A 57118-nucleotide genomic window follows, 5' to 3' on the forward strand; every position below is an offset into this window, starting at 1 on the left:
CGAGGTGGGGACCCGCTCGTCAGGTCAGTCACGCTGCCGCGACGGCGCGCCGTCGCGCGGCCGGTTCAGCCGACGCGGCGCCCGCGCGAACCGCTCTCGGTCGCGGCGCCTCAGTCCTCGCTGACGGTGATGGTGACGTCGATGTTGCCGCGCGTCGCGTTGGAGTAGGGGCACACCTGGTGCGCCTTGTCGGCGAGCGCCTGCGCCTCGTCATGCGGCAGGTCGGGGATGACGACCTCGAGTTCGACAGCGAGGCCGAACCCCTCACCGGCCTTGCCGATGGAGACGCGCGCGCCGACGCTCGACTCCCCCAGGTCGGCGCCCGCGCCGCGGGCCACCATCTGCAGTGCCGAGTGGAAGCACGCGGCGTATCCGGCGGCGAAGAGCTGCTCGGGGTTGGCGCCGTCACCCGAACCGCCCATGGCCTGTGGGACGGCGAGGTCGAGGTCGACGCGACCGTCGCTGGAGTGGACGTGGCCGTTGCGGCCGGCGCCGGTGGCGAGTGCTTCTGCGGTGTAGATCGGTTCCATGCTCGGTGCAACCACGCGAGCCCGCCGGCCATTCCATGACGACGCCGCCGTCGGTGCTGCCATCAGCGCCACCGTCATGGATCGACGACGGCATCCACCCCAACGCAGCGTTATGCAACCTTGATGCGAAAGGCGTGTGTCACGTCATACCGATGAAACATCTTGCTCATAGGCTCCCCTCGACGCGTGACCACGATCAGGAAGGCAGCGCATGTCGACACCCGCAGCGCCGGTTCATGACGAACCGGCCGGCGAGCACCTCTCCCGGGGGCTCTCCAACCGTCACCTCCAGCTCATCGCCATCGGCGGAACGATCGGCACGGGCCTGTTCATGGGCTCGGGCAAGACGATCAGCGTCGCCGGCCCGTCCGTCATCCTCGTGTACGCGATCATCGGGTTCTTCCTGTACTTCGTGCTGCGCGCCATGGGTGAGTTGCTGCTGAGCAACCTCAACTACAAGTCGTTCGCCGACTTCGCGGGCGACATCCTCGGCCCGTGGGCCTCGTACTTCGTCGGTTGGACCTACTGGTTCTGCTGGATCGCGACGGCGATCGCCGACACGACCGCCATCGCCAAGTACATCCAGTACTGGTGGCCCGACACCCCGTCGTGGATCCCCGCCGTCGGCCTCGTGGCGCTGCTGTTCCTGCTCAACCTGCCGAGCGTCAAGGCGTTCGGCGAGCTCGAGTTCTGGTTCGCGCTCATCAAGGTCATCGCGATCATCACGCTCATCGTCGTCGGCCTCTACATGATCTTCGCGGGCAGCTCGCACGGCGGGCAGAAGTCGTCGTTCTCGAACCTGTGGTCGCACGGCGGCATCTTCCCCATGGGGTTCATGGGCTTCGCCGCGGGCTTCCAGATCGCCGTGTTCGCGTTCGTCGGCGTCGAGCTCGTCGGCACCGCCGCTGCTGAGACGAAGGACCCGGAGAAGAACCTGCCGCGCGCCGTCAACTCGGTGCCGATCCGCATGCTGCTGTTCTACGTCGGCGCGCTCGTCATCCTCATGTCGGTGCGTCCGTGGACGGAGTTCAAGGCCGGCGAGTCGCCGTTCGTCAAGATGTTCGCCCTCGCCGGTCTCGCCGCGGCCGCGGGTGTCGTCAACTTCGTGGTCATGACGTCGGCCGCCTCCTCCGCGAACTCGGGCATCTACTCGACCTCACGCATGGTCTACGGCCTCGCCGAAGAGAACGACGCGCCGCGTGTGTTCTCGCGCCTGTCACGCAACCGCGTGCCGGTGGCTTCCCTCGCCTTGTCGTGCGGGTTGCTGCTGCTCATCGGCCTGCCGCTGCTCGGCGCGAGCGGCAGCGTCGCCGACGCGTTCGACAAGATCACGACGGTCTCCGCGATCTGCTTCATGTTCGTGTGGACGATCATCCTCATCAGCTACGTCGTCTACCGCCGTCGCCGCCCGCACCTGCACGAGGCGAGCACCTTCAAGATGCCCGGTGGCGTCGTCATGTGCTACGCGACGATGGCGTTCTTCGTCTTCGTGCTGTGGACGCTGTGGATCAAGGACGACACCCGTCAGGCGTTGCTGTGGACGCCGCTGTGGTTCGTCATCCTGCTCGCCGCGTACTTCCTCATCGTGCGTCGTCGCCCGGCGCACGAGCAGCTGCGTGCCGAGCACGCCGCGAAGGTGGAGCGGGAGAACGCCGAGGTCACGCGTCGTAGCTGACCCGGCTCGCCCACGACGACGGGGTGTCGTCCGCTCAGGCGGACGTCACCCCGTCGTCATGTCGACACGCGGCTGTGAGTCTCGTGCAGTCGCAGTCGGCTCATCCCCAGGTGTGACGGCTGTGGATGACGAACGCGGCGCCGCGAAGCCAGGCGTCAGGGTGGAGCCATGACTGCTGCGCACGAACCCATCACCGACCTCACCGAGCTCGTCGCGACGTGGACGACGCTGCTCGAGACCGCCCCGCTGCGCGGGCGCAACCTGTGGCTGATGTTCCTCTACCCGAGCGCCCGCCCGCTGCCGGCCCTCACGCAGATCGAGGGCCTCAGCCTCACCCCGGATGCCCGCTCGATCGACAGCCTCGGCGAGCTCGTGCGTCACCTCGTCGACGATGATCGCGTCCCCAGCGGCGCGGCACTGTGCCTCGAACGATCGGGCACGACCGGCGCGTCACCGTTCGAGGAGGGCTGGGCCGACGCCCTGACCCGTGAGCTCGGCGAGCACCTCGCGTGGCCCGTGCTCGTGCGCACACCCGGCGGCATCACACCCGTGCGGTTGTGGTCGAGCGCGGCCTGAGACGTGCGTCGTTCGTCGGCACCGGATCGGCGCGGGCGCCGCCCGGGCCCGATTCGCGGACGCCTACGCTGGAGACATGACGTCCAATCCTGCCGCCGTGACCACACGCATCGTCCCGCCCGCCGTGGCGCACGACCTCGTCCGCACCGTCTGTGACGCGCTCGGCAGCGACGAACGCGAGGCGCGCCTCGTCGCCGACCACCTCGTCGCCGCCAACCTCGCGGGGCACGACTCGCACGGTGTCGGCATGATCCCGACGTACGTCGGCTCGGCCGCCGCGGGTGGGCTCGTCGTCAACGCCGAACTGGAGACGGTGACGGACGCGGGCGCCGTCCTCGTCGTCGACGGCGTGCACGGCTTCGGTCAGGCGATGGCGTTCGACGCGATGGCGGTCGGCATCGAACGGGCCCGCGAGTACGGTCTCGCGCTCGTGGGCCTGCGCAACTCCCACCACGTCGGCCGCATCGGTCACTGGGCCGAGCAGTGCGCGGCGGCGGGGCTCATCAGCATCCACTTCGTCAACGTCGGCGGCAGCCTCATGGTCGCGCCGTTCGGCGGCAGCGACGCCCGTTTCAGCACGAACCCGTTCTGCGTCGCCTTCCCGCGTGTCGGTGAACCGACCATCCTGCTCGACTTCGCGACGAGCGCCATCGCGTACGGCAAGGCGCGTGTCGCGCACAACAAGGGCGTCGAGGCACCCGAGGGCAGCCTCATCGACCACGAGGGGCGCCCGACGGACGACCCGTCGGTGCTGTTCGACGAACCGCACGGCGCGCTGCGTGCCATGGGTCTGCACAAGGGCGGGGGCCTGGCCATCATGTGCGAACTGCTCGGCGGCGCCCTCACAGGCGGGCTGACGACGCGTGAGGAGACGGCGCACGATGCGACGTCGATCTACAACTCGATGACGAGCATCCTCATCGACCCGAACGCACTCGGCTCACTCGACTCCGGCGCGGCCGATGCTTTCCTCGAATGGGTCAAGGCCTCCCCCGCGCCCGCCGGCGCCGAGCATGGGCCGCTGCTGCCCGGCGAGGTCGAACGCGCCACGCGCGCCACCCGCACCCGCGACGGTCTGCCTGTCGACGAGACGACGTGGCGCGGCATCGCCGACGCGGCGCGCGCCGCAGGCGTCCCCGACGACGACACCACCCTCGCCGCCTGGAACGCCTGCGCCGCCGCCTGAATGCGTCAGAGCTCCTGAGCGCGTCAGCCCGCCGTCACGCTGACGTCGTCGACGAGGAAGCTCGTCGCGAGGTCGGCGTCCTCGCTCTCACTGAAACGCAGCGTGACGCTGCGGCCCTTGTACGCCGACAGATCGACGGTGTGACGCACGTAGTCGCTGCTCGCATCGAGGTTCGAGGCTGACGCCACACGCTTCGTCGAGGTGCCGTCGACGACGTCAAGACTGAACGTGTCGTAGGCGCGCGAGCCGGTCTCGGCCGTCACGACACGGCTCCAGTACGTCAGCGTCGGGGTCTTCGCGTTCGCGGGGATCGTGACGCTCTGGCTGAGCGATTCGCTGACGCGTCGGCCGTTGCCGCCCAGCCACGCCTTCGCCGCGCCGCCGTGCGCGGCGTACGTCACATCGGTCGTGATGGCGCCCGTCGTGCCGCCCCAGCCGCGGGTGCCGGATTCGAAGTCACCGTTGACGAGAAGATTCGTGTCCGGTGTAGGAGTCGGCGTCGGGTCGGTCGGCGGCTGCGCGGGCGTCGCGCCGAACAGGGTGCAGCCCTTGAGCCCGAGGTCGATGCACCCGGCGGTGAAGCACGCGGTGAGCGGGTACGTCTGCTGACCGTAGCTCTGGCCCTGGTGGACGCTGACGTTGCCCGCCGCGTCGACCTCGCACGGATTGTCGAGTGTGCAGCGCTCGCCGTCGTCGTTGCCGGTGTTGTTGATGCCGATGACGGTGCCGCTCGTCGCATCGACGATCGGCGAGCCGGAGCTGCCGTGAGGCGTCTGGCACGTCGAGTAGCGGATCGAGTCGTTCATCGTGTAGCCGCCCTCCTTCAACTGGTACACGAAACCGTTGATCGCGCAGCCGTAGTGCTGCTTCCAGTAGCCCGACGGGATGTCGATGCTCGTCTCGTCGCTCGGGTGCGTGGCCGCGAGCGGGCGAGCGGTGACGTTCTTCGCCGCGAGCTGCGCGTACGTCGACGTGCTGCGGTACACGGCGACATCGGTGCCCGTCATCGTCGCGTACTGGAGGCGATCGAGTGTCAGCTTCGTCACGGTGTGCGCGTCGCTGCCGCCGAGCACGGTCGCCGAACGTGTCACGGCCTTGTCGTAGACGAACGTCGACGGCTCCGGCATCGTGCCGATGCAGTGCCCGTTCGTCAGGACGAGGGCCTTGTCGGTGTCGGCAGCGCCGGGGAAGCGCACGAGCGAACCCGAGCAGTTGTCGAGCGCGACGATCGCGTCGTACGTGGCGAACCGCGTCGCGGCGCTCGATGCGGGAGCCGAGGCGAGGGTGGCTGCGCCGAGGACGGCGCTGAGCGCGACCAACGGGATGCGGGTGCGAACGGCCATGGGGATCTCCTGGTGATGAGGCGGGCGCACCCGCGTCGACACGGCGTTGTCACACCGCAAGTCACACAGTAGAACGACAGGTCATGTCCAGGTGGCGTTGAGCTTCGGAGAATTCTCGCCACGCCCCTACCGGCACGGCATGAAATGATCCAGCCATGAACTATGCGGAGAGCGTCGTCGATCTGGTCGGAAACACCCCTCTGGTCAAGCTGGGCACCGTCGCGCGTGAGGCGGGCGTGCGGGCGACCGTCCTCGCGAAGGTCGAGTACTTCAACCCCGGCGGCTCGGTCAAGGACCGCATCGCCCTCAAGATGATCGAGGCGGCCGAGGCCTCCGGCGAGCTCAAGCCCGGCGGCACCATCGTCGAGCCGACCTCGGGCAACACCGGCGTCGGTCTCGCGCTCGTCGCGCAGCGCAAGGGTTACCGCTGCATCTTCGTCTGCCCCGACAAGGTCGCCAAGGACAAGATGGACGTGCTGCGCGCCTACGGCGCCCAGGTCGTCGTCACGCCGACGTCCGTCGCGCCCGACCACCCTGACTCGTACTACTCGGTCTCCGACCGCATCACGCAGGAGACGCCCGGGGCGTGGAAGCCGAACCAGTTCTTCAACCAGCACGGCCCGCAGTCGCACTACGAGACGACCGGCCCGGAGATCTGGCGCGACACCGACGGGCGCGTCACGCACTTCGTCGCGGGCGCCGGCACGGGCGGCACCATCTCGGGCACCGGCCGCTACCTCAAGGAGGTCAGCGCCGAGCGCCCCGAGGCCGACGGTGGGCCCGTGCGCATCATCGGCGCCGACCCGGAGGGCTCGATCTACTCGGGCGGCACCGGGCGTCCCTACCTCGTCGAGGGCGTCGGTGAGGACATGTGGCCCGGCGCCTACGACCCGTCGGTGCCGGACGACGTCATCGCCGTCAACGACGCCGAGGCGTTCGCCATGACGCGTCAGCTCGCCGAGAAGGAGGGCCTGCTCGTCGGCGGTTCGAGCGGCATGGCCGTCGTCGCCGCGCTACGCGTGGCGAAGGACCTGCCCGAGGACGCCGTCGTCGTCGTGCTGCTGCCCGACTCCGGGCGCGGCTACATGTCGAAGATCTTCGACGACGCGTGGATGAACTCCTACGGCTTCATCACCGGCGAGGGCGAGCGCACCGTCGGCGACGTGCTGCAGGCCAAGTCCGGCGACCTGCCCGACCTCGTCCACACCCACCCGCAGGAGACGATCCGCGACGCGATCGACATCATGCGCGAGTACGGCGTCAGCCAGCTCCCCGTCGTCGCCGCCGAGCCGCCCGTCATGCTCGGCGAGGTGCGCGGCGCCGTCAGCGAGCGCACGCTCATGGACCTGTTGTTCGCCGGGGACGCGCAGCTCAGCGACGCCATCGCCGACCACCTCGGCGAGGGCCTGCCGCTCATCGGCCGCGGCGAACCGGTGTCGGCGGCGCGCGAGGCGCTGCATGACGAGGGCGCCGTCCTCGTCGTCGACGGCGGCCGCCCCATCGGCGTCCTCACCCGCTTCGACCTGCTCGAGGCGCTCGCGAACTGACGCCGGACCCTGGCGTCAGGACGCAGGAGTCCCGCCGTGAATCGCATGCCGGTCGGGGCGCAGTTCGTGTTGCTGGCGCTCATGTGGGTTCGAGCTTCCTGGTCACGAAGGTCGGCCTCGAGGTGGCTGTCCGTTGTGCAGGTGCTCGCCCGCATGGCGAGCGGCGCGCTCGCGCTGCTCGCGATCTGTGCGGTGCGGCGCCAACCGCTCCCGCGGGATCGTGCGGTGCGAGGCCACCTGCTCGTCGTCACGATGCTGTTGTGAGTCGTGCCGTTTCTACTCTTCGCGTGAGCCGAGCAGCACGCCTCCTCCATCCTGGCGAGCATCTAAGACGTGACGGCGCCGCTCATGACGATGATCGTCGCCGTCGCGGCGCTGCCGGAGGAACGGCTGACGCGTGATCGCGCCATCGGCCTCGTCCTCGGCTTCGTCGGCGTGCTCACCATCCTGTCGCCGTGGCACTCACTCGGCGGTTCGAGCGCGACGGGTCAGCTCGCATGCCTCGCCGCGACCGCGTGCTACGGCCTCGGCTTCACCTACCTGCGCAAGCAGATCGCTCCGCGTGGGCTGCCGGCGCTCGCCGTCGCGTGCTTCCAGGTCTCGCTCGGCGCGCTCGTGCTCACGCCGTTCGTGGGCCGCGGCGAGGTGCACCTCAGCTGGCGCGTCGTGCTGAGCATGCTCGCGTTGGGCGCACCTGGCACGGGCATGGCGTACGTGTGGAACACGATCGCGAGAGGACGCGGCGCCGTCGAGGGCTCGTCCGTCAGGCGCTGACGCGGTCGGCGCCGGCGTAGATGTTGAAGTGGTCGCGGCGCATCATGCCGACGAGCACGAGTCCGTATTCCTCGCACAGATCGACGGCCATCGAGCTCGGCGCCGATACCGCGACGATGCCGCTGACGCCCGCCGCGACGGCCTTCTGGACGATCTCGAAAGACACCCGGCCGGACACGACGAGCAGCCGATCCGTCGCGGGCAGCTCACCCTCCATGAGCGCGCGACCCAGCACCTTGTCGACGGCGTTGTGACGCCCGACGTCCTCACGCACCGGCCCCAGCACCCCGTCGTACGTCGCGAGCGCTGCCGCGTGCAGCCCCCCGGTGCGTTCGAAGGCACGCTGGCCGCGGCGCAGAGCGTCGGGCAGTTCGCGAGCGACGTCGGCGCTCAACACCTTTTCGCACGTCGCGATGGCGGGTCCGAGCGTCAGCTGGTCGGCGCTGCACACGCCGCATGCCGCGCCGGTGACGAACGAGCGCGGACGCGGTGGTTCGACGCCGGCGGCGAGGGTGATCTCGATGGCGTCGGTCTCGTTCTTCCAGCATCCGCGCAGCTGACGGATGTGCTCCGGCGCGCTCGTTCCCGACTCGACGAGCAGCCACCCGGCGGCGAGTTCGGTGTCGTGCCCGGGCGTGCGCATGAGGACAGCCAGGGTCGTGTCGTCGAGGTGCAGTTCGAGGGGCACCTCGACGACGAGGTCGTCGGGGCGACGGCTCATGCCCCCGGCGTTGACGCGGTGGACGGGGCGGCGCGTGGTCATCTGCGGCACCTCGCGAGCGTACTCTCATCGCATGAACGGACGCGAGAACACGTACGTGAAGCAGCGAGCCGGCGCGCCGTCCGGCTTCTTCGCCACGGAGGCTGCGGGGTTGCGGTGGCTCGCCGCAGCGAGCGCCGATGGGGGCGTCGACGTCGTCGAGGTGCTCGACCAGGACGCCACGTCGGTGACGTTGGAGCGCCTAGACGAGGCTCGCCCGAGCGACGGCGTCGACGCGGCCGCGGCCCGGTTCGGTGCTGCTCTGGCGGCGACGCATGCGGCGGGCGCCCCCGCGTTCGGTGCGCTGCCGCCCGGCGCGTCGACGTACTTCTTCGGTCCGCTCGATCAGCCGCTCACGCTCCCCCATGTCGAATCGGCGACGTTCGGGGCGTTCTACACGCAGGCCCGGCTGCGACCGGTGCTGGAGCGCACGCGGCTGGCGGGACGCGACGCCGACCTCGCGCAGCGCGTCTGCGGCGCCGTCGAATCGGGGGCCGTCGACACCTGGGGCGCCTCGGGTGAGTTCGTGCGGCCCGCCCGCGTACACGGCGACCTATGGAGCGGCAACGTCCTGTGGACGCGCGGCGGCGCCGTCGTCATCGACCCCGCGGCGTGCGGGCACCACCCGCTCGCGGATCTCGCGATGCTGACGATGTTCGGCGCGCCCGGACTCGAGGCGATTCTCGATTCCTACGCCGAGGCCGCCCACCTGCCCGACGACTGGCGCGAGCAGCTGCCGCTGCATCAACTGTTCGGCTGGCTCGTCCACCTGCACCTGTTCGGCGCAGGCTACGCCGAGCCCGTCTCGCGGGCCCTCGGCGCGTCGGCCCGGTTGTTGGGCGTGTGAAGCCTTGGCGGCGCGCGCTCAGTCGCGGACCTCACGGTCCATGGCACAGCGTCTGACCGTGGCGTTGCCCCGCTCCTGACGGCTTGCGACGCGACGCCCGACCGTATGCTGATGCCGCTCGCGAGCCGCGGAGCCAGCGCTGCCACATCCCGCGGCGCGTGCGTTCGCCCAGCGGCGCGTCAGGTGGACGAGACGTTGGCGGTGAACCAGGCCGCGAGGTCGCGCGCCGAGGTGTCGACGAGCGTCGCCCAGTCGAACGCGGAGGCGTCGGCGTCGTCCGAGACGTGCTTGACGACGCGCACGGGCACGTCGAACGCCTGGCAGGCCGCGACGACGGCGTAGCCCTCCATGTCGACGAGCGACGCGCGCTCGGCAAGAGCATCCCGCACCTGTGCGTCGCTGACGAACAGGTCACCCGTGGCCAGGACGAGCTCTGGGTCGCCTGCCCCGACGCCGAGGCGCTCGCGCACGTCGTGGCCGAGGGCGCGGATCGCGTCGGCACTGATGTCGTGGTTGAGCACGACGCCCGGCTCGAAGACGCCGCGCATGCCGGGGCGCAGGGCTCCACATGAGCCGAGGTTGACGACCTGCAGCCCCGCCCGTTCCTGCGGCGTACGCTCCGCGAGTGCCCGCGTCGTTGCGATTGCCGCCGCGGTCTTGCCCAGGCCGGTCAGGACCATGTCAACGTCAGCGGGAAGATAGCGCGTCTCGCTGGCCGCCGCGGCGACGACGAGCGTCGTCACCGCTGTGCGTCAGCGTTGCCCTGCCACTGCTGCGAGGGCTCGCCCGAGCCGCCCGCGAACTGCTGGCCCATGCTCTGCGACGCCGGCGCATTCCACTGCTGCGCCCCGCCCTGCTGACCCTGGTGCGCCTGCTGCCCGCCCTGCTGGCCGTCAGGTGCGATATAGACGGCCGTGCCGTAGGCGCACACCTCGATGCCGGTCTGTGCGAACTCGTTCGTCTCGAAGCGGAATGCCACGACGGCGTTCGCGCCGCGCGCCTGCGCCTCGGCGGCCAGGCGGGACAACGCTTCACGGCGGCACTCGACGAGCAGTTCGGTGATGCCCTTGAGCTCACCACCGGCCATGGCCTTGAGCCCGGCGCCGATGTTGGAGCCGATGTGGCGCGAGCGCACCGTCAGGCCGAAGCACTCACCCATCGTCGCCTCGATGCGGTGACCGGTCACGTCGTTCGTCGTCACGATGATCATGACGTCGAGTCTAGGCGGCACGCACCGTCCGCGGGGGTGCATCGCCGCGCCTTCTCCGACCCTTGTTCCAGGCGCCTTCGCGCGGCTACGCGGCGTCAGCCCTCGAAGCGCGCGACGTCGCCGGCACCGACGCGCACCACGGTCGGCGCCGCGTCCGTGTAGTCGATGACGCTCGTCGGGCGCGGCTCGACCTCATCGGCATCGATGACGATGTCGACCTCGTGGTCGAGTGCGTCCTTGACGGCCCAGCCGTAGGTGAACGGCTCGTCCTGGTCGGGCAGAATGAGCGACGTCGACAGCAGCGGCTCGCCCAACTCCGCGACGATGGCACGCGCGATCGGATGGTCGTCGAGACGCACCCCGACCGTCTTCTTCTTCGGGTGCACGAGCTTGCGCGGCACCTCCGCCGTCGCCGGCAGGATGAACGTGTACGGCCCCGGCGTCGAGGCCTTGATCGCCCGAAACGCGGCGTTGTTGAGCTGTACGAGCTGACCGAGTTGTGCGAAGTCCTCGCACACGAGCGTGAAGTCGTGCTTGGCGTCGAGGTGCCGGATGCGCACCATGCGCTCCTTGCCCTCGGCGTTGCCGAGCGCGCAACCGAGAGCGAAACCTGACGACGTCGGGTAGGCGATGAGCGCGCCGTCACGCAGAGCGTCGACGACCTGACGAACGGTGCGCGGCTGCGGGTTCTGGGGGTGGATGTCGAGGAAGAGCGCCATGCCTCAGGCTACGCCGCGCGGATCACGCGCCGCCACCCTGATCCCCCGCGCGTGACGGCGGGTGTGGGCGACGAACTCGGCGAGGATGAGCGGCCAGTCGCCGTACCGGGCGCGCGCGCCTGCGTTGTCGTCGTCCCAACCGTCGTGCTCGAAGGTGACGCGGGTGCCCCATTCGCTGTCGCTGAACCGGACGCTGACGCGGCTCGGATGACGATGCTCGCCGCGGCGCCAGCAGTCGAAGACGATCGACGAGCGCAGGTCGACGCTGACGACCTCGCCCCACGCGCGATCCTCGCCGCCGATTCGGAAGCTGACGGTCCCGCCCGGACGGGCCTCGATGACGACGCCCGCATGACGCGCGGGGTCAGGAGTCTGCAGCGGCGGCCACCACTTGCTGATCTCGCCGACGAACAGGTAGAACGCGGCCGCCGGCGGCACCGGGACGTCATGGGTGAGCGTGATCTTGTCCACCGACGCATCTCCCTGGCTCTCGACAGCAGCCCGCACACTATGGCACGGGCGACGAGGTCGGATGGGGATTCACACCCACCCGATCCGCAGGGTCCGATTCGTGGGACGACGCGCGGCAAGAACGCGTCCGGGCAGCGGGTCCGGGGACAGCGTCAGGGCGCCGCCGCCACCGCGGCCGTCATTCGGCGACGTGCATCCTCACCTCGGTGGGCAGCACGACCGTGCGGCTGACGGTGCACAGCTTCTCGTGGGACAACTCGACCGTCTCCGGGTAGACCTTGCGCGCGGCGTCGCCGGCGTCGCCCTCGGGAAAACGGACGGTGAACGTCACGTCGATCGGGCCCATGTGGTTGCCCTGCTCGTCGCGCACCTTGTCGCCCTCGGCGACGACGTCGAACTGCGTCGGCTCGCTGCGGCGCGTGGTGAAGATGTCGACGTCGATGGCACTGCACCCGGCGATCGCGGTGAGCAACAGCTCGACGGGCGTGAAGTCGGTGTCGTCACCCGAGCCGAACTCGAGGGTGCCGCCGCGCGCGTTCGTCGCGACGAAGCGTCCAGCGCTCGTGCGGGAGATGCTGACGCTGCGGTGGGGGTCGTTGGCGCTCATACGCCCATCGTGCCACTAGGCTGCCAGGCGTGCCCGACGCAGCCAGCCCCAACGCCCCCCGCCCCGACTCCGGACGCCTCGTGCTCGTGCGCCACGGCGAGACGCAGTGGTCACGTGACGGGCGCCACACCGGCACCACGGATCTGCCGTTGCTGCCCGCCGGGGAGGCCGTCGCGCGGGCGGCCGGGCAGGCGCTCGCCGGACACCACTTCGTCGCGGAGTTCGTCTCCCCGCTGCTGCGCGCGCGGCGCACGGCCGAACTCATCGGGCTGCAGAACCTCGAGATCGACGACGACCTGCGCGAGTGGGACTACGGCGGCTACGAGGGCAAGTCGACGCCGCAGATCCGTGAGGAGGTCGGGTACGACTGGGAGATCTTCGCCGACGGCGTCATCCCTGGCGAGACCCCGGGTGAGACGGTCGAGGACGTCGCCGCGCGCGCCTCGCACGTGCTCGCACGGGTGCATCCGCTGCTGGAGCAGGGCGACGTCATCCTCGTCGCCCACGGGCACCTGCTGCGCATCCTCGCCGCCGCGTACCTGCGTCAGCAGCCGCGCTTCGCGGCGTCGCTGCAGCTCGACGCCGGCGCCGTGTGCGCCCTCGACACCCACCACGGGATCCCGACGATCGCCTCGTGGAACACGACGCACCTGCCGTCGGTCTGAGGTCGTACCTGCGTTCTGTGCCCTGGTCGCACGAGCTGTGTGACGTCGATTCAGGCTGCTTCTTCCGCGGGATTCCGCGGTTGTCGGCGCTCACCTCTAGCGTGTGAGACATGCGCATCCTGCACACGTCCGACTGGCACCTGGGCCGCTCGTTCCACGGCGAGGGCCTCGGTGAGGCTCACTCCGCCTACTTCGACCATCTCGTCGACCTCGCGCGCGACGAGCAGGTCGACGCCGTCCTCGTCGCCGGAGACGTGTACGACCGGGCGCTGCCCAACCCGCGCACCGTCGAACTGCTCGACGACGCCCTGTGGCGGTTGCTCGACACCGGCGCGCGCGTCGTCGTCACCTCCGGCAACCACGACTCGGCGTCCCGGCTCAACTTCGGCTCGCGCATCATGGAGCATGCGGGTCTGCACATCCGCGCCGCCTATGAGGGCATCACCCGGCCGGTGGCGGTGCCGCGGCGCGGCAGCGACGAGATCGCCGGTCACGTCGTCGCGCTGCCCTACCTCGAACCGTCGGTAGCTGCGGGCGTGTTCGGCCTCGATGAGGGAACGCATCGGGCGGTGCTGAGCGAGGCGGTCGCGCGCTCGCGAGCCCAGGTGCCTGACAACGGCGCGCCCGTCGTCGCGATGGCGCACGCGTACTTCGCCGGGGCGACGACGAGCGACTCAGAGCGCGACATCAGCGTCGGCGGCCTCGGCCAGGTACCCACGTCCGTCGTGTCAGGCTTCGACTACGCCGCGCTCGGGCACCTGCACGGCCCGCAGACGCTCGAAGAGCACGTGCGCTACAGCGGCAGCCCCGTCGCGATGTCGTTCAGCGAGGCAGGCCACACGAAGGGCACGTGGCTCATCGACGTCACACGTGGTGCCGCGCGTGGGGAATTCATCGAGGCGCCCGTGCACCGCCCGCTCGCGACGCTCGTCGGCGAACTCGACCACCTGCTCGCCGAGCCCGCACTCGCCCACGCCGAGGCGGCTTGGTGCCAGGTGACGCTGACCGACGAGATTCGGCCGGCCGCGGCGATGGATCGGCTGCGAGCCCGCTTCCCGCACACCCTGCGGCTCTCCTTCGAATCGGCCCGCAAGGATGATGCGCCGCTCACGTACGCCGAGCGCCTCGCCGGGCGCGACGACGTCGAGCTGTGCTGCGACTTCCTCGCCCACGTGCGCGGGGGACGCGGTCCTAACGCGACCGAACGCACCGCCATCGGCCACGCCGTCGCCGCGGCGAACCACCACGACGCCGAGACCATGCGCGACGACGGCTCGATGTTCGACCTGGAGGCCCTGCGATGAGATTGCACTCGCTCACCCTCGAGGCATTCGGGCCCTTCCCCGGGCGCGAGCACATCGACTTCGACGCCCTCGATCAGGGCATCCTGCTCATCAACGGTCCCACCGGCTCCGGCAAGAGCTCGCTGCTCGACGCCATTGCGTTCGCGCTGTTCGGCGACGTGCCCGGCGCCCGCAAGTCGCTGCGTCAGAGCCTGCGCAGCCACCACGCCGAACCGTTCGCCGAGCCGCGCGTCGAGCTCGAGTTCAGCGTCGGACGCACCCGCTGGCGCGTGCAGCGCACCCCCCAATGGGAGGCGCCCAAACGCCGCGGCACGGGCACGACGACGCGTCAGGCGTCGGTGCTTCTCAGCCAGTGGCGCGACAACGCATGGCATCTCGTCTCGCAGCGCATCGACGAGGCCGCGGACATGATGAGCGACACCCTGGGCATGCGACTCGAGCAGTTCGCGCAGGTGGTGCTGCTGCCACAGGGAGAGTTCGCTCAATTCCTGCGCGCCAAGCCGGAAGATCGTCGCATCCTGCTCGAACGCCTCTTCGACGTCAGCCGGTTCGACGCCGTCGAGACGTGGTTCACGGAGGCGAAGAATCAGCGTGCCCGCGAGCGCGACGCGTCACTCGAACGCATCCGCAGCCACCTGACGATCATCGACGACGCGCTCGCCCGCCTCGACGAGCCCCTCGAGGCGCCGTTCGACGTCAGCGTCGATGCGCCGAGCGCCGACGCCGTCAGCGCGGACGTACCGGAGCTACCCGAGCGTCTGCGCGCCGTCGTCCGTGAGGTCACCGAACGCCGCGACGCTCTCGAGCACGCGGCGCGCACCAGTGAGGTGCGCGCGCGACGTGCGAGCCGTGCCGCCGACGACGAAGCCGCCCGCACCCTGCTGCGCGCACGCGCCCAGGAGGCGGCGGATGTCATCGCCGAATGGCCCGCCGACCGGCTGGCTTCGGTGCGCCGCACCCTCGACGACGCGGCGTCTGTGGCCGGGGCGCTGAGGCTGCACGCGCGCGCCGGCGCCGCGGCTGCGGATGCCGAACGCGCGGTGGAGGCCGTCACGCGGGCCGAGACGGCGCTGCGCGAACGGGGCGTGCACGTGCCCGAGAGTGGCTGGCCCTCCCCCGAGCTCACCGACGGCTGGTTCGAGGCGGTGAGTGACGCGCTGCGTCACGCCGAGTCGAGCGCACGCGATGTGGCATCGGCGCAGACGCGCGAGGTTCGTGCAGTGGCGCAGCTGCAGGACGCCGAGGCGCGGCTCGCCGAGGCCCAGGCGGCGACCACGCGGGCCGAAGGGGCCGTGACGCGCGCCGGCGAGCAGCATGACCAGGTCGCGACGCTCGTGGCGACGCTGCCTGACCCGTCAGATGCGCGGGCTGCCCTGGCGCGACTGAGCCGTGAGGCGGCGCGTCGCCCTGAGCTGGCCCACGCCCTCGCGAAGGCTGAGGCACGCGAGACCGAAGCCGTACGCGCCCACGCGGCGGCGGAGCGCGAAGTGCTGCGGCTGCGCGAGGCGCGCCTGGCCGGCATCGCGGGGGAACTGGGTGCAGCTCTCGCACCTGACGAACCGTGCCCCGTGTGCGGTTCAGCCACGCATCCGAGCCCGGCGAGCCCCGCCGATGACGCTCCCGGCGCGGAGCAGATCGAGCAGGCCGAGCAGCGGGCCGGCGAGGCCGACGCGGCCCGGCTGCGCGCCGGCGCCTCCGCGAGCGCGGCCCGTGAACGCCTGAGGCACCTCGACGAGGCCGTGACCGCGCATCACGACGAACTGCGCGTCGCGGTCGAGGCGCTCGCCGACGATCTGTCGACGGCACGCGCGCACGATGACCCGGCGCAGCTGCGTCACCTCGACCACGTCGAGACCACCGCGCGCCGTCTGGGCCATGCCGACGCGCTGAGGACGTGGCTCAGCACCGATGATGATGACGACGCACGAAAGGACGTCGTCCTGGCGGCCGACGTTCCGGGCGACAACGGCACGCCGGCCGGCGACGTACAGAACCACGATGCTTCGCTTGACGGTGGCGCCCAAGCCGACGATGAGCGGAACGACGATGCACCGGCCGAAGACGCGCGGGCCGGCGAGGCTTTGGCCGACGCCGTCACGCGCGCGCTCACCGACCTCACGACGACGGCCGCTGCACTGTCTGCCGAAGCAACCCAAGCACGCGCGGCGCTCTCGAGCGCAGAAGCCGCCCACACGAAGGCACTTTCCGCGCTGAGCGCGGCCGAGGAGCGTTGCGTGGGAGCGCAGAGCGCCGTTGGTGAGGCTCGAACTGCCACGGAGCACGCGCTCGGCGTCCTCACCACTGCGCTGCAGGCGGTCCCGTCGGCCACCCTGGCCGCTCTCGGCGTCGATTGGCCGCCGCGCAGCGCGGCCTCCGGGACGGGTTCGTACCAGTCGCAGCAGCCGTCGAGCCCGGCGGCGGGCTCGACGCCGCCGGGGTCGCTGATGCCGGCGCAACGCATGGAGGCAGTCGCCGACGGGCTCGGCGCGCGCGCCGAGGTGGCGAAAGACCAGCCCGGCTCCCCCGCACCGCTCGAGCCGTCGCTCGTCGCGGCGGCGCTGGCGGCCGTCACCGAGCGTCGACGCCTCATCGATGACGTCGAGCGCGCCCAGCGCGACGCTCAGCACGCGGAGCAGGCCGCCAGCAGTGCCGCCCAGGCCGTGGCGGACGAACTCGCCGTCGCCGGACACGACACGATCGAACAGGCGCGCGCACTGGCCCTGCCCGAGGACGAGCGCGCCCGCCTCGACGCCACCTGGAACGACGCCGTCCGCCGGGTCGCCGCGGCACAGACGAGCCTCGAGGACGAGCAGGTGCGCATCGCAGCCTTCACCCCGGCCGCCGATCCGGCGCGGCTCACCCAGCGTGCCGAGGTGCTGACCCGCCGGGCCCAAGAGGCCACGACGGTCGCCGTCAAGTGGCAGCAGACTCAGGCCGTGCTCGACTCGGTGCGCCACCAGGTGGCCGACGCCGTCCGCACCTATCTGCCGATGGCCGAGCGCGCCGCGGAGACGGCCGAACTCGCTGCGAGCTTCACCGGCACCGGCGAGAACACCCGCCGCATGCGGCTGACGAGCTACGTGCTCGCGGCGCACCTCGAGACGGTCACGCAGATGGCCAACGAACGTCTGGCGACGATGACGGACGGGCGCTACCAGCTGCGCTACACCGACGAACGAGCCAAGGGCAACCAGCGCAGCGGCCTCGGGCTGCTCGTCGTCGACGCGTGGACGGGGCGCTCACGCGACACCGCCACGCTCTCAGGCGGCGAGGCGTTCATGGCCTCCCTCGCCCTCGCACTCGGCCTCGGCGATGCCGTGCGCGCCGACTCAGGCGGCCTGGAACTGCACACGCTGTTCGTCGACGAGGGGTTCGGCAGCCTCGATCAGGACACGCTCGAGCAGGTCATGGAAGTGCTTGACTCGCTGCGAGAGGGCGGACGGCTCGTCGGCGTCGTCAGCCACGTCACCGAACTGCGCGCCCGCATCCCCACGCACGTCGAGGTCGTCAAGACCTCCGAGGGCTCGAGCGTGCGGACGACGTCCGCGCCGGGGCACGCCGCCGTCCCGAATGCCGTGTCTACCACGCCCTGAGCGACGCGGTGTGAAAACCTGTGCTCATGCGTGCGATCCGACAGTCGAACAAGCTCCAGAACGTCCGCTACGACGTGCGTGGCCCGATCCTGGAGGAGGCGCAGCGGCTCGAGGCCGAGGGTCACAAGATCCTGAAGCTCAACATCGGCAACACGGCGCCGTTCGGATTCGAGGCGCCGGAGGCGATCCTCGCGGACATGAAGCACCACCTGCACCACGCGCAGGGCTACAGCGACAGCCGCGGCATCTATTCGGCGCGCACGGCCGTCGCGCAGTACTACCAGAGCCGCGGCCTCAAGGACACGCAGGTCGAGGACGTCTACATCGGCAACGGCGTCTCCGAGCTCATCACGATGGTGCTGCAGGCGTTCGTCGACGACGGCAACGAGATCCTCGTGCCCGCCCCCGACTATCCGCTGTGGACCGGTGCGGTCTCCCTCACCGGCGGTACGCCCGTGCACTACCTGTGCGACGAGGAGAACGGCTGGAACCCGGATCTGGCGGACATCGAGTCGAAGATCACCGAGAACACCCACGCCATCGTCATCATCAATCCGAACAACCCCACGGGCGCCGTCTACTCCGAGGATGTCGTGCGCGGCCTCGTCGACATCGCGCGCCGCCACGACCTCGTCGTCATGGCCGACGAGATCTACGAGAAGATCCTGTTCGAGGACGCTGTGCACCACCACGCCGCGACGTTCGCGGGCGACGACGTCCTGTGCCTCACCTTCAGCGGCCTGTCCAAGGCCTACCGCGTGTGCGGTTACCGCGCCGGCTGGGTCATGATCTCCGGGCCGAAGCACCTCGCCGAGGACTTCCTCGAGGGTCTGACGCTGCTCGCCAACATGCGCATGTGCGCCAACGTGCCCGCGCAGCACGCCATCCAGACCGCGCTCGGCGGCTACCAGTCGATCAACGAGCTCATCGGGCCCGACGGCCGCTTCTACGAACAATCGATGCTGGCCTGGCGAATGCTCAACGAGATCCCCGGCGTCAGCTGCGTCAAGCCGATGGGCTCGCTCTACACCTTCCCGCGCCTCGACCCCGAGATCTACCCGATCGACAACGACCAGGACTTCGTCATCGACCTCCTGCGGGCCAAGAAGATCCTCGTCACGCACGGCACGGGCTTCAACTGGGTCGCCCCCGACCACTTCCGACTCGTCACGCTGCCCGACGTCGACGTGCTCGAAGAGGCCATCGGACGCATCGCCGACTTCCTCGAGGACTACCGCCACCGCGCCGGCACCGGCGACCTCGTGCCCGAACGCGCCTGACGGCAGCAGACGACGAACGGCCGCTCACCCCGAGGGTGAGCGGCCGTTCGTCGCGGCGCTGTCAGCAGCGGCGCATCAGCTCCTCATCAGCCTTCGTAAGCCTCGGGCGCCGGGCAGGAGCAGATGAGGTTGCGGTCGCCGTACGCACCGTCGATGCGGCGAACGGGCGCCCAGTACTTGCTGCGCGGGTCGGTCGAGCCCGGGTAGACGGCGTCGCGACGCTCGTACGGGTGCTCCCAGTCGCTCGTCAACGACTCCGCGGTGTGCGGCGCGTGACGCAGGGCCGACTCGTCGGCGGCGACCTTGCCGTCGATGACGTCCTGGATCTCGGCGCGGATGGCGAGCATCGCGTCGACGAAGCGGTCGAGCTCCTCGAGCGACTCGGACTCCGTCGGCTCGACCATGAGCGTGCCCGCGACGGGGAAGCTCATCGTCGGGGCGTGGAAGCCGTAGTCGATGAGGCGCTTGGCGACGTCGTCGACGGTGATGCCCGACTCCTTCGTCAGCGGACGCAGGTCGAGGATGCACTCGTGCGCGACGAGACCGTCGGAACCCGCGTAGAGCACCGGGTAGGCCTCGCGCAGACGCTTCGCGACGTAGTTGGCGTTGACGACGGCCATCTGCGTCGCCTTCGTCAGCCCCTCGCCGCCCATGAGACGCACGTACGCCCACGAGATCGGCAGGATGCTCGCCGAGCCGAACGGCGCCGCCGAGATCGGGCCGACGCCCGTGGCGGGACCGGCCTCCGCGAACAGCGGGTGGTTCGGCAGGTGCGGCGCGAGGTGCTCACGCACCGCGACCGGGCCGACGCCGGGGCCACCGCCGCCGTGCGGGATGCAGAACGTCTTGTGCAGGTTGAGGTGCGACACGTCGCCGCCGAACTTGCCCGGCTGAGCGAGCCCCACCATCGCGTTGAGGTTGGCGCCGTCGACGTACACCTGGCCACCGGCCTCGTGGACGAGGCTGCAGATCTCGGTGATCGTGTCCTCGAACACACCGTGCGTCGAGGGGTAGGTGATCATGATGGCCGCGAGGTTCTCGCCGTGCTCCTTGAGCTTGGCCTTGAAGTCGTCGAGGTCGACCTCACCCGAGGCGGCCGTCTTGACGACGACGACCTTGAGGCCCGCCATGACGGCCGACGCCGCGTTCGTGCCGTGCGCCGAGGCGGGGATGAGGCAGATGTTGCGGTGCCCCTCACCGTTCGCCTCGTGGTAGGCGTGGATCGCGAGCAAGCCGGCGAACTCACCCTGCGAGCCGGCGTTCGGCTGCAACGAGATGTCGTCGTAGCCGGTGATCTCGCACAGCCAGCCCTCGAGGTCGGCGATGAGCTCGCGGATGCCCTCGTTCTGGTTGGCGGGCGCGAACGGGTGCAGGTGAGCGAACTCGGGCCACGTCACCGCTTCCATCTCGGTCGTGGCGTTGAGCTTCATCGTGCACGAACCGAGTGGGATCATGCCGCGATCGAGCGCGTAGTCGCGGTCGGCGAGGCGACGCAGGTAGCGCAGCATCGCGGTCTCGCTGTGGTGGCTGTTGAACACCGGGTGCGTGAGGTATTCCTCCGTGCGCTCGATCTCCTTCGGCCACGCTGTGTTCTCCGCCGCCTCACGGGCGCGGAAGCCCCATGCGGCGCCGAGCGCGTCGAGCTCGTCCTCGCTCGTCGTCTCGTCGACGCTGACGTAGACGGTGTCGTCATCGGCCTTCCACACGTTGACGCCGTGCTCGAGGGCCGAGTCGACGAGCGACTGGGCGCGACCCTCGGCGCGCACCGCGAGGGTGTCGAAGAACGTGTCGTGCTCGACCTCGAGGCCGGCCTTCGGCAGCGCCGTCGCGAGGCGGCGAGCGGTCTCGTGGACACGCTCGGCGATCGCCTTCAGCCCCTGAGGGCCGTGGTAAACGGCGTACATCGACGCCATGACGGCGAGCAACACCTGGGCGGTGCAGATGTTCGACGTCGCCTTTTCGCGGCGGATGTGCTGCTCACGCGTCTGCAGCGCGAGGCGGTACGCCTGGTTGCCGTCCGCGTCCACCGAGACGCCGACGAGGCGACCCGGCATGTTGCGCTCCAGCCCGGAGCGGACGGCCATGAATCCGGCGTGCGGGCCACCGAAACCCATCGGGACTCCGAAGCGCTGCGAGCTGCCGACGGCGACGTCGGCTCCCCACGAACCGGGCGAGGCGAGCAGCGTCAGCGCGAGCAGGTCCGTCGCGGCGGTGATGAGGGCGCCGTGCTCGTGCGCGGCGTCGGCGAGCTTCTTCCACGCGACGATCTGACCGTCCGCCGCCGGGTACTGGACGACGACGCCGAACACGCTGCGACCACCGGCCGCCTCGACGAGGGCCTCGGGCGAGTCGACACCGCGCAGGTCGGCGACGATGACGTCGAGCCCGAGCGGCGTCGCACGGGTCTGCGTCACGGCGATGCTCTGCGGCATGACCTTCGCGTCGACCAGGAGCACCGCATCCTTGGGCGCCTTGCTGACGCGGCGCATCAGCGTCATCGCCTCGGCGACGGCGGTCGCCTCGTCGAGCAACGACGAACCGGCCGTCGCGAGCCCTGTGAGGTCGGTGACGACGGTCTGGAAGTTGAGCAGCGCCTCGAGGCGGCCCTGGCTGATCTCCGGCTGGTACGGCGTGTAAGCGGTGTACCAGGCCGGGTTCTCGAGGATGTTGCGCTTGATGACACCCGGGGTGTGCGTGCCGTAGTAGCCGAGGCCGATCATCGAGGTGAGCACCGCGTTGCGCGACGCCTTCTCCCGCAGCTCCGCGAGGACGGCGGCCTCCGACGGCGCGGCATCGAGGGCGAGGGGGCGCTGCTGCGCGATCGTCTGCGGCACCGCACGCGCGATGAGATCGTCGAGCGAGCTCGCACCGATCGTTTCGAGCATGTGGTCGAGATCGTCGTCGCCGGGGCCGATGTGGCGAGCGACGAAGGGGGCGAGCGATTCGCTGGTCATGGAGGACTCCCGTGACACGTCGTGGGTGACGGCCAGCCGTTTGGCTGGCTACTCCCCCTCTGTCACACGCACGCGCTCCAGAGTTGCTTCACCTGGACGGTCCACTTCGCCTGAGAGGTTGCGGGGAGGCTTGCCCCTTCGGCGCCCGTGCTCGCGGCAACAGGTCTCTCCCGCCAGGTTCGACAGCGAACACCACAGTACCCGACACCCCTCGCGGGTATCGGGTACTCGAACGGGCGAAAAGAGGCGGGTCAGCCGGCCTTCTTCGCGACGCGACGGCGGCGCAACTCGTCGCCGGGATGCTCGGCCAGCTCAGGGGCGTCGGGGCGCTCGCTCGGCAGTTCGGCGAGGGTGCCCTCGACCTCGCGCCAGACCGAACCGAGCGCGATGCCGAACACACCCTGGCCGCCGCGCAGCAAGTCGATGACCTGGTCATCGCTCGTGCACTCGTACACGGACGCGCCATCGGACATCAGCGTGATGCCCGCCAGCTCGCGCACGCCGTGGTCGCGCAGCGCCGCGACCGCGACCCGGATCTGCTGCAAGGAGACACCCGCGTCGAGCAGGCGCTTGATGACCTTGAGGACGAGGACGTCGCGGAACGAGTACAGACGCTGGTGGCCGGATCCGCTGACGTTGCGCACCGACGGCTCGAGCAGACCCGTGCGGGCCCAGTAGTCGAGCTGACGGTAGGTGACGCCCGCCGCGCGGCAGGCGGCGGGGCCGCGGTAGCCGAGCGTCGTGTCGTCAAGCACTGCGGTACGGCTGACATCCGCATCGAGCGGCGCATGAACCTGCTTCTGCGATTCGTGCGCCTTGCCGGTGCTGACCACGGCGACCTCCTGAAAGAACAAAGACGTGAGCACGTGCAGCACGCCCTCTTGACTCCCTCAACGGTACGGGTGCGGGTCGCGCCGGGCAACGATTCGACACGCGACACGCCGGAAAGATTTCCCGCCATGACGCGGCATCACGGTCTGATCACGAACATTAACGTTCGAGTCGACGGTGAGTTCCGCCCCTGCGCTATACCTCAACGTTAAGTTGAGGGTTAACTCATTCGCCTGGTTCCTCGAAGTCGTCGGCGCTCACCTGGTCGAGGAATTCGCGGAATTTCTCGACCTCTTCCTCCTGCTCGTCGGCCACCTCGAGCCCAGCGGCGGTGACGACGGCGTCATCGACGAGGATCGGCGTCTGGGCGCGCACGGCGAGGGCCACGGCATCACTCGCGCGCGCATCAACGCGGCCGCCGTCGTCGAAGACGAGGCTCGCCTCGAAGACGTCGTCGACGAGACGCGAGATCTCGACGTGGTCGAGGGCGCGACCGGAGGCGGCGGCGACGTCGAGGAGCAGATCGTGCGTCAGCGGGCGGGGCGCTTCGACGCCCTCGGCGTACAGGGCGATGATGGAGGCCTCGGACGAACCGATCCACAATGGGACGTGGATGGGGCCCGATTCGATCCGCAGCAGCAGCACGGGGCTTGCGGTGGGGACGTCCATGCGGATTCCGGCGATCTCAGCGCGTTTCACGACGACCACGCTACTCCGTCGACGCCGCATCGGCGCGTGCCGGTCGCTCGCGCTCGGGGCGTGGCGAGCACCGTCAGTGACGCAGGCCGGCCTTGACGAGCGCGACGTGCAGCGCGAGAGCGCGCTGAGCGATCGTCACGCGTTGCGTCGTGTCACGCAGCGGCACCTGCTCCACGAGACCGACCTCACGGTCGGCGGCGAGGCGGAACGGACGCAGGTGACGGGCCTGCACACCGAACTCAGCGAGCCCGGCAGCAGCTGTCGCGACGGCGAGTGCGTCGGCGTCGAAGTGACCACCGGAATCAGCGCGGATGAGGCCGAAGGTCACGAGGTCGTCGATGAGCGAGGTGCTCGCCTGAGCCCCACGGGCCAGTTCGTCGCGCGTCAGCGACAGGTTCTCGCGGGGCGCGGCCGTGAGCTGTTCCTCGCTCGGGACGTCTTCGTCGACGTGTTGAGCGGGGACGGCGGGCACGGCAGTCGCCATGACGTCCTCGTCCGGGGTGAGACCGCGATCGTAGGCGTCGAGGGCGTCACGGATGACCTTGAGCGGCCAGAAGCGGTCACGCTGCGCGCGCAGCACGAAGCGGAGGCGGTCGATGTCCTCGTGTGAGTAGCGGCGGTAGCCCGAATCGGAGCGCTTCGGCGAAACGAGCCCCTGCGCGTCGAGGAAACGGACCTTGGAGACGGTGAGGTCGGGAAACTCCTCGCGCAGTTCGTCGAGAACACCGCTGATCGTGAGACCGTGCGCCATGCGTGAAGCCCTCAGGCCTTCGTCGGGGCCGCGTAGTAGGTGAGACGGTACTTGCCGATCATGACCTCGTCACCGGTGCGCAGCTTCGCCTGGTCGACGAGCTGACGCGCGACGTACGTGCCGTTGAGCGAGCCGATGTCCTGCACGCTGTAGCCATCCTCGTCACGCACGAAGATCGCGTGACGTCGCGAGACGGTGATGTCGTCGAGGAAGATGTCGCTCTTCGGGTGACGCCCGGCGCTGACCTCGGCGGCGTCGAGCAGGAAGCGCGCCCCGGCGTTGGGCCCGCTGAGGGCGATGAGCAGGGCGGTGTTCGGGCGCAACGCCTCGACCATGGCCTGGTCGGCGGGCGACAGGCTGCGTGGCGCCTCCGTCGACAAGGTCGCAGCGGCCTCGTGCGAGCCAGGGACGCCGATCGTCGTGGCGTCACCGACGTAGGTGTTCTGCTCGTCAACCATGGTGTGCACCCCCGCGCCGCGACGACGCCGTTCGTGGATCTCGCCTCAGCCGCGAAGGGCTGGAGGGCTCGGAATTGTTGGTCAGAATACCGTCACCCGGCGATCGTCGTGCAATCGCCGGGTGGTCTGGTCCTCGAGGAGCTCAGTCGAGCGAGGCGCGGTAGGCCTCGACGTCCATGAGGGCCTCGACGGCGGAGGCGTCGGAGACGCGGATCTCGAACATCCAACCCGACTCGTACGGGTCGGTGTTGACCGTGCCCGGCTCGGCGTCCAGCGTGTCGTTGACGGCGACGATCTCGCCGTCGAGCGGGGAGTACAGGTCGCTGACCGACTTCGTCGACTCGACCTCGCCGCACGACTCACCGGCGGTGACGGTGTCGCCGACGGCCGGCAGGCTGACGTAGACGACGTCACCAAGAGCGTCCTGGGCGTACGACGTGATGCCGACGCGCACTGTGCCCTCGCCCTTGTCGGCCACCCACTCGTGGTCCTCGGTGTAGCGCAGGTCGGCGGGGTACTGAAGATCGCTCATGACTCTCCTTGGTTGGTCGTCGTGGTGTCGGCGAACACGGTGGGGTTCACTTCGCCCCGGCGATCGAGGTGATCTTGTTCGTGGCGCCCTCGGTGACCTTAACCCGGGCGCCTGCTTGTGTCAGCGTATCCGTCACACCACCCGGAATGGCCATTGCGGTGCTCATCGTGTGCGGATCGCCGATGGCCGTGATCGTGAACGTCGAGGGCAGCTTGTCGCCCTGCACGCCGGCCGATCCGTCGACGTCCGAGAACCACGTCGAGGCGATGACGCGGTGACCGCCGACGTCGATCGACTCGGCGCCCGCGTCCCGCAGTTCCTGCACGGCGTCGAGCACGTTCGCGGACGTCACCTTCTCACCGCCGTCGACGCTGATCGTGATGCCGGGGCCGCTGACGGCGACGCTGCCGTTGAGGATGCGCATCTGGTCGAGTCGCTTCTGCGCGTCCTCGACGGCGGCTCGGTCACCGCCGGAGGCCAGCTTCGACTTGCTCTCGCGCAGGTCGCCCAGCTCCGTCTCGAGGCGCGCCGACTGATCCTGCACGGTCGACAGCAGCGCCACGAGGTCGGACTGCGACAGGTTGTCCAGGCCGGACTTCTCGTGCTGACGCACCTGCGTCATGACGGCGAAGCCCAGCCCGAGCGCGAGCACGGACGCCGCGAGGGTCCCGACGCCGGTGCCGGGGCCGCCGAACGCGAACCGCTTCCACGGACGGTGGTGCGCCTGGGGCGGCGAGCCCGCGTCTGAGGAGTTCTCGCCCCAGGGGTTCTCGGGCCGAGGCTCGGACCCGTGCGGGGCCTGAGCGTCGAGCTGCCCCTCGGGCGTCGTCTCACGCGGGGTCGCGGGCTCGTCAGCAGGTGTGCGCATGCCGGGGGCACTCATGCCTTGAAGATGTGACGACGGATGGAGGCGACGTTCGTGAAGATGCGCAAGCCGAGAACGACGACGACACCCGTCGACAGCTGACTGCCGACGCCGAGCTGGTCGCCGAGGAAGACGATGAACGCTGCGACGACGACGTTCGACAGGAACGACACGACGAAGACCTTGTCGTCGAAGATGCCGTCGAGCGCCGCGCGCAGACCACCGAACAGCGCATCGAGCGCGGCGATGACGGCGATCGGCAGGTACGGCTGCATCCACACGGGGACGTCGGGGTGCAGCCACAGCCCGAGGGCGAGGCCGACTGCGAGTCCGATGGCAGGTAACAACGTGTTCTCCTCGGGGGTGGTGCGTCAGGGAACGATGCGGGCGTGCGTGACGTGCACGCTGTCGAGGGCGGGCAGGTCGACGTCGTTCGAGGCGTTGCTCGTCACGCCGAAACCGGACTTGCGCAGACTCGCGGCGTACTGGTCGGCGAACGAGCCGGTGAAGGTCTTCTGCATGTCGTCTGGTCCCATGACGCTGATCTCGTACGGCGGCGTGAGCGGGCGGAAGTTGACGAGGACGGCCGAGCCCGCGAACCGGATCGCCGTCATCGACGTGACGCGCTGGCCGTTGATGGCGATACCGGTGGCGCCGGCCTGCCACCACCCGTTGACGAGCTGCTGCAGGTCGGTCGAGGTGACCGCGTCCGCGGCGTTCCCGGTGCGTGGATCGCTGTCAGCCGAGTCGGCGTCCTTGGTGTCGGGGTTCGACACCGTCATGACGACGCCCGGGCCGCGAACCTCGGCGAGGCCCGCCGTCCGCGTCGCGTCGTCGAGCGTCTTCTTCAGCCCCGCCTGCGACTGACGATCGAGAGCGCCCTTCTGCGCCGACGCGACGTCGTCGCGCAGCCGCGTGAGCTCGGCGGAGGCGTCGTCGTTGTCGCTCTGCTTCCTCTCGATCTGGTCGACGAGCTGTGCGTGCCGATCCTGCGCGACGGCGCGGGGCACGCGCAGCGCGTGCGCGGCCGCGCCGACCATGAGGCCGATGAGCAGCAGGGAGATGATGAGCAGCGGTGAGCGTCGCCAGCTGCGCGCAGGCGCGCCCTGAGCCTCGCGGCGCGCCGCCGAGTCGGCGTACGAGGGGTCGATGGGGTGACGCATCGCATCGAAGATGAGCGCCATGCTCGCCGCGGGGTCACGCACCTCGACCTCGCGCGGCGCGGCGCCCGGACGTTCGTGGCGGCGCCAGTGAAGGCGCGTCACCGTGCGGCCTGCGGGGCTCGAACGGCGTTGACCATCTCCCTCACCTGCACGGCGTAGAGCAGCCCGGCGAGCCAGTACAGCGTCACGCCCCAGATGACGAACGCCCAAGCGATGGGAGCGGCGACATCCCCGACGGTGCCGTCGAACTGTGCGACGACGAGCAGCGGGAAGGCGTAGAGGAGGTTGAACGTCGCGGCCTTGCCGATGAAGTGCACGGGCGGCAACGGCAGCCGGTGACGGCGCACCGTCGGCGCGAGAGCGAGGATGAACAGCTCGCGCGCCACGAGGGCGAGCACGACCCACAGCGGCAGGATGCCGCGGATCGCGAGGCAGACGATCGTCGCGGCGATGTAGAGCCGGTCGGCCGCAGGGTCGAGCAGCGCGCCGAGACGCGATTCCATGTGGAACCTGCGGGCGATCTTACCGTCGGCGTAGTCGGTGAACCCGGCGATCATGAGGACGACGAGACCCACACCGTCGTGATGGGCGAGCAGCAGCCACACGAACAGGGGCACCCCGAGCAGCCGCAGCATCGACAGCGCGTTCGGCACCGTCCACACGCGACTCGTCGGATCCCGGGTCTCGCTCACGGTGCCACCCTAGGTCCGATGACGCCCGGAGGCGAACACGACGCGCCACCCGTGAACAGGGGGCCGTCGCCATCCGCGCCTCGGGCCTCGGCGCGCCGCCGGTGGCGCCCGGTGCCTGCGTGGATAGGTTGGAGGGGACCAGCCGTCCATCCGAAGGAGTGACAGGTCTTGTCCATCCGCCACCGCACGCTCGCCTCCGCGAGCGTCGTCGCAGCCATCGCCGCGCTGAGCGCGCCGTCCGCCATGGCGGGTGCTTCGCACCCCGCCCAGCCCGCCGCGAGTGCCACGTCGAAGAACGCTGCGCCGAAGAAGGCGACGCCGAAGAGCGCCGGCGCGAAGAACGTGACCGCGACGCCCTCGTCAGCGCGCCATGTCTCCACCGCGACGAAGGGTTCGACGAAGCCGGCGACGATGCGTGGGGCCAAGAGCACGCCCACGACGAGGGCGCGAGCTGCGCACGCCGCGCCCAAGCAGGCGACGCCCGACAGCAGCGTCATGGTCCGCCCGAAGGCGACGGTGCGCCCGGCGCCCGTCAAGCCCGCCGCGTACGCGAACTGGGCGGGATACCGGGCGAGTATCGCCGGCCCTGAGAGCATCCACGGCACCTGGATCGTGCCCAAGGCATCGTGGCCGGGGCGCGACGGGTACTCGGCCATGTGGGTCGGGCTCGGCGGAGGCACCGCGAAGCAGGGCGAGCTCGTGCAGGCAGGAACGGAGTTCGATGTCGTCTGCACCGCCGTCACGCGCGGGCACTGCACGAAGTGGAAGACGAGCTATTACCCGTGGATCGAGACCTACCCGAGCCGCGCGCAGGAACGCATCACGAACCTGGCGGTCGCGCCCGGCGATGCGGTCGAGGTGACGGTGCGCTACGCGGCGAAGGAAGGCCGTTCGTACTTCACGCTGTGCAACTGGCGCACGAACGACTGCGTCGGCACGGACCGCACGAGTGCGGCACCGCGCGGCGTGGCCGAAGCGGTGCTCGAACGCACGAGCGGCGCGGACGGCCGGGCCCGCGCGCTCGCGAACGTCGGTTCCCCCACCTTCTCCAGCGTCTACGCCAAGGGCAAGGACGGCACGCGCAACCTCGCCGGTTGGCCGTCGACACGCATCACGATGAGCACCGGCGCCGCACTCGCCGTCCCCAGCGGGATCAGCCGCACGGGTGACACGTTCTCCGTGAGCTACCGCCGCCCGGCTTGAGGCGGGTCTCCGAGGCGCGTGATGCCTCAGACCGCCTGTGACGTCGCGCGAGTGACGATGTCGCTGCCGTCCTCGGGGCGCACGGCGCTCGGGCGGATGAGTCGCTGCAGGCGCAGCGGGAACTTGAGCGCGACGAGCAGGATGACGACGCCGGTGAACGTCGCCGACAGCGTCATGAGCGCCGATCCGAGTGGCATGCGTCCGGCGAGCTGGGCTCCGACGACGGGTGAGATGGCGCCGCCGAGTGCGCCGACGTTGTAGGTGAAGCCGAGCCCGGCCGCGCGCTTGTCGAGCGTGAACCAGCTGACCATCCACTTCGGCACGAGCCCGCCGACGCCCGAACCGAAGCACTGCTGGACGAAGAGCATGACGCCGATGAGGACGACGTGCGAGCCGCTCATCGTGAAGATGGGCCACAGCAGCGGGATCGACAGGGCGAGGCTGCCCCAGTAGGCGCGCGTCGTGCCGAAGCGGTCGCCGGTGAACCCGGCCAGGACGGCGCCGGCGGCCGTACCGAAACCGGACCAGAACAGCACGTCACCGACGGTCGCGGCGCTGAGGTGCAGCTCCGTCTTGAGGTACGTCGGCAGCAGCGCGGTGATGGGCCACGCGAAGAAGAACACGGTGAACACGACGAGCGTGACGCCGAGCGCCGTCGGCCAGCGCTCGGGTTCGAACTGGACGAGGAACCACACGAATGTCGCGGCCGTCATGAGCGCGAGCACCGTCGTCATGAGCGCGCCGCTCGAGTGGCCCGTGAAGATGACGAGCAGCGCGGCGAACACCACCAGAGTCAGGACGACGTTGAGCGCCGCGCGACCGCCGCGGTAGAGCGTCGTGAACATGTCGGGGGCTGCGTCGAGGTCGCCGCTGCGCTTGGCGTGTTCGAAGTCCGCGGGTTCGGGCAGCGAGCGCCGCAGCCACAGTGCGAGGACGATCGGCACGAGCCCGAGCGCGAACAGCGCCCGCCATCCCCACGCCGGGACGACGAAGCGGTACAGCTGCGCGACGAGCACCCCGCCGATCGAGAAGCCGCTGATGAGGAACGCGGACGCCTTGTTGCGCAGGTGCTGCGGCCACGACTCGATGACGTACGTCGCGCTCGCCGAGTACTCCCCCGCCATGCCGAACCCGATGAGCAGACGCGCGACGAACATCATGAGGTAGCCGGTCGAGACGGCACACAGCGCGGAGCCGACGGAGAACGTCACGATCGCTGCGACCATCGCCTGCCGGCGCCCGATCGTGTCGGCGACGGCGCCGAGGACGAGCCCGCCGAACCAGCGGGAGACGAACGCCGCGCTGATGAGCGTCGTCGCCTGCACCGTCGACAGGTGGAACTCGTCGGCGACCTCCGTCAGCACGAGCGTGATGATGACGAAGTCGAATCCGTCGAGCAGGTAGCCGAGCCAGGCGGCCCAGAACGCCTTCCACTGCGGCCCGCTCACCTCGCGGTACCAGGGCAGGTCGGACGCGGGCGCGTCGTCGCGCGGCGGGCGCTCGGAGGCGGATGGCGTCGTCATGGCGTCAGCATAGGCAGTCGTTGCAGCGGGGGCGTAGCGTTGGTGCCATGGATGCCATCACGCTCATGCTCGACCTCGCACAGCGCCCCCTCGACGCGGCCGGGTCCCTGCGCCCGCAGCTGACCCACGAGAAACTCAACGCCCACCCCGGCGGGCACGACAACTCGATCGCATGGCTGCTGTGGCACACCGCGCGCGAGATCGACGCCCAGGTCGCGCAGTTGTCCGGCGACGAATTGATCTGGACGGCACAGGGTTTCGATGCGCGCTTCGGACTCGATGTCGACGATGACGAGATCGGCTTCGGCCACAGCCCTGAGCAGGCGCGGGCGGTCGTCGTCACGGATGTCGCGTTGCTGTTCGAGCACCTCGAGGCGGTCGTGGCGGCTCAGAAGGCGTACATCAGCTCGCTGTCCGCCGCAGACCTCGACGACGTCGTCGATGAGTCGTGGGATCCGCCCGTGACGCGCGGGGCGCGTCTCGTCAGCTGCACGGAGGACGCGCTGCTGCACCTCGGCCAGGCGCTCTACGTCGCCGGCATGACGTCGCTCGGGGAATGACGCCCCGTGGGCTGCATCAGGCCGTGGTTCACCATGTACCAGGCTCGAGGGTGAACACAGAAACGTTCGGGCCTCACGCCATCGCGTGAGGCCCGAACGTCCTCGGTCGGGCTGACAGGATTTGAACCTGCGACCCCTTGACCCCCAGTCAAGTGCGCTACCAAACTGCGCTACAGCCCGTTGCGCCTGACGGCGCAAGCCCCGAAGGGCGTGATGAACCATACCCCACGCGGGGCCCGGGCGACCAATCGGCCGGGCCCCGCGACGTCTGGCGGTCGCCCGGAGATCGGGGCAGGCCCCGCCCCTGGATGACTGGCCGGCGTCAGAAGTCGAAGATGTCGCCGACGGCGTCACCGATCGAGCCGAAGACGTCGCCGAGACCGTCCGTCAGGCCGCCGAGGTCGAACAGCCCGTCGGCGCCCGAGAGCAGGTCGGCCATTCCGCCGATCGCCTCCGCGCCGAGGAAAACGAGGTCGTCGCCGTAGAACATCCAGAAGAACGGGTCAGAGGCGATGTCGCCCATGATGTTGCCGAAGCCCTCGAGCTGCGCCATCTTCGCGACCTCACCGATGACGCCCGCCCACCGGTCGGCAAGACCGAAGACCATGGCGTACGGCAGGTAACGGTTGAACAGGTCAGCCGCTTCCTCGAACTTGATCTGCTTGGCCTCGGCCGTCGCGATGTATTTCTTGAACCCGAGCGTCTGGATGCGCACCGCAGTGCCGTCGGCGGTGCGCGGCGAGCGCCCCATCCCCAGGAAACCCTTGCGGCGTGGGTCTCGCTCGTACCAGCCCCGATGAATCGTCTCGCGGTACATACCGTCGGCGATGTCGCGCAACGGCCCCCGCAACTGCGCCTTCATCTGCGGCAACGTCACGTAACGGACGCCGGGCGGGAACAGGGCGTTGAGGAAGTCGGCCTCGACCTGCGTGATGACGTCGCCGCCAGGAAACTCGTTCTGGATGAACACCCAGTCACCCTGCGGCGCCTTGGCACCCCGCCTCGACGTCGGCGCAGGCGGCGCTGCGGGCGCCGAACCGTCAGCGGGCTGCAGCTTCTCGATGCGGAACCAGCCGCGCAGCGACAGGTCGATCATCATCGCGCCGATGTCCTGCGAGTCGACCGACCCGTCGACGACGGTGCCCGCCAGCGCCGCGCTCACGCCCTGCGGCGGATGGAACTGCACGGCCGGCTCACCCGACCACTCCTTCGCACCCTTGACGCGGCGCACCTCGCCCACGCCGTCCGCCGGGCGCATGCCGGGGGTGACGCCGACGTACTCGTAGTCGTGGTTCCAACCGAACACTGCTTCGTCTGCCTCTCACCGTGAATGGGATTCTCACCCGACGTGCGACGCCGGACGCCGATCATGGCAGGTAACGCACGAGTTGGCAGCGCACTGCGCGCCGACGCGTGAGTCACTCGCCATCCTGGGGCAGGCGTCGCGCGCGACAGCGCACGCCCGCCCCTCGAAGGTAGGCCCCCGCTCAGCGCTGCTTGCGCTTCTCGCGCACGCGCACGCTGATCTCGATCGGCGTCCCGTCGAAACCAAACTCCTCACGCAGGCGACGCTCGATGAAGCGGCGGTACCCGGCCTCGATGAAGCCGCTGGCGAAGATGACGAAGCGCGGCGGGCGCGTCGAGGCCTGCGTCGCGAACAGGATTCGCGGCTGCTTGCCGCCGCGTACCGGGTGCGGATGCGCCGCGACGACCTCGCCGAGGAAGGCGTTGAGCCGACCCGTCGGGATGCGCTGGTCCCACGAGTCGAGGGCGACCTCGATGGCGGGAACGAGACGGTCGGTGTGACGTCCCGTCTTCGCCGACAGGTTGACGCGCGGCGCCCACGGCACCTGGACGAGCTCGCGCTCGATCTCCTTCTCCAGGTAGTAGCGGCGCTCCTCGTCGAGTGTGTCCCACTTGTTGTACGCGATGACGAGCGCGCGGCCCGCGTCGATGACCTGCTGCACGACGCGCACGTCCTGTTCGGCGATGCTCTGCTCCGCGTCGATGAGGACGACGGCGACCTCCGCCTTCTCCAACGCCGTCTGCGTGCGCAGGGAGGCGTAGAAGTCGGCGCCGCGCGTCTGGTGCACGCGGCGTCGGATGCCGGCGGTGTCGACGAAACGCCAGGTCTTGCCGCCGAGTTCGATGTACTCATCGACCGGGTCACGCGTCGTGCCGGCGACGTTGTCGACGACGACGCGCTCCTCCCCTGCGAGCTTGTTGAGCAGCGACGACTTGCCGACGTTCGGACGCCCGAGCAGCGCCACGCGACGCGGGCCGCCACGCGGGTACGCGCCGGCGACAGCCGTCTTGTCGGGCAGCAGGTCGATGACGGCGTCGAGCGCGTCACCGGTGCCGCGCCCGTGCAGCGACGAGACGGGGTACGGCTCACCGAGGCCGAGCGACCACAGCATGGCCGCGTCGGCCTCCGAGCGGTTGTCGTCGACCTTGTTCGCGATGAGGACGACTGGCTTCTTCGAGCGGCGCAGCAGCTTGACGACGGCCTCGTCGGTGTCGGTGGCGCCGACCGTGGCGTCGACCACGAACATCACGGCGTCGGCGAGTTCGATCGCGACCTCGGCCTGTTCGGCGACGCGCAGGTGGATGCCGCTCGCGTCGACCTCCCACCCGCCGGTGTCGACGAGGGTGAACCGGCGTCCGACCCACTCGGCGTCGTAGGCGACGCGGTCACGCGTCACACCCGGCACATCCTCGACGACGGCCTCACGGCGCCCCAGGATGCGGTTGACGAGCGTCGACTTGCCGACGTTGGGACGACCGACGACGGCGACGACGGGCCGCAGGTCTGCCTCGCCGTAGCCGCTGTCCTCGTCGACCTCACCGGACAGCAGCGCACGGTCCTCGTCGCTCAGGTCGAAGTCCTCGAGCCCGACGCGCAGCGCCTGCTCGACCGACTCGTCCGGGGCGGGCGCATCGTGGCGCAGGTCGTCGTGCTCGGCTCGCTCGTCGTGCTCGTCGTGGGGGAAGTACTGGTCGTCGCTCACGCGGATTACCTCAGATCGTGGAGTATCCCGCCGGATCCGGCGGGCTCGGAGGCTCTCCCCCGCCACGTGACGACGCGGCGGCTCGCGCCGTGACGTCGGGTGGGGAGGTCTCGTGTGACGCGCCCGAATGCGCGTCACGAGACCATTCTCGCGCATGGGCACGATTTTTCAGAGTCGAGCGCTCGCGGCCAGCCACGCCCTCGCGACGAGCGCCCGGGGAGACGATCCGGCTCAACCCGCCACGTGGTCGGCGAGGCGGGCACGCAGTTCCTCCGTCGCGGCCGCCAGCCGAGCGCGACCTGTCGCGCCCGCCACCGCCTCTGCGTCACCGAGGCGGAACGCCGGCCCGAACGTCACCTGCAGACGACTGCGCAGCCGCGGCCAGCGTCCCCGCGTGCGCCCGGCCGTGCCGACGAGTCGCACCGGCACGATCTGAGCATCCGCACCGAGCGCGAGGAACGCGGCGCCCTGGTGCACCGCCTGCACCGACCCGTCACCGCGCGTGCCCTCGGGGAACACGCCGACGACACCACCCGCCGCCAGGACGCCGCGCGCCGCCGTCATCGCCTCCCGGTCGGCGCTGCGCTGCGTGACGGGGATCTGCCCGAGCCGCGTCAGCAGCGTCCCGAGCGGGCCGACGAAGTACGCACGCTTGACGAGGAAGTGCGCCGGGCGCGGCACGAGCGACGCGGCCAGCGGGCCGTCGATGACGCCGATATGATTCGCGACCACGACGACGGGGCCGTCAACCGGCACGTTCTCGCGCCCGGTCACCTCGAGGCGGTACAGCGCACCGAACAGGCCCTCGACGGCGGGACGCAATCGGCGCATGAGCCTCTCACACGCGGACGGATCGCGCGGCGTCGAATCACGCGACGCGGCATCCTCGACGTCACGACGCGGGAACATCAGCCGCGCGCCCGTTCGACGAGCGTCAGCACCGCCTCGACAGACTGCTGGAACGTCAGGTCGCTGGTGTCGAGCGTGACGACCCCGTCCGCAGCGCTCATGAACGACGAGACGGTCGAGTCGGCCTTGTCGCGGTCGACGATCTGCGTCCGCGTCGCCGCGATGGCGGCGTCGTCCGCGCCGCCGTGCAGCTCCTTCGAGCGGCGCGCGAGCCGTGCGGCCTCGCTCGCGACCATGAGGATGCGCACGTCCGCGTCGGGCGCGACGACCGTCGTGATGTCGCGCCCCTCGGCGACGACGCCACCCTGGTCCGCGGCGATCTGCGCCATCAGCTCACGCTGACGCTGCTGCAGCTTGGGACGCACCTGCAGGTTGGTCGCGACCTTCGAGACGACCTCGGCGATGCGCGTCGTGCGGATGTCCGTGTCGATGCGCGTACCCCCCATGCTGATCGACGGCGCGCTCGGGTCGGTGCCCATCTCGAGCGGCATCGCGGTGACGGCGTCCGCGACGGCGCCCAGGTCGTCGAGGTCGATGCCCCGATCGAGGCAGTACCAGGTGAGCGCGCGATACATCGCGCCCGTGTCGAGGTAGCCGATGCCGAGGTGCGCCGCCACCTTCTTGCTCACACTCGACTTGCCCGAACCTGAGGGCCCGTCGATCGCTACCCGGATGCCGTTCGCCACGCTCGTCATGAACGCAGATTCTAGGCGGTCTCGACGAGGTGGGCGGCCCACCCCCGCGCGCTGAGCGCGCTGACGAGGCTCTGAGCGCGCAGCGGCACGACGCTGAGCTCGAGCAGACCGGCGGCGACGGCGTCGTCGTGCTCGAGGCGCATGTCCTCGACGCTGATGCCGGTCTCCCCCACGTCCGTGAACACGCGACCGAGCGCACCCGGCTCGTCGGGGATGACGACGGCGACGCTCGCGTACGCCTGCGCCGGCGCGCCGTGCTTGCCCGGGATGCGCGCACGACCCTCCTGACCTCCAGCGATCGTCTGCGCGAGCACGGCCCGGGGGCCGGGGGTGGCGGGAGCGGCAACCGCATCGCGGATACCGACGGCATCCTGTGTTACGGGGGTGGCCGGTGCAGTGACGGCAACCGACGTGCTGCTTACGACCGCCGCATCGGCCTGGCCACGCGTACCGCCCGATGCGTCGCCCCCGGACGTGATGACCGACAGGGCGTGGATGACATCGTCGAGCGAGGCGCGGACCCCTTCGAGCAACGGCCGCACTGCGGCCGCGTTGCCGGCGAGGATCTGCGTCCACAGCATCGGGTCGCTCGCCGCGATGCGCGTGACGTCGCGGACACCCTGCCCGCTGAGAGCGACGGCGTCGTCGGGCAGCTCACGCAGCTGCGCGGCGACGAGGCTCGCGGCGACCTGCGGCACGTGCGAGACGGCGGCGACGGCCTCGTCGTGCGCGGCAGGGCTCATCGTGACGACGTGTGCCCCGCAGACCTGCGCGACGGCTGTCACGTCGGCGACGCGGGAGTCGTCCGCGCCGTCAGGGCAGATGACCCAGGTGCGCCCCTCGAACAGGTCGGAGCGCGCCGCGACCGCGCCGCTGCGCTCACGACCGGCCATCGGATGCCCCGGCACGAAGCGGCGCCGCTCGGCGCCGCAGCGTCGTGCCACCCCTTCGACGACGACGTTCTTCACGCTCGTCACATCCGTCACGGTGGCGTCCGGCCACGCCGTGAGCTCCGCGGCGACGACGTCGACGACCACGTCAGGCGGCGCGGCGACGACGACGAGGTCGGGCGCCTCGTCCTGGGCGTGCGCGACGCGGCCGGCGCCCATGTCGGAGGCGAGCGCCGCCGCCGTCGGCGAGGTGTCGGCGAGGGTGACGTCGACGCCTCGCGCCTGCAGCGCGAGCGCCAGCGACGTGCCGAGCAGGCCGGTGCCGACGACGCGCACGCGCTGCGGCAGTGTCACAGACCGGCAGCCTTGTACAGGCCGGCGACCTCGCGCTTGTTGAGCGGCCGCATCTTGCCGGGGCGCAGATCACCGACCTTCACGGGCCCGACCTGCGGGCGCGCGAGCGCGATGACGGGGTGACCGACCTCGTCGAACATGCGACGCACGATGCGGTTGCGGCCCTCGTGCAGCACGATCTCGACCAGGGCCATGCCCGGCTGAGAGTCGACGACCTTGAACGAGTCGACGGCGGCCGGGCCGTCCTCGAGCTCGATGCCCTCGCGCATCCGCTTGCCGAGGTCGCGCGGCACCGGGCCGGGGATCGTCGCGAGGTAGACCTTCTCGACGCCGTAGCGCGGGTGCTGCAGGCGGTTGGCGAGGTTGCCGTCATTCGTCAGCAGCAGCAGACCCTCGGTGTCGTAGTCGAGTCGGCCGACGTGGAACAGGCGCTCGGTGCGCCCCTCGAGGTACTCACCGACGCACGGGCGACCCTCTTCGTCCTGCATCGTCGACACGACACCCGTGGGCTTGTTGAAGGCGAGGTAGACGAGCGTGTCGTCGAGCTGGATGCGGTCGCCGTCGACGTGGATGACGGCGCTCTCGGGGTCGATGCGCGTGCCCAGTTCGGTGACGACCTGGCCGTCGACCTCGACTCGACCCTCGGCGATGAGGTTCTCGCAGTGGCGTCGCGAACCGACGCCGGCCTGCGCGAGCACCTTCTGCAGACGCGTGCCCTCCTCGACGTGCACGTCGCGCGTCGCGGCCTTCGGTGCACGCTCTCGCGGCGGGGCGACCGGCTGCCCGCTCTTCGTCGTGCCGATGCCGAGGACGTCGGCCTCGTAACGGCTGACGCCGCCGCCGGAGCCGCGGTTGACGCGGCTGCTTCGGTTGTCGCGCTGACCCTGACGGGGTTTCCTGGAGTTCATCCGTGTCCTTGTTCCACTAGTTCGTCGATGATGGCGGCGTCCGGCAGGTAGGGCGCCAGCGGGGGAAGCTCGTCCAGCGAGCCGAGCCCGAGCCGCTCGAGAAAGGTTGGGGTGGTGCCGTAGAGCGTCGCGCCCGTCTCGGGGTCGTCGCCGACCTCCGTGACGAGCCCACGCGTGAGCAGGGTGCGGGTCACGCCGTCGACGTTGACGCCGCGGATGGCGCCGACGCGCGAACGCGAGATCGGCTGCCGGTAGGCGATGACGGCGAGCGTCTCGAGTGCCGCCTGCGTCAGCTTGGCCTGCTGCCCGCCCCGCAGGAACGTCTCGACGGCATCCGCGTAGGCCGGCCGCGAGTACATGCGCCACGTGCCGTCGACCTCGCGCAGGGTGAACCCCCGCTGCTGGGCGCGGTATTCCACCTCGAGGCCCTCGAGGTTGGCGCGCACCTCGCTCTCGCCGACGCCGAAGGCCGCGGCGAGATCGGCCACCGAGACGGGCTCGTCGACGACCATCAGCACCGCTTCGAGCGTCGATCGCAAGCCGCCGGGCAGGTGGTGCACGACGACCGGCTCGCGGGCGCCCCGCGCCGGTGGTTGCGCCGTCGTATCGTGCGTCGTCATGCGTTCACCTCCTCCTGCTCCGGGCCGTCGTCGGCGCGGGTCGTTCGTCTCGTGTCCCCACCCATGAGTCGTCGCAGCGCGGCGAAGTGTGAGGTCGCTCGTGTCATTGTCTCAGGACGCAGCGTCATCGCTCGCGCCCACGCCGCCCGAGCCCGGCTCGGCGTCGTACTCGTCAGAGACGAGGATGCGCGCATCGGGCGCCGCGACCCAGCGCACGGTGAGCGGCCGCAGGTGCTCGGCCTGCTCGAACGCGATCGCGGCCTCCTTGAACAGTTCGAGGATGGCGAGGAAACGCCCGACGACGACGAGGTTGTGCTCCGCGTCCGCGACGAGCTGCGCGAACGTCAGCTCACCACCGCGTCGCAGCTTGCTCGTCACGATGCGCGCCTGCTCACGCACGCTGACTTGCACGGCGTGCAGGTGGTCGACGTCGACGCTCGGCGGCGCCTTGGGCGTCAGCGCCCGCGCGGCGACGGCCGCGAGCTGCTCGGGCGTCACCGTCATGACGAGCTCAGGCAGTAGCCCCGAGAAGCGTTCCTCCAACCCGGCCTGACGTGCGACGAGACGCCCGTCGCTCTCCATCCGATCGGCCAGGAACTGCGCCATGTCCTTGAACGCCCGGTACTGCAGCAGCCGGGCGAACAGCAGGTCGCGCGCTTCGATGAGCTCGAAGTCCTCCTCGTCGGAGCCGCCGAGGTTCGGCAACAGCCGCGCTGCCTTGATGTCGAGCAGCGTCGCGGCGATGAGGAGGAACTCGGTCGCCTGCGACAGATCCCACTCGTCACTCGCCTCGCGGGCCGCCCTGATGTGCGCGATGAACTCGTCCGTCACCTGCGACAACGAGATCTGCGTGACGTCGAGACGATGCTTCGCGATGAGGCCCAGCAGCAGGTCGAACGGTCCGTCGAACACCTCGCCCAGGTGGACGTGGAACGGCGTCGCCGCCGCACGCCGCGTCAGGACGCCGCCGGGTGCGCTCGCCGTCGACGCTGCCGTCGGCCCAGAGGTCGTGACCGCCACTGCCGATGCGGGCGCGTCGCCGACGGGCTCGGCCTCGGTCGCCGTCATCGGCGTGCGGCTCAGGGAGCCCCGCCGCGCGAGATGAGCTCGCGCGCGAGCTGGCGGTACGACTCCGCGGCACCGTGCCCGGAGGCGTACTGCGTGATCGGCTCGGCCGCAAGCGTCGCGTCGGGGAACTTGACGGTCCGCGAGATGACGGTGTGGAACACCTTGTCGCCGAAGTGGTCGACGACGGAGCGGACGACGTCGCGGCTGTGCAGGGTGCGCCCGTCGTACATCGTCGCGAGGATGCCGTCGATCTCCAGGCGCGGGTTGAGCCGATCCTGCACCTTCTCGATCGTCTCGACGAGCAGCGCTACGCCGCGCATCGCGAAGAATTCGGCCTCGAGCGGGATGACGACGCCGTGCGACGCCGTCAGCGCGTTGACGGTCAGCAGACCGAGCGACGGCTGGCAGTCGATGAGGATGACGTCGTACTCGTCCGCGACGCTGCGCAGGACGCGCGCGAGCACCATCTCGCGGGCGACCTCACCGACGAGCTGCACCTCCGCGGCCGACAGGTCGATGTTGGCGGGCAGCACATCGAGGTTGTGCACCCGCGTCGTCTGGATGACGTCATGCGCGTCGTGGCCGCGCTCGACGAGCAGGTTGTAGATCGTCACGTCGAGATCCTGCGAGCGCACGCCGAGGCCGACGGACAAGGCTCCCTGCGGGTCGAAGTCGACGAGCAGGACGCGGCGGCCGTATTCGGCCAGGGCGGCGCCCAGGTTGATCGTCGACGTCGTCTTGCCGACGCCGCCCTTCTGGTTGCACATCGAGATGATGCGCGCGGGGCCGTGCGACTCGAGAGGTCGAGGCGTCGGGAAGCCGGGCAGGGGTCGACCGGTTGGACCCCACTGGCCCGTCGCGTCGATTCCCGGCAAACGGTCAAGTCGAACGTTAGAGTTCGTCGACTTCTGTGAACTCTCGGAAGTCACTCGAAAGCCTCCACTGATAGTTGAGCGTTTGGCATCACGCCAATCAGCACCAGATTAGCGCCCCGGGTGCGGCAACGCCCAAACCGTCGCCCGTCGACCGTCAGCGGGCGCGCGGATGCGCCGCCGCGAACGTCTCGCGCAACTGCTGCACCGACACCATCGTGTAGATCTGCGTCGTCGTCACCGAGGCATGGCCGACAAGCTCTTGCACGACGCGCACGTCGGCGCCGCCTTCGAGCAGGTGCGTCGCATAGGAATGCCGCAGCGTGTGCGGCGAGATCTCGCCGTCGAGCCCGGCCACCTCGGCCGCGCGACGCACGAGCCCGAACACGCTCTGCCGGCTCAACCTGCCGCCGCGCTGATTGAGGAACACGGCAGCCCCGGCCTTGCCCTTCGCCGCAAGAGCAGGCCGCTCACGCGTCAAGTAGGAGCCGAGCGCGTCGGCGGCGTAGCGCCCGAGCGGGACGATGCGCTCCTTGCTGCCCTTGCCGAACAGTCGCAGCGAACGCGACATCAGGTCGACGTCGTCGACGTCGAGCCCGACGACCTCACTCACGCGCGCACCGACCCCGTAGAGCACCTCGAGCAGCGCACGATCCCGGAGTGAACCGGCGTCCTCGCCATCGCCGGCAGCCGCGAGCAAACGTTCGACGTCAGCTAGAGGGATAGCCTTCGGGAGTTTGCGGGGCAACCTCGGCGGCGCGACGTCCGTCGCCGCGTCGGGCGCGTCCGTCTCGAGCGAAACGAACGCATGGAGGCGGCGGACGGCGACGAGCGCGCGTGCCGCGGAACTGGCCGCCAGCGGCGGATGGCCCTGGCCGCCCTCACGCAGCGATCGCAGGAACGCCTCGACGCGCGCCTCCTCGACCCCGTCGAGCGAGGTGACGCCGGAGGCGGCGAGGTAGCCGAGGTAACGCGTGACGTCACGTCGATATGCCGCGAGCGTGTGCGGCGAGAGGCCCCGCTCGACGCGCAGGTGATGCAGCCACTGCGTCATCACCTGCGTCAGTTCGAGCGAGGGCTCCAGGGCGCTCACGACGCCGGTGACGCCTCGGCGACCTCGAGTCGCACCTGCTCGTCGGCCGCGGGGAGCACCCAGCTCGTCGCGTCCGCATCGAACTGCTCACCGCTGCGGATGTCCTTGATCTGGTCGCCGGTCTCCCCCGCGCCCGGGAACCAGACGTACGGGATGCCGCGACGGTCGGCGAACTGGATCTGCTTGCCGAACTTGGCGGCCTTCGGCGACACGAGCGTCGGGATGCCGCGCTCACGCAGTGCCGCCGCGATCCGCATCGACTCGGCGCGTGAGGTCTCGTCGTTGACGGCGACGAGCACGGCCGTCGGCGTCGGACGGCTCGTGCGCAGGCCGCCGTCACCGATGAGCTTCGCGAGCAGGCGCGAGACACCGATCGACAGGCCGACGCCAGGGTAGGTCCTCTTGCCGTCACTCGCGAGCGAGTCGTAGCGCCCGCCGGAGCAGATCGAGCCGTAGCCCTCCTCGCCGACGAGCTGCGTCTCGTAGACCGTGCCGGTGTAGTAGTCGAGGCCGCGTGCGATCTTCAGCTCCGCGACGAGCAGGCCGGGTGCGTGCTCGGCGGCCGTCTCGACGACGACGCGTAGCTGCTCGAGGCCCTCCTCCAGCGTCGGGTGTTCGACGCCCAGTGCGCGCACCTGCTCGACGAAGGACGTATCGGGCGTCGAGATCGCCGCGAGGGCGAGGATCTTGTCGGCGGCGGCGTCTTCGACGCCTTCGGCGACGAGCAGCTCCCTGACCTTGGCCGGGCCGATCTTGTCGAGCTTGTCGACGATGCGCAGCGTGCCGACGATGTCGTCGATGCCGAGCCCGCGGTAGAAGCCCTCGGGGATCTTGCGGTTGTTGACCTGGATGCGGAACTCACCGATCGGCAGCCGCTTGAACACGTCCGCGATGACGAGCGGCAGCTCGACCTCGTAGTGGAACGGCAGCTCCCCCACGTCGACGATGTCGATGTCGGCCTGGACGAACTCGCGGTAACGCCCCGCCTGCGGGCGCTCGCCGCGCCAGACCGGCTGGATCTGGTATCGGCGGAACGGGAACGTCAGCTTGCCCGCGTTCTCGATGACGTAGCGGCTGAACGGCACGGTGAGGTCGAAGTGCAGGCCGAGGCCCGGCTCGGCCTTGTCGGCCTCGTCCGCAGCGAGGCGGCTGACGGCGTAGATCTCCTTGTCCGCGTCACCGCCCTTGCCCGTGAGGCGCTCGACGGGCTCGACCGCGCGCGTGTTGATCGGCTCGAAACCGTGCAACTCGAACACCTCACGGATGATGTCGAGCACCAGCTGCTCGGTGTAACGCTGCGCCGGCAGCCATTCGAGGAAGCCGGAGATGGGGGTCGGTTTGCTCATGCGCCAGATCCTTGGAGTGCTTGCAGGTACGGGTTGCTCACGCGCTCGCGCGCCATCGTGCTGGCCGGGCCGTGCCCGGGAAGGATGAGGGACGAATCAGGCAGCGGTAGCACCTTCGTGCGCAGGCTCTGCTGCATCGCCGCGTCGCTGCCGCCCTTGAGGTCGGTGCGTCCGATCGAGCCGGCGAACAGGACGTCCCCGGTGATGACGCTCTGGTTCACCGTCGCGGCGACGGCGTCGTCGAGCCCGTCGGGCACCTCGTCGACGGTGAACATGACGGAGCCCTCGGTGTGCCCCGGCGCGTGGGTGACGCCGAACGTCAGCCCCGCGAGTTCGAGGGGTTCGCCCTCGTGGATGGAGACGACCTTCTCGGGCTCGCGCCACGTCGCGCTCTTGCCGAACGACTGCTCAAGCATGCCGCGCAGCTGCGGGCCGAGCTGGTCATAGGGGTTGACGAGGCGGTAGCGATCGTCGGCGTGGATGTGCGCGGCGATCCGCCCACCGCACACCGGCGTCACGGAGAAGGTGTGGTCGAGATGGCCGTGCGTCAGCAGCACCGCCGTGGGCTTGAGATCGAGTTCGCCGAGGACCTCGAACAGCTGGTCGGTGACGCCGATGCCCGGGTCGACGACGACGCACTCGCTGCCGCGTTCACGGGCGAAGACGTAGCAGTTCGTACCCATCGCGGCTGCGGGGAAAGAGACGGTCAACACGTGCCCCAGCCTATCGGGCGCGCGCACGGGCCGTCCGACCCGAGGAACGCCGGGCCGCTGCGGGCACGCGGACGACCTCCTCCCCCTAGACTGATGACGTTGCTGTCCGGTCCGCGCGTACCCGCGGGTCGGCTACGTCGAGAAAAAGGTCATGACCGTGTCCGAGGACTCCACCATCCCCACACCCGCGTCCGTGAAGCCGAGCGTCGTGCCGAAGCCCCCGAGCGCGGCATCCAAGGCGCCGACCCCGGCCGCACCGACGTCGCCGTCGGTTCCTGCGGGCACCCCGGCAGCCGCCGCGACCGAGGCGAGCGCACCGGCCACGCAGGCGGCGCCCGCGCCGTCGGCCGCGGTGGAGACGCCGTCGAATTCGAACGCCGCCTCGTTCGGGCGCGTCGACGAGGACGGCACGGTGTACGTACGCACGCCCGACGGTGAGAAGGCCGTCGGCTCCTACCCCGGCAAGAGCGCCGATGAGGCCCTCGCCTACTTCGCGCGCAAGTACGACGAACTGCGCGCCGCGGCCGCCTTGCTGCTGCAGCGCGTGACGCAGACCGACATCAGCGCCCACGACGCCGGCGAGTCGCTCAAGACGCTGCGCAAGCAGGTCGCCGAGACGAACGCCGTCGGCGACCTGCCCGCGCTCGACAGCATCATCGAAGACATCGCGACGGCGCTGCGCGTCAAGCAGCAGGTGGAGGGTGAGGCCCGCGCCGAGGCGAAGAAGGAGGCCCTCGTCCACCGCGAGCAGCTCGTCGCCGAGGCCGAGCAGATCGCCGCACAGGATCCCGAGAAGGTGCAGTGGAAGAAGAGCACGACGCGCATGCGCGAACTGCTCGACGAGTGGAAGAACCACCAGAAGAACGGTGCACGTCTCGACCGTGACGTCGAGTCGGCGCTGTGGCAGCGTTTCTCCGCTGCTCGCAACGGGTTCGACAAGACGCGTCGCACGCACTTCAGCCAGCTCGACGAGCAACACGGCGCGGCGAAGAAGGAGAAGGAGCGTCTCGTCGCCGAGGCCGAGAAGCTCGCCACCTCGAACGACTGGGGGCCCACGGCGTCGGCGTTCAAGCGCCTCATGAGCGAGTGGCGTCAGGCCGGGCGCGCGTCGCGTTCCGACGACGACGCGCTGTGGCAGCGCTTCAAGAAGGCGCAGGATGCGTTCTTCGCGGCGAAGGATGAGGTCGTCGCCGAGGAGAACAAGGTTTTCGAGGCCAACGCCAAGGTCAAGGAGGAGCTGCTGGCCGAGGGCCAGAAGATCCTGCCGGTCAAGGACCTGGGTGCCGCGAAGGCCCAGCTGCGCGCGCTGCAGGAGAAGTGGGACGCCGCGGGCAAGGTTCCGCGCAAGGACATGGACCGCATCGAAAAGGGTATGCGCCGCATCGAGAACGCCGTCCGTGACGCCGAGCAGGCGCAGTGGAAGAAGTCCGACCCCGAGGTGAGCGCGCGCGCCAACTCGATGGTCACCCAGCTCGAGAACGCCGTCGCGTCGCTGCGCAGTGACGTCGAGGCCGCCGAGGCCGCGGGCAACTCGAACAAGGCCGCGAAGCTGCGTCAGGAGCTCGAGGCGAAGCAGTCGTGGCTCGAGCAGGTGCGCTCGACCGCCAACGAGCTGGAGGGCTGAGAGGCATCATGAGTTTCGGATCCGGACGTTTCACGACGGATTCGGCCGCCGAAGGGTTGGTCGCGTACCTGCGCACCAGCCCTTCGCCGTTCCACGCGGTCGCATCCTCTCTGTCGATGCTCGTCGAGGCGGGCTTCACGCCCCTCGACGAGCGTGACGCCTGGGCGAGCGAGCCGGGACGTTACGTCACGACGCGCGGCGGGTCGCTCGTCGCGTGGTCGACGGAGCGCGTGCTCACTCGGCCGTTCGACGGCTCTGGTGGTGGCGCTGATGACGGTGACGCCGGCGGCGAGCGCGGCGCGGTCGCGTTCCGAGTCGTCGGTGCACACACCGACTCCCCCAACCTGCGCATCAAACCGCGCCCCGACCACGAGCGCGTCGGCTGGCAGCTGCTCGGCGTCGAACCGTACGGCGGCCTGCTGCTCAACTCGTGGCTCGATCGCGACCTCGGGCTGTCGGGGCGCGTCGCGGTACGCGAGGCCGACGGTAGCGTCGGTGAACGGCTGTTCGCCGTCGACGAGCCGCTGCTGCGCGTCTCGCAGCTCGCGATCCACCTCGACCGCTCGACCAACGACGCTCTGACGCTCAACAAGCAGCTGCACATGGAACCGTCGTGGGCGCTGTCGCAGGCACCACTGTTCGTCGAGTGGCTCGCCGAGCAGGTTCGCGTCGAACCGGTCGACGTGCTGAGCTGGGACGCGATGACGCACGACGTGCAGCCGGCCGCGCGCACCGGGTTGCACCGCGAGTTCGTCGCGGGCGCCCGGATGGACAACCTCGCGACGAGCTACGCCGCGACGCAGGCACTCATCGACGCCGTCGAGCGCCCGGCACCCGAGGGTGAGGTGCCGCTCGTGCCGCTCATCGCGCTGTTCGACCACGAGGAGATCGGCTCGATGTCGGAGCGCGGCGCGTTCTCGAACCTGCTGCCGACGATCTTCGAACGCATCATCTCGACGCTCGGCGGCGGGCGTGACGACGTGCACCGCGCGATGGCGCGCACCGTCATCGCCTCGGGCGACATGGCGCACGCGACGCACCCGAACTACGCCGATCGTCACGAACCTGCGCACCACATCGCGATGAACGGCGGGCCGGTGCTGAAGATCAACACGAACCTGCGCTACGCGACGGATTCGGTCGGCGCCGCCCACTTCGCCGCCGCGTGTCGGGAGGCGGGCGTGCCGGTGCAGGAGTTCGTCGTGCGCTCTGACCTGCCGTGCGGCTCGACCGTCGGGCCGATGACGGCGGCGCTCACCGGCGCGACGACCGTCGACTTCGGCGCCCCGACTCTGTCGATGCACTCGGCGCGCGAACTCGTCGGCGCCGCCGACCAGGCGATGTACGGCGCGGCCCTCGCAGCGTTCCTCGCTCCGGGGCGTGACTGACGGGTCGGCGCCTGGCGCGCACGGCCGCTGAGGTTGCACAAAGGTCCCCAGCTCGAGCCACATCGCCCGAGAACGCGTCAGCCGTGACTCGTTCTCGGGCGATGTTCGTGCGGTGACGCCGTACACCGCCGTGAGGTCAACCCTGGGCGGCGTGCTCGTTCAGCCCGGCGAAGATGCCGCACAAGCGCGCGGCGCGCTCGCTCGTGAAGACGTCCTCGAGCCGGATCGGCTCGCCGTCGGGGCCGGACAGCGGTACACGCCAGTTCGGGTACTCGTCGGCCGTGCCGGGCTGGTTCTGCACGCGCACGTCGCCGACGGCGTCGACGAGCGCGACGTTGAGCATCCGTGACGGCGTCGTGACGAGGAACGCGTGCAGTGCCTCGACGACCTGTTCGTTCGGCGCGTCGGCGTCATCGAGCAGGCCCTGAGCGACGAGAAACTCGCGCCACCGCCGGCGGTCCGCCTCGTCTCGCGCCAACTCGTCCTCGAGCGAGCCGTCGAGCAGCCCCAGCTCGTGACGCAGCCGCACGTGCGCGGCGTCGAGATAGCCGGCCGTCGGCGGCAGGTCATGCGTCGTCACCGACGCGAGGCACTTCTCGCGCCAATCCTCGGGTGGCAGCGGACGCTGCGCATCCCAGTCCTGTTCGAACCACAGGATCGACGTGCCGTACACGCCGCGCTCGGCGAGGAACGTCTGCACCCACGCCTCGAGCGTGCCGAGATCCTCCCCGACGACGAGCGCACCCGCGCGCTGCGCCTCGAGGACCAGGATGCCGATCATCGCCTCGTGGTCGTACGTCACGTACGTGCCGTCCTTCGGCGTCATGCTCTCCGGCACCCACCACAGGCGGAACAGCCCGAGAATGTGGTCGATGCGCACCCCACCGGCGTGGCGCAGGACGGTGCCGACGATCTCGCGGAAAGGCGCGTAAGCCGTCTCGGCGAGACGATCCGGGCGCAGCGGTGGCTGCCCCCAGTCCTGCCCGAGCTGGGTGAACTGATCAGGCGGAGCGCCGACGTGGATGCCCGCCGCGAACGCGTCCTGCAGGGCCCAGGCGTCCGCGCCCGCGGGGTTGACGCCGACGGCGAGGTCGTGGACGACGCCGAGCGCCATGCCCGCGGCGACGGCGTCCGACTGCACGCCGCGCAGCTGCTCGTCGAGGCACCACTGCAACCAGCGGTGGAAGTCGACCTCGTCGGCGTGCTCGGAGCCGAACCGCGAGACGGCGGGCGCCGTCGCGTCCTGATAATCGTGCGGCCAGGTTCGCCAGTCGGGCCCGAAGGTGCGGAACAGCACGCACCATGTCGCGAAACGGGTGAGCTGCTCGCCGCCGGCGCGGCAGTAGGCGTCGAACGCGGCCTGACGCCCCGGCGTGCGCCCGATCTGCCACAGGACTCGCAACGCCTGCTCCTTCGCCCCCCACGCAGCGTCGAGGTCGATGCGGTCGACGTCGTCGAGGCGCGCGTGGACATCCCGCGCCAGGTCGTCGATGACCCCGCGGATGTCGGCGGACGCGCTCGCGTACTCCTCGACGTGCTCGACCCGCAGGTAGAGCGGGTTGACGAAGCGACGCGACGTCGGCAGGTACGGCGACGGCTCCATCGGCGCGCTCGGTTGTGCCGCGTGCAGCGGATTGACGAGGACGTAGTCGGCGCCGTGCTCGGCCGCCGACCACACGGCGAGGTCGCGCAGATCAACGAGGTCGCCCACACCCCATGACCCCTGTGAACGCACCGAATACAGTTGCGTCGCCAGGCCCCACACGCGCTTGTCGCGCATCGTCGCCGGCACCTCGAGCACCCGCGGGGTGACGATGAGGCTTGCGCGCGCACCCGCGGCCCTCGTGTCGTGCCCGTCGCCGGCCTCGGTGGACGGGCGATCCTCGCCGTCGACGCGCGTGTCGTCACTGTCGCCGTCGCCCGCAGCAAGGCCAACAGGCGACACGATGACGGTGTGGTACCCCAGCGGCAGGTCGCCGTCCACGCGCGCGACATGCCGTTCGACGACGCGTCCGTCGACCTCGCGGGTCTCCTGCGCGCGCGACGACACCGTCACCGAGACATGCGTCCCGACCTCGGTGACGACGTGCACGGCCACCTGGTCGCACTCAACGACGTGCACCGGGAACTCGACATCGTCGCCCTCGCGCACGACGACGCACGGCGGCACGACGCGGCGCCACGGTGCGTCCCGACGCGTCTGCAACGCCGAGCGCACGGCGTCGGGCGTCGAAGCGTCGACGTCGAGCGCCGCCAGGACGGCGACGAGCGTGTCAGCCGCGACGCTGACGCGGGCCTTCTTCCAGTCCTCGTACTCGGTCGTGATGCCGTACGCCTCGGCGAGTTCGACGAGGTCAGGCGTGGCTGCGGAGTCGGTCACGGCGGGCGTCCGTTCGTGCGGGGGCAGGTCGCCGTCAGCCTATCGCTGGGCGCCGACACACCGTCGGCACCGTCAGCGGCTGCGGTTCACTCGTCCTCGTCGGCCGCCGGCGACGCGGCGGGCTTCACCTGCTCCGGCGTCGTGCGATGGTCGGCGCGCGCGCCGGTGCCGGTGATGCGGTAGACGTCGAACACGCCACTGACCTTGCGCACCGCGCGCATGACGTGGTCGAGGTGGCTCGCATCGCCCATCTCGAACGTGAACTTGCTGATGGCGACGCGGTTGGCCTGCGTCGACAGGTTCGCCGACAGGATGTTGACGTGCTGGTCGCTCAGCGCGCGCGTGATGTCGGAGAGCAACCCGCTGCGATCGAGCGCCTCGACCTGCAGCTGCACGAGGAACACGCTCGCCTGTCCGGGCGCCCACGCGACGTCGATGAGCCGCTCGGGCTGGCGACGCAGGTTTTCGATGTTCGTGCAGTCCTCGCGATGCACGGACACGCCCGAGCCCGTCGTGACGAACCCGACGATGTCGTCGCCCGGCACCGGTGTGCAGCAGCGCGCGAGCTTGACCCACACGTCGTCGGTGCCGACGACGGTGACGCCCGGATCGCCCGCACGTGAGCGCGGCGCGGTGCGCGGCGTCGTCGCCTCCGCCATGTCCTCCGTGGCTGCTTCCTCACCGCCGTGCGCCTTGACGAGGGCACGCATGACGGCTTCGGTCGAGACGTGCCCGTCACCGATCGCGGCGTACAGGGCGTCGATGTCGGCGTGGTTCATCCGCGTCGCGACCTCGGTCAACGACTCGTGCGACATGAGGCGCTGCAGGGGCAGACCCTGCTTGCGCAGTGTCTTCGCGAGGGAATCCTTACCCTTCTCGATGGCCTCCTCGCGGCGTTCCTTCGTGAACCACTGCTTGATCTTGCTCTTGGCACGCGGCGACTTGACGAACGTCAGCCAGTCGCGGCTCGGCCCGGCGCCGTCCGCCTTCGAGGTGAGCACCTCGACCGAGTCGCCCGTGACGAGCGTCGTCTCGAGTGGCGCGAGACGCCCGTTGACGCGCGCGCCGATGCAGTGGTGGCCGACCTCGGTGTGCACGGCGTACGCGAAGTCGACGGGCGTCGACCCGGACGGCAACCCGATGACGCCGCCCTTCGGCGTGAAGACGTAGATCTCGCGGCTGCCGACCTCGAAGCGCAACGACTCGAGGAACTCGCCCGGATCCTCCGTCTCGCGCTGCCACTCGAGCAGCTGACGCAGCCACGCCATGTCGTTCGTGCCCGTCGCCGGCGAGGCGCTGACCGTGCCGTCGGCGCTCGTCGCACCCTTCTTCGCGTCGTCCTTGTACTTCCAGTGCGCGGCGACGCCGTACTCGGCGCGACGGTGCATGTCGTAGGTGCGGATCTGGATCTCGACGGGTTTGCCGCCGGGTCCGATGACCGTCGTGTGCAACGACTGGTACATGTTGAACTTCGGCATCGCGATGTAGTCCTTGAACCGCCCCTGGACGGGCGTCCACCGCGTGTGCAGCGTGCCGAGCACGGCGTAGCAGTCGCGCACCGACTCGACGAGGACGCGCACGGCGACGAGGTCGTAGATGTCCTCGAAGTCGCGGCCGCGCACGATCATCTTCTGGTACACGGAGTAGTAGTGCTTGGGCCGGCCCGTCACCTCACCGGCGATGCGCGCGGCCCTTAGATCGGCCGACACCTGCTCCTTGACGGTGCGCAGGTACGACTCGCGCGCCGGTGAGCGGTCGGCGACGAGGCGGACGATCTCGTCGTAGACCTTGGGATAGAGCGTCGCGAACGACAGATCCTCCAGCTCCCACTTGATCGTGTTCATGCCGAGCCGGTGCGCGAGCGGCGCGTAGATCTCGAGCGTCTCCGTCGCCTTGCGCTGGGCGGACTCGGCGGAGACGTACCGCCACGTGCGCGCGTTGTGCAGGCGGTCGGCGAGCTTGATGACGAGCACGCGGATGTCCTGTGCCATCGCGACGACCATCTTGCGCACCGTCTCAGCCTGCGCGGCGTCGCCGTACGTCACCTTGTCGAGCTTCGTCACACCGTCGACGAGACGCGCGATCTCGGGCCCGAAGTCGTCGGTGAGCTGCTCCAGCGAGTAGTCGGTGTCCTCGACCGTGTCATGCAGGAGGGCCGCGGCGAGCGTCGGCGGCGTCATGCCGAGCTCGGCGAGGATGGTCGCGACGGCGAGCGGGTGGGTGATGTACGGGTCGCCGCTCTTGCGCACCTGATGACGGTGGCAGCGCTCCGCCACCTCGTAGGCGCGCTCGATCAGCGCGGTGTCGGCCTTCGGGTGCGTCTCACGCACCGTGCGCAGCAGCGGGTCGAGCACGCGGTTCAAGCCCGGACGCGGGCCCCCGAAGCGGACGAGACGGGCGCGCACGCGCGAGGTCGCGTTGGAACCGGACTGCTCAGCCATGCGCCGATCGTAGTGCCCCTGGCGTCAGTTGACGACGAGGCCCGTGTGGAGCTCCCACCGATCAAGCCGTTCGCGGCCGGGCAGGAAGGCCAGTTCGACGAGCACGTCGAGGCACGCCACACGCCCGCCGACCTTCTCGATCAGCTCGCAGGCAGCCACGGCCGTGCCCCCGGTCGCGAGCACGTCGTCGACGACGAGGACGTTCGCACCCGGCGTCACCGCGTCCGTCTGCACCTCGATCGTCGCCGAGCCGTACTCGAGGTCATAGGAGGCGGAGACGACGTCACCGGGCAGCTTGCCCTTCTTGCGGATCGGCACGAAACCGACGCCCATGCGCTGCGCCAGCGGCGCGCCGATGATGAACCCGCGCGCCTCGACGCCCGCGACGACGTCGACGCCGTCATGACGCTGGGCCAGCAGGTCGAGCACCTGTCCGAACGCCGCCGGGTCGGCGAACAGGGGCGTCAGATCCTTGAAGACGACACCGGGGCTCGGGAAGTCGGCGATGTCACGCGTGTGGCGGCCGACGACGTCGGCGATGCGCTGCTCGATCATCGCGGCGGCCTCAGTCGTCACGCTTGGCAGCGGGGTGGATGCCGCGCGTGCGCGCCGTCTGCGACGCGCCACCGCCCTGGGAAGGGGCCGGCGCCGTCACGACGCCCGAGGCGGACGCCGCGGTGGCGTGCTCGTCGTCGGTCGTGGCACGCGACTGGTAGCTCCCGGCTCGACGCGCGAGCTCCTGGACGCCCTTCTCGCGGCGGCGCAGGTCGGTCAGGGCCGGCGTCGCGATGAAGATCGACGAGAAGGTGCCCACGGCGATACCGATGAACAGGGCGACGGCGATGTCGAGCAGCGTGCTCGGGCCGATGAACAGCGCGCCGACGACGAGGATGGCCGAGATCGGCAGCAACGCCACGACGGAGGTGTTGATGGAGCGCACGAGCGTCTGGTTGACCGCGTAGTTCGCGGCCTGGTCGAAGCTGCGGCGGCCGGTCGCGAACGCCTCGCTCGTGTTCTCGCGCACCTTGTCGAACACGACGACGGTGTCGTAGATCGAGTAGCCGAGGATCGTGAGGAAGCCGATCATCGTCGCCGGCGTCACCTCGAGCCCGGTGAGGGCGTAGATGCCGACCGTGAAGAACAGGTCGTGCAGCAGGGCGATGAGCGCGGCCGCGGCCATCGTCCAGGTGCGGAAGTACAACGCGAGCAGGACGGAGACGAACGCGAGGAAGACGAACAGCGCGACGATCGCCTTGTGCGTCACCGTCTCACCCCACGAGGGGCCGATGAACGAGGACGTGACGTTGCTCGGCGACACGCCGAACTCCTTTGCGAGGGACGTCTTGACGGCGTCCGTCGCGTCGGCGGTGCCGTTGCCGAGCTTCTCGCTCTGCACGCGGATCGTGTCGGAGCCGAGCTTCGTCACGACGATGTCGGCGTTCGAGCCGGTCGCCGACTGGACGGCCTTCTCGGCGCGCGTGTCGTAGTCGTGCGTGCTCGAGACGCCGGGCACGCGCAGTTCCGAGCCACCGGTGAACTCGAGGCCGAAGTTGAGCCCCCGCCCGAACAGACCGACGGCGGCGAGCGCGAGCAGCAGCGCCGTCAGGGCGTACCAGCGCTTGCGCTTGCCGATGAAGTCGATCTGGCGGCGACCGGTGAACAGGTCGTTGCCGAATGTTGCGAGGCTGGCCATCAGGCTGTCTCCTCCTGTGCGGCGGCGCGGCGGCGGTCGGCGATCGTCACGCGACCGCGGCCCGCGTATGCGGCCTGACGGGCGCCCAGACGCGCGGGGTCGAGACCGGAGGCGGGGTGGCCGCCACCGAAGAACTTCGTGCGGGCGAGCAGGGCCAGCACCGGGTGGGTGAAGAACATGACGACGACGATGTCGATGATCGTCGTGAGACCGAGGGTGAACGCGAACGCCTTGACGGTGCTCTCCGACAGCACGTAGAGCACGGCGGCGGCGAGGAAGTTCACCGCGTCCGAGATGATGATGGTGCGCTTCGCGCGCGTCCATCCCGTCTCGACGGCGGCCCGCAATGGCCGTCCGGCGCGCACTTCGTCTCTGACGCGTTCGAAGTACACGATGAACGAGTCGGCCGTGATGCCGATGGCGACGATGAGGCCGGTGACACCCGCCATCGACAGGCGGAAGTTGTTGAGCGAGCCGAGCAGCGTGACGGCGAGGTAGGTCATCGCCGCGGCGACGAGCAGGCTCGCGACGGTGACGAGGCCGAGCGCGCGGTACTGGATGAGCGAGTACAGCACGACGAGGCCGAAGCCGATGGCTCCCGCGATGAGACCCTTCGTCAGCTGGTCGGAGCCGAGCTGGGGGCTGACCTGGTCGGAGGTGAGTTCCTTGAAGGACATCGGCAGCGCACCGAACTTCAGCGAGTCTGCGAGCAGCTTGCCGCTCGACTCGGTGAAGCCACCGGTGATCTTCGCCTGACCGTCCGTCAGCGGGGCCTGCACGGTCGGCGCCGAGATCGACTGACCGTCGACGACGATGGCAAAGCGGTTGCGGGGCTGCTCGAGCGGGGCGACGCGACGCGTCACGTTCGCCAGGGCCGTCTTGCCCGAGCCGTTGAGCGACAGGTTGACCGCGACCTCGCCGGTCTGGTTGCCCTGCTGGTTCGTGTCGAGGCCGCTGCTCGCGTCCGTCAGCTGCGAACCCTTGATCTCGACCGGGCCGAGGAGCAGCTTCTCGTTGCCCTCCTTCGCGCACATGACGGTCGGCTTGTTGTCAGGGGCGGCCGCGGCCACCTCCTGGTAGGCCGGGGTGCAGGCGTAGAGCTGCAGCAGCTGGTTGTACGTCGTCGACGGGGTCGCGATACCGGCCTTGACCCAGACCGAGTCGACCTTCTCGTTGCCCCACGCCGGGTCGCTCGCGTTGGCCGGGCCGGCGGTCTTGAATGCGGCCGGCAGTCGGTCCTTCGAACTGGACGACGGTGACGACGAGGCCGAGCTCGACGCAGAACCCGAAGCGGAGGCCGATGAAGACGGTGACGCGGACGCCGAGCCGGGGGCGCCGTTCTTGGCGGCGTTCGAGGGGTTGACGACCTCGGGCAGGCGATACGGCGAGGTACCCGTCGTGCTGCCCTGCGCGGCGGCGATGACTGCGCGGAAGTTGAGCTGCGAGCTGCGCGAGAGCGAGTCGAGCACCTGCTGGCTGGGGTTTCCGGGGATGGAGACGACGATGTCCTTCTCCCCCAGCGTCGTCACCTCCGCCTCGGACGTGCCGGTGGCGTCGACGCGGTTGCGGATGATGTCGACGGCCTGCTTGACCTGGCTCGAGTTGACGCTCTTGCCGCCTGTGACGACCGGTTCGAGGACGACGGTGCGCCCACCTTCGAGGTCGAGCCCCAGCTTCGGTGTCCAATGTCCCGTCGCAGCGATGCCACCGACGAGGACGAGGAACAGGGCGAGAAGCACGGCCAAGCCACGCTTGGGGTTGGTGTGCTTCGGCTTCTTGCGCGCCGCGGGGCGGTTCGAATCGACCGCATAACGGTTCTCGTCGGCGCGCTCGGCGCCTGCGGGCGTGCTCATCGACCCTTCTCCATCTCGTCGGGGGCTGCGGGCAGCAGGGCCCGACGATCGAACCTCACCACGGTGCCGGGGGCGATCTCGAGGTGTCCACTGACGTCGTCGAGTTCGCGCAGCGTGCCGAACAGCCCACTCGTCGTGCGCACCTCGTCACCGACGCGAAGCGCGGCCTGCGCGCGCATCGTCGCCTGGGAGCGCCGACGCTGCGTGAAGAACATCAGCGCGAGCAGGAGGAAGGGCAGCAGCACGAGCAGGATCGGGAAGCCCGAGCTTCCCGCCTGCGACTCGGCGACCAGGTACGGCATGTGGGTCCTCACGTCAGATCTCGAAGCGCCTCGCGCGCTCTCACCGGTGCGCGGTGCGCGGACTCGAGCGGTGGCCGCACCACCCTACCCGGTGAAACGTCCGCCCCCGTCGTCGGTGTCGCGCTGAAATGTCTCGGTGAAGTGCCCGTCCGGCGGGCGCAGCCCGAGGTGCGTCCACGCCCGCGGTGACGCGGCACGCCCACGCGGCGTGCGGATCATGTAGCCCTCGCGCACGAGATACGGCTCGGCCACCGTCTCGACCGTGTCGGGTTCTTCACCGACGGCGACGGCCAACGTCGACAGCCCGACCGGCCCACCCCCGAAGCGTCGGCACAGGGCTTCGAGCACCGCGCGGTCGAGGCGATCGAGGCCGTCGTCGTCGACGTCGAACAGCTCGAGCGCGGCACGCGCGGACGTCAGGTCGACGACGTGGCGCCCGTGCACCTGCGCGTAGTCACGCACCCGGCGCAGCAGCCGGTTGGCGATGCGCGGCGTGCCGCGGGAGCGGCCGGCGATCTCGGTGATGCCCTCACGCGTCGCGGGTACGCCGAGCAGGTCGGCGTTGCGGGCGAGGATGTCGGCGAGGTCGGCCGCGTCGTAGTAGTCGAGATGGCCGGTGAAGCCGAAGCGGTCGCGCAGTGGCGCCGGCAGCAGACCGGCGCGCGTCGTCGCACCGACGACGGTGAAGCGCGGCAGTTCGAGGGGGATCGCGGTGGCCCCTGGGCCCTTGCCGACGATGACGTCGACCCGGAAGTCCTCCATCGCGAGGTAGAGCATCTCCTCCGCGGGGCGGGCCATGCGGTGGATCTCGTCGAGGAAGAGCACCTCCCCCTCGTTGAGCGAGCTCAGGATGGCGGCCAGGTCACCGGCGTGCTGGATGGCAGGGCCGCTCGTGATGCGGATGGGCGCCTCGAGCTCACTCGCGACGATCATCGCAAGCGACGTCTTGCCCAGGCCGGGCGGGCCGGAGAACAGGATGTGGTCGGGCGGCGTCGCTCGGCGCCGGGCCGCCTCGATGACGAGGCTCAACTGCTCGCGCACGCGTGGCTGCCCGGGGAAATCGGCCAGCTTCTTCGGTCGCAGGGCCGCTTCGAGCTGCTGCTCGTCCTCGGTGCCGTTGGGGTCGACGAGGCGCGGCGAGACGTCGGCGCTGTGGTCCTCGAAGTGGGACGGGCTCATCGGCCCAGCTCGCGCAGCGCCAGCCGGAGCACGGTGGGCGTGTTCGCGCCCTCGGCCTCAGGACGGGCAGCCACCTTGGCGACGGCGTCCTCGGCCTGTTTCGCGCTCCAGCCGAGCCCGATGAGCGCCTCGGCGACCTGGTCGCCACCCGCAGTGGCCGGGACGACGGCCTGGGGCGCCGCCTGCCCGCCGTCACCACTGGCGGAGACGACCTTGTCCCGCAGTTCGAGGACGATGCGCTCGGCGCCCTTCTTGCCGATGCCGGGCACCTTCGTCAGCGCCCTGACGTCGCCGCCCGCGATCGCGGTGGCGAGCTGCTGCGGCGGGTGCACGGCGAGCATCGCGAGGGCGAGACGCGGCCCCACGCCACTGACCGTCTGGACCTGCTCGAACAGGGCCCGTTCGTCGTCGTCGGCGAAGCCGAAGAGTGTCAGCGAATCCTCACGCACGACCAGGGACGTCGC

The 57118-nt window shown here is 70.1% G+C and carries 54 protein-coding genes, 1 tRNA gene and 1 riboswitch (1 of these 56 cut by a window edge); of the genes, 15 read left to right on the forward strand and 40 right to left on the reverse strand.

Features of this window, described 5'->3' with window-relative positions; all coding sequences use genetic code 11:
* Positions 1-110: 110 nt before the first annotated feature.
* Positions 111-530: an organic hydroperoxide resistance protein gene (locus tag J4Z35_RS03785; protein WP_074039246.1), complete on the reverse strand. Its 420-nt coding sequence runs from the start codon at positions 528-530 to the stop codon at positions 111-113.
* A 211-nt stretch (positions 531-741) separates the two neighbouring features.
* Between J4Z35_RS03785 and J4Z35_RS03790 the strand changes: the two genes are divergently transcribed.
* The 3 genes from J4Z35_RS03790 to J4Z35_RS03800 all read left to right on the forward strand — a co-directional run bounded on the left by J4Z35_RS03790 (position 742) and on the right by J4Z35_RS03800 (position 3967).
* Positions 742-2205 (forward strand): amino acid permease, encoded by a 1464-nt coding sequence (locus J4Z35_RS03790; protein ID WP_074039244.1) that lies wholly within the window; start codon positions 742-744, stop codon positions 2203-2205.
* A gap of 168 nt (positions 2206-2373) precedes the next feature.
* The gene (locus J4Z35_RS03795; protein ID WP_074039243.1) at positions 2374-2781 is read left to right on the forward strand and encodes a hypothetical protein; all 408 of its coding nucleotides are present in this window, start codon (positions 2374-2376) and stop codon (positions 2779-2781) included.
* Positions 2782-2857: 76 nt separating this feature from the next.
* Positions 2858-3967, forward strand: a complete 1110-nt coding sequence (locus J4Z35_RS03800; RefSeq protein ID WP_038568042.1) for a malate/lactate/ureidoglycolate dehydrogenase — start codon at positions 2858-2860, stop codon at positions 3965-3967.
* Between the two features lie 23 nt (positions 3968-3990).
* Here J4Z35_RS03800 and J4Z35_RS03805 read toward each other — a convergent pair whose 3' ends face one another.
* The gene (locus J4Z35_RS03805) at positions 3991-5310 is read right to left on the reverse strand and encodes a serine protease (protein ID WP_074039242.1); all 1320 of its coding nucleotides are present in this window, start codon (positions 5308-5310) and stop codon (positions 3991-3993) included.
* A 155-nt stretch (positions 5311-5465) separates the two neighbouring features.
* Between J4Z35_RS03805 and J4Z35_RS03810 the strand changes: the two genes are divergently transcribed.
* The 3 genes from J4Z35_RS03810 to J4Z35_RS03820 all read left to right on the forward strand — a co-directional run bounded on the left by J4Z35_RS03810 (position 5466) and on the right by J4Z35_RS03820 (position 7631).
* Entirely contained in the window at positions 5466-6857 is a 1392-nt protein-coding gene (locus tag J4Z35_RS03810) for a cystathionine beta-synthase (protein WP_074039241.1), read from the forward strand.
* A gap of 36 nt (positions 6858-6893) precedes the next feature.
* Positions 6894-7121: a hypothetical protein gene (locus J4Z35_RS03815; protein WP_136788277.1), complete on the forward strand. Its 228-nt coding sequence runs from the start codon at positions 6894-6896 to the stop codon at positions 7119-7121.
* Positions 7122-7190: 69 nt separating this feature from the next.
* Positions 7191-7631, forward strand: a complete 441-nt coding sequence (locus tag J4Z35_RS03820; RefSeq protein ID WP_074039240.1) for a DMT family transporter — start codon at positions 7191-7193, stop codon at positions 7629-7631.
* Here the strand turns inward: J4Z35_RS03820 and fdhD are convergent.
* Positions 7621-8394, reverse strand: a complete 774-nt coding sequence (gene fdhD, locus J4Z35_RS03825; RefSeq protein ID WP_136788278.1) for a formate dehydrogenase accessory sulfurtransferase FdhD — start codon at positions 8392-8394, stop codon at positions 7621-7623. The genes J4Z35_RS03820 and fdhD overlap by 11 nt on opposite strands.
* 31 nt (positions 8395-8425) lie before the next feature.
* Here fdhD and J4Z35_RS03830 point away from each other — a divergent pair, with 31 nt between their 5' ends.
* Complete coding sequence (locus tag J4Z35_RS03830; protein WP_074039536.1) at positions 8426-9238, forward strand: fructosamine kinase family protein; 813 nt, start codon at positions 8426-8428, stop codon at positions 9236-9238.
* 179 nt (positions 9239-9417) lie between these two features.
* Here J4Z35_RS03830 and J4Z35_RS03835 read toward each other — a convergent pair whose 3' ends face one another.
* The 5 genes from J4Z35_RS03835 to J4Z35_RS03855 form a co-directional block, all read right to left on the reverse strand.
* The gene (locus J4Z35_RS03835) at positions 9418-9981 is read right to left on the reverse strand and encodes a nucleosidase (protein ID WP_074039238.1); all 564 of its coding nucleotides are present in this window, start codon (positions 9979-9981) and stop codon (positions 9418-9420) included.
* A complete protein-coding gene (locus J4Z35_RS03840) occupies positions 9978-10448 on the reverse strand; it encodes a YbjQ family protein (RefSeq protein ID WP_006944389.1) in 471 nt (156 codons plus the stop codon). The genes J4Z35_RS03835 and J4Z35_RS03840 overlap by 4 nt, the downstream gene beginning before the upstream one ends.
* 95 nt (positions 10449-10543) lie before the next feature.
* Positions 10544-11167, reverse strand: coding sequence for an L-threonylcarbamoyladenylate synthase (locus J4Z35_RS03845; protein ID WP_074039237.1), 624 nt, complete (start codon positions 11165-11167; stop codon positions 10544-10546).
* Between the two features lie 3 nt (positions 11168-11170).
* Positions 11171-11638 carry an SRPBCC domain-containing protein gene (locus tag J4Z35_RS03850; RefSeq protein ID WP_074039236.1) on the reverse strand — a complete coding sequence of 156 codons (468 nt, stop codon included), beginning with the start codon at positions 11636-11638 and terminating at the stop codon, positions 11171-11173.
* A gap of 178 nt (positions 11639-11816) precedes the next feature.
* Positions 11817-12245, reverse strand: a complete 429-nt coding sequence (locus J4Z35_RS03855; RefSeq protein WP_006944390.1) for an OsmC family protein — start codon at positions 12243-12245, stop codon at positions 11817-11819.
* A gap of 29 nt (positions 12246-12274) precedes the next feature.
* Between J4Z35_RS03855 and J4Z35_RS03860 the strand changes: the two genes are divergently transcribed.
* The 4 genes from J4Z35_RS03860 (at position 12275) to J4Z35_RS03875 (ending at position 19087) form a co-directional block, all read left to right on the forward strand.
* The gene (locus tag J4Z35_RS03860; protein ID WP_115296254.1) at positions 12275-12910 is read left to right on the forward strand and encodes a histidine phosphatase family protein; all 636 of its coding nucleotides are present in this window, start codon (positions 12275-12277) and stop codon (positions 12908-12910) included.
* 110 nt (positions 12911-13020) lie between these two features.
* Positions 13021-14214, forward strand: coding sequence for an exonuclease SbcCD subunit D (locus tag J4Z35_RS03865; RefSeq protein WP_074039235.1), 1194 nt, complete (start codon positions 13021-13023; stop codon positions 14212-14214).
* Positions 14211-17807 (forward strand): AAA family ATPase, encoded by a 3597-nt coding sequence (locus J4Z35_RS03870; RefSeq protein WP_074039234.1) that lies wholly within the window; start codon positions 14211-14213, stop codon positions 17805-17807. The genes J4Z35_RS03865 and J4Z35_RS03870 overlap by 4 nt, the downstream gene beginning before the upstream one ends.
* 26 nt (positions 17808-17833) lie before the next feature.
* Positions 17834-19087: a pyridoxal phosphate-dependent aminotransferase gene (locus J4Z35_RS03875; RefSeq protein ID WP_074039533.1), complete on the forward strand. Its 1254-nt coding sequence runs from the start codon at positions 17834-17836 to the stop codon at positions 19085-19087.
* A gap of 86 nt (positions 19088-19173) precedes the next feature.
* On the opposite strand, the gene gcvP is transcribed toward J4Z35_RS03875, so the two are convergent.
* The 10 genes from gcvP to J4Z35_RS03925 form a co-directional block, all read right to left on the reverse strand.
* A complete protein-coding gene (gene gcvP / locus J4Z35_RS03880) occupies positions 19174-22041 on the reverse strand; it encodes an aminomethyl-transferring glycine dehydrogenase (protein WP_074039233.1) in 2868 nt (955 codons plus the stop codon).
* 86 nt (positions 22042-22127) lie between these two features.
* Positions 22128-22224, reverse strand: a riboswitch (glycine riboswitch).
* A gap of 68 nt (positions 22225-22292) precedes the next feature.
* Complete coding sequence (locus J4Z35_RS03885) at positions 22293-22916, reverse strand: MerR family transcriptional regulator (RefSeq protein ID WP_276528395.1); 624 nt, start codon at positions 22914-22916, stop codon at positions 22293-22295.
* A gap of 181 nt (positions 22917-23097) precedes the next feature.
* Positions 23098-23601, reverse strand: a complete 504-nt coding sequence (locus J4Z35_RS03890; protein WP_050786398.1) for a bifunctional nuclease family protein — start codon at positions 23599-23601, stop codon at positions 23098-23100.
* 43 nt (positions 23602-23644) lie between these two features.
* Entirely contained in the window at positions 23645-24322 is a 678-nt protein-coding gene (locus J4Z35_RS03895; RefSeq protein ID WP_074039232.1) for a MerR family transcriptional regulator, read from the reverse strand.
* A gap of 11 nt (positions 24323-24333) precedes the next feature.
* Positions 24334-24780, reverse strand: a complete 447-nt coding sequence (locus J4Z35_RS03900) for an FHA domain-containing protein (RefSeq protein WP_040014173.1) — start codon at positions 24778-24780, stop codon at positions 24334-24336.
* A gap of 142 nt (positions 24781-24922) precedes the next feature.
* Positions 24923-25312 (reverse strand): glycine cleavage system protein GcvH, encoded by a 390-nt coding sequence (gene gcvH / locus J4Z35_RS03905; protein WP_006943367.1) that lies wholly within the window; start codon positions 25310-25312, stop codon positions 24923-24925.
* 46 nt (positions 25313-25358) lie between these two features.
* The gene (locus tag J4Z35_RS03910; protein WP_050786399.1) at positions 25359-26195 is read right to left on the reverse strand and encodes a DUF881 domain-containing protein; all 837 of its coding nucleotides are present in this window, start codon (positions 26193-26195) and stop codon (positions 25359-25361) included.
* Entirely contained in the window at positions 26192-26524 is a 333-nt protein-coding gene (locus tag J4Z35_RS03915) for a small basic family protein (RefSeq protein WP_006943348.1), read from the reverse strand. The genes J4Z35_RS03910 and J4Z35_RS03915 overlap by 4 nt, the downstream gene beginning before the upstream one ends.
* 24 nt (positions 26525-26548) lie before the next feature.
* On the reverse strand, positions 26549-27442 hold the full coding sequence (locus J4Z35_RS14685) for a DUF881 domain-containing protein (RefSeq protein WP_006943380.1): 894 nt from the start codon (positions 27440-27442) through the stop codon (positions 26549-26551).
* Positions 27439-28032 carry a CDP-alcohol phosphatidyltransferase family protein gene (locus tag J4Z35_RS03925; protein ID WP_038568009.1) on the reverse strand — a complete coding sequence of 198 codons (594 nt, stop codon included), beginning with the start codon at positions 28030-28032 and terminating at the stop codon, positions 27439-27441. Before J4Z35_RS03925 ends, J4Z35_RS14685 begins: the two co-directional genes overlap by 4 nt.
* Positions 28033-28200: 168 nt before the next feature.
* On the opposite strand from J4Z35_RS03925, the gene J4Z35_RS03930 reads away from it, so the two are divergent.
* Entirely contained in the window at positions 28201-29235 is a 1035-nt protein-coding gene (locus J4Z35_RS03930) for a G1 family glutamic endopeptidase (protein ID WP_074039231.1), read from the forward strand.
* A gap of 26 nt (positions 29236-29261) precedes the next feature.
* Here the strand turns inward: J4Z35_RS03930 and J4Z35_RS03935 are convergent, their stop codons facing one another.
* A complete protein-coding gene (locus tag J4Z35_RS03935) occupies positions 29262-30758 on the reverse strand; it encodes a sialate:H+ symport family MFS transporter (RefSeq protein WP_074039230.1) in 1497 nt (498 codons plus the stop codon).
* Between the two features lie 47 nt (positions 30759-30805).
* Here J4Z35_RS03935 and J4Z35_RS03940 point away from each other — a divergent pair, with 47 nt between their 5' ends.
* On the forward strand, positions 30806-31318 hold the full coding sequence (locus tag J4Z35_RS03940) for a DinB family protein (protein WP_006943318.1): 513 nt from the start codon (positions 30806-30808) through the stop codon (positions 31316-31318).
* Positions 31319-31424: 106 nt separating this feature from the next.
* Here the strand turns inward: J4Z35_RS03940 and J4Z35_RS03945 are convergent.
* From J4Z35_RS03945 to J4Z35_RS04005, 13 genes are all read right to left on the reverse strand, one after another.
* Positions 31425-31498: transfer RNA gene (locus J4Z35_RS03945), tRNA-Pro, on the reverse strand.
* Positions 31499-31640: 142 nt separating this feature from the next.
* Positions 31641-32624, reverse strand: coding sequence for a DUF2207 domain-containing protein (locus J4Z35_RS03950; protein WP_006943346.1), 984 nt, complete (start codon positions 32622-32624; stop codon positions 31641-31643).
* 181 nt (positions 32625-32805) lie between these two features.
* Positions 32806-34266, reverse strand: coding sequence for a ribosome biogenesis GTPase Der (der, locus tag J4Z35_RS03955; RefSeq protein WP_038570816.1), 1461 nt, complete (start codon positions 34264-34266; stop codon positions 32806-32808).
* 291 nt (positions 34267-34557) lie between these two features.
* On the reverse strand, positions 34558-35235 hold the full coding sequence (locus J4Z35_RS03960) for a lysophospholipid acyltransferase family protein (protein ID WP_083603751.1): 678 nt from the start codon (positions 35233-35235) through the stop codon (positions 34558-34560).
* Positions 35235-35930 carry a (d)CMP kinase gene (gene cmk, locus J4Z35_RS03965; protein ID WP_074039229.1) on the reverse strand — a complete coding sequence of 232 codons (696 nt, stop codon included), beginning with the start codon at positions 35928-35930 and terminating at the stop codon, positions 35235-35237. Before cmk ends, J4Z35_RS03960 begins: the two co-directional genes overlap by 1 nt.
* 11 nt (positions 35931-35941) lie before the next feature.
* On the reverse strand, positions 35942-37174 hold the full coding sequence (locus J4Z35_RS03970) for a prephenate dehydrogenase (protein ID WP_074039228.1): 1233 nt from the start codon (positions 37172-37174) through the stop codon (positions 35942-35944).
* Entirely contained in the window at positions 37171-38082 is a 912-nt protein-coding gene (locus tag J4Z35_RS03975) for a pseudouridine synthase (protein ID WP_074039227.1), read from the reverse strand. The genes J4Z35_RS03970 and J4Z35_RS03975 overlap by 4 nt, the downstream gene beginning before the upstream one ends.
* Positions 38079-38702, reverse strand: coding sequence for an SMC-Scp complex subunit ScpB (gene scpB / locus J4Z35_RS03980; protein ID WP_038567975.1), 624 nt, complete (start codon positions 38700-38702; stop codon positions 38079-38081). The genes J4Z35_RS03975 and scpB overlap by 4 nt, the downstream gene beginning before the upstream one ends.
* 111 nt (positions 38703-38813) lie before the next feature.
* Positions 38814-39770: a ScpA family protein gene (locus tag J4Z35_RS03985; protein ID WP_074039226.1), complete on the reverse strand. Its 957-nt coding sequence runs from the start codon at positions 39768-39770 to the stop codon at positions 38814-38816.
* Between the two features lie 11 nt (positions 39771-39781).
* The gene (locus J4Z35_RS03990) at positions 39782-40645 is read right to left on the reverse strand and encodes an AAA family ATPase (protein WP_207623213.1); all 864 of its coding nucleotides are present in this window, start codon (positions 40643-40645) and stop codon (positions 39782-39784) included.
* Positions 40646-40799: 154 nt separating this feature from the next.
* Complete coding sequence (locus tag J4Z35_RS03995; RefSeq protein WP_083603750.1) at positions 40800-41735, reverse strand: tyrosine recombinase; 936 nt, start codon at positions 41733-41735, stop codon at positions 40800-40802.
* Entirely contained in the window at positions 41732-43081 is a 1350-nt protein-coding gene (hisS, locus tag J4Z35_RS04000) for a histidine--tRNA ligase (RefSeq protein WP_038567972.1), read from the reverse strand. The genes J4Z35_RS03995 and hisS overlap by 4 nt, the downstream gene beginning before the upstream one ends.
* On the reverse strand, positions 43078-43794 hold the full coding sequence (locus J4Z35_RS04005) for an MBL fold metallo-hydrolase (protein WP_074039225.1): 717 nt from the start codon (positions 43792-43794) through the stop codon (positions 43078-43080). The genes hisS and J4Z35_RS04005 overlap by 4 nt, the downstream gene beginning before the upstream one ends.
* 151 nt (positions 43795-43945) lie before the next feature.
* On the opposite strand from J4Z35_RS04005, the gene J4Z35_RS04010 reads away from it, so the two are divergent.
* Both J4Z35_RS04010 and J4Z35_RS04015 read left to right on the forward strand, forming a co-directional pair.
* Positions 43946-45418 carry a DUF349 domain-containing protein gene (locus J4Z35_RS04010; RefSeq protein WP_243754847.1) on the forward strand — a complete coding sequence of 491 codons (1473 nt, stop codon included), beginning with the start codon at positions 43946-43948 and terminating at the stop codon, positions 45416-45418.
* Positions 45419-45426: 8 nt separating this feature from the next.
* Positions 45427-46806 carry a M18 family aminopeptidase gene (locus J4Z35_RS04015; protein ID WP_074039223.1) on the forward strand — a complete coding sequence of 460 codons (1380 nt, stop codon included), beginning with the start codon at positions 45427-45429 and terminating at the stop codon, positions 46804-46806.
* A 136-nt stretch (positions 46807-46942) separates the two neighbouring features.
* Here the strand turns inward: J4Z35_RS04015 and malQ are convergent, their stop codons facing one another.
* The 8 genes from malQ to ruvA form a co-directional block, all read right to left on the reverse strand.
* Positions 46943-49186, reverse strand: coding sequence for a 4-alpha-glucanotransferase (malQ, locus tag J4Z35_RS04020; RefSeq protein ID WP_006944828.1), 2244 nt, complete (start codon positions 49184-49186; stop codon positions 46943-46945).
* 86 nt (positions 49187-49272) lie between these two features.
* Complete coding sequence (locus J4Z35_RS04025) at positions 49273-51627, reverse strand: bifunctional (p)ppGpp synthetase/guanosine-3',5'-bis(diphosphate) 3'-pyrophosphohydrolase (protein WP_006944833.1); 2355 nt, start codon at positions 51625-51627, stop codon at positions 49273-49275.
* A gap of 24 nt (positions 51628-51651) precedes the next feature.
* Positions 51652-52203, reverse strand: a complete 552-nt coding sequence (locus J4Z35_RS04030) for an adenine phosphoribosyltransferase (protein WP_313956479.1) — start codon at positions 52201-52203, stop codon at positions 51652-51654.
* Positions 52193-53320 carry a protein translocase subunit SecF gene (secF, locus tag J4Z35_RS04035; protein WP_006944836.1) on the reverse strand — a complete coding sequence of 376 codons (1128 nt, stop codon included), beginning with the start codon at positions 53318-53320 and terminating at the stop codon, positions 52193-52195. Before secF ends, J4Z35_RS04030 begins: the two co-directional genes overlap by 11 nt.
* Positions 53320-55173, reverse strand: a complete 1854-nt coding sequence (gene secD, locus J4Z35_RS04040; protein WP_006944829.1) for a protein translocase subunit SecD — start codon at positions 55171-55173, stop codon at positions 53320-53322. Before secD ends, secF begins: the two co-directional genes overlap by 1 nt.
* Entirely contained in the window at positions 55170-55475 is a 306-nt protein-coding gene (locus J4Z35_RS04045; RefSeq protein WP_006944834.1) for a preprotein translocase subunit YajC, read from the reverse strand. The genes secD and J4Z35_RS04045 overlap by 4 nt, the downstream gene beginning before the upstream one ends.
* 84 nt (positions 55476-55559) lie before the next feature.
* The gene (ruvB, locus tag J4Z35_RS04050) at positions 55560-56654 is read right to left on the reverse strand and encodes a Holliday junction branch migration DNA helicase RuvB (protein WP_006944831.1); all 1095 of its coding nucleotides are present in this window, start codon (positions 56652-56654) and stop codon (positions 55560-55562) included.
* Positions 56651-57118, reverse strand: the 3' portion of a protein-coding gene (gene ruvA / locus J4Z35_RS04055) for a Holliday junction branch migration protein RuvA (RefSeq protein ID WP_006944830.1). The gene runs 138 nt beyond the window's last position; the window shows 468 of its 606 coding nt (coding positions 139-606); its start codon lies off the right edge, out of view; its stop codon occupies positions 56651-56653. Before ruvA ends, ruvB begins: the two co-directional genes overlap by 4 nt.

The organism is Dermacoccus sp. NHGro5 (genome assembly GCF_017565385.1).
GTDB lineage: Bacteria > Actinomycetota > Actinomycetes > Actinomycetales > Dermatophilaceae > Dermacoccus > Dermacoccus nishinomiyaensis.

Bases quoted from the DNA above. Each gene is read 5' to 3' on its own strand.
- J4Z35_RS03785 (WP_074039246.1), bottom strand. From the start codon at position 530: ATGGAACCGATCTACACCGCAGAAGCACTCGCCACCGGCGCCGGCCGC.
- J4Z35_RS03790 (WP_074039244.1), top strand. From the start codon at position 742: ATGTCGACACCCGCAGCGCCGGTTCATGACGAACCGGCCGGCGAGCAC.
- J4Z35_RS03795 (WP_074039243.1), top strand. From the start codon at position 2,374: ATGACTGCTGCGCACGAACCCATCACCGACCTCACCGAGCTCGTCGCG.
- J4Z35_RS03800 (WP_038568042.1), top strand. From the start codon at position 2,858: ATGACGTCCAATCCTGCCGCCGTGACCACACGCATCGTCCCGCCCGCC.
- J4Z35_RS03805 (WP_074039242.1), bottom strand. From the start codon at position 5,310: ATGGCCGTTCGCACCCGCATCCCGTTGGTCGCGCTCAGCGCCGTCCTC.
- J4Z35_RS03810 (WP_074039241.1), top strand. From the start codon at position 5,466: ATGAACTATGCGGAGAGCGTCGTCGATCTGGTCGGAAACACCCCTCTG.
- fdhD (WP_136788278.1), bottom strand. From the start codon at position 8,394: ATGACCACGCGCCGCCCCGTCCACCGCGTCAACGCCGGGGGCATGAGC.
- J4Z35_RS03830 (WP_074039536.1), top strand. From the start codon at position 8,426: ATGAACGGACGCGAGAACACGTACGTGAAGCAGCGAGCCGGCGCGCCG.
- J4Z35_RS03840 (WP_006944389.1), bottom strand. From the start codon at position 10,448: ATGATCATCGTGACGACGAACGACGTGACCGGTCACCGCATCGAGGCG.
- J4Z35_RS03845 (WP_074039237.1), bottom strand. From the start codon at position 11,167: ATGGCGCTCTTCCTCGACATCCACCCCCAGAACCCGCAGCCGCGCACC.
- J4Z35_RS03855 (WP_006944390.1), bottom strand. From the start codon at position 12,245: ATGAGCGCCAACGACCCCCACCGCAGCGTCAGCATCTCCCGCACGAGC.
- J4Z35_RS03865 (WP_074039235.1), top strand. From the start codon at position 13,021: ATGCGCATCCTGCACACGTCCGACTGGCACCTGGGCCGCTCGTTCCAC.
- J4Z35_RS03870 (WP_074039234.1), top strand. From the start codon at position 14,211: ATGAGATTGCACTCGCTCACCCTCGAGGCATTCGGGCCCTTCCCCGGG.
- J4Z35_RS03875 (WP_074039533.1), top strand. From the start codon at position 17,834: ATGCGTGCGATCCGACAGTCGAACAAGCTCCAGAACGTCCGCTACGAC.
- gcvP (WP_074039233.1), bottom strand. From the start codon at position 22,041: ATGACCAGCGAATCGCTCGCCCCCTTCGTCGCTCGCCACATCGGCCCC.
- J4Z35_RS03890 (WP_050786398.1), bottom strand. From the start codon at position 23,601: ATGCGGCGTCGACGGAGTAGCGTGGTCGTCGTGAAACGCGCTGAGATC.
- J4Z35_RS03895 (WP_074039232.1), bottom strand. From the start codon at position 24,322: ATGGCGCACGGTCTCACGATCAGCGGTGTTCTCGACGAACTGCGCGAG.
- J4Z35_RS03900 (WP_040014173.1), bottom strand. From the start codon at position 24,780: ATGGTTGACGAGCAGAACACCTACGTCGGTGACGCCACGACGATCGGC.
- gcvH (WP_006943367.1), bottom strand. From the start codon at position 25,312: ATGAGCGATCTTCAGTACCCCGCCGACCTGCGCTACACCGAGGACCAC.
- J4Z35_RS03910 (WP_050786399.1), bottom strand. From the start codon at position 26,195: ATGAGTGCCCCCGGCATGCGCACACCTGCTGACGAGCCCGCGACCCCG.
- J4Z35_RS03935 (WP_074039230.1), bottom strand. From the start codon at position 30,758: ATGACGACGCCATCCGCCTCCGAGCGCCCGCCGCGCGACGACGCGCCC.
- J4Z35_RS03940 (WP_006943318.1), top strand. From the start codon at position 30,806: ATGGATGCCATCACGCTCATGCTCGACCTCGCACAGCGCCCCCTCGAC.
- J4Z35_RS03960 (WP_083603751.1), bottom strand. From the start codon at position 35,235: ATGTTCCCGCGTCGTGACGTCGAGGATGCCGCGTCGCGTGATTCGACG.
- cmk (WP_074039229.1), bottom strand. From the start codon at position 35,930: ATGACGAGCGTGGCGAACGGCATCCGGGTAGCGATCGACGGGCCCTCA.
- J4Z35_RS03975 (WP_074039227.1), bottom strand. From the start codon at position 38,082: ATGAACTCCAGGAAACCCCGTCAGGGTCAGCGCGACAACCGAAGCAGC.
- scpB (WP_038567975.1), bottom strand. From the start codon at position 38,702: ATGACGACGCACGATACGACGGCGCAACCACCGGCGCGGGGCGCCCGC.
- J4Z35_RS03985 (WP_074039226.1), bottom strand. From the start codon at position 39,770: ATGACGGCGACCGAGGCCGAGCCCGTCGGCGACGCGCCCGCATCGGCA.
- hisS (WP_038567972.1), bottom strand. From the start codon at position 43,081: ATGAGCAAACCGACCCCCATCTCCGGCTTCCTCGAATGGCTGCCGGCG.
- J4Z35_RS04010 (WP_243754847.1), top strand. From the start codon at position 43,946: ATGACCGTGTCCGAGGACTCCACCATCCCCACACCCGCGTCCGTGAAG.
- J4Z35_RS04015 (WP_074039223.1), top strand. From the start codon at position 45,427: ATGAGTTTCGGATCCGGACGTTTCACGACGGATTCGGCCGCCGAAGGG.
- J4Z35_RS04025 (WP_006944833.1), bottom strand. From the start codon at position 51,627: ATGGCTGAGCAGTCCGGTTCCAACGCGACCTCGCGCGTGCGCGCCCGT.
- secF (WP_006944836.1), bottom strand. From the start codon at position 53,320: ATGGCCAGCCTCGCAACATTCGGCAACGACCTGTTCACCGGTCGCCGC.
- secD (WP_006944829.1), bottom strand. From the start codon at position 55,173: ATGAGCACGCCCGCAGGCGCCGAGCGCGCCGACGAGAACCGTTATGCG.
- J4Z35_RS04045 (WP_006944834.1), bottom strand. From the start codon at position 55,475: ATGCCGTACCTGGTCGCCGAGTCGCAGGCGGGAAGCTCGGGCTTCCCG.
- ruvB (WP_006944831.1), bottom strand. From the start codon at position 56,654: ATGAGCCCGTCCCACTTCGAGGACCACAGCGCCGACGTCTCGCCGCGC.